Annotated in this window: 55 protein-coding genes and 2 pseudogenes (2 of these 57 only partly in view); 23 read left to right on the forward strand and 34 right to left on the reverse strand. The window is 61.6% G+C overall.

Annotation, left to right across the window (positions count from 1 at the left end):
- From AB3X95_RS11050 to AB3X95_RS11085, 8 genes are all read right to left on the reverse strand, one after another.
- Positions 1-88, reverse strand: partial view of an acyl-CoA dehydrogenase family protein gene (locus tag AB3X95_RS11050; RefSeq protein WP_176365487.1) — the 5' end (the start) only. It extends 1,112 nt beyond the left edge of the window; 88 of the gene's 1,200 nt are visible here — the first part of the coding sequence; its start codon is at positions 86-88; its stop codon lies beyond the left edge, outside the window.
- Between the two features lie 42 nt (positions 89-130).
- Positions 131-1,273: a CaiB/BaiF CoA transferase family protein gene (locus AB3X95_RS11055; protein ID WP_368621332.1), complete on the reverse strand. Its 1,143-nt coding sequence runs from the start codon at positions 1,271-1,273 to the stop codon at positions 131-133.
- Between the two features lie 3 nt (positions 1,274-1,276).
- Positions 1,277-2,131, reverse strand: a complete 855-nt coding sequence (locus AB3X95_RS11060) for an SDR family oxidoreductase (RefSeq protein WP_176111376.1) — start codon at positions 2,129-2,131, stop codon at positions 1,277-1,279.
- A gap of 44 nt (positions 2,132-2,175) precedes the next feature.
- Complete coding sequence (locus AB3X95_RS11065; protein WP_368621333.1) at positions 2,176-2,985, reverse strand: enoyl-CoA hydratase/isomerase family protein; 810 nt, start codon at positions 2,983-2,985, stop codon at positions 2,176-2,178.
- Between the two features lie 17 nt (positions 2,986-3,002).
- Positions 3,003-3,809 carry an enoyl-CoA hydratase/isomerase family protein gene (locus AB3X95_RS11070; RefSeq protein ID WP_176122719.1) on the reverse strand — a complete coding sequence of 269 codons (807 nt, stop codon included), beginning with the start codon at positions 3,807-3,809 and terminating at the stop codon, positions 3,003-3,005.
- An 11-nt stretch (positions 3,810-3,820) separates the two neighbouring features.
- Positions 3,821-4,621, reverse strand: a complete 801-nt coding sequence (locus AB3X95_RS11075; RefSeq protein ID WP_368621334.1) for an enoyl-CoA hydratase/isomerase family protein — start codon at positions 4,619-4,621, stop codon at positions 3,821-3,823.
- Positions 4,622-4,761: 140 nt separating this feature from the next.
- Positions 4,762-5,913, reverse strand: coding sequence for a thiolase (locus tag AB3X95_RS11080; protein WP_176122721.1), 1,152 nt, complete (start codon positions 5,911-5,913; stop codon positions 4,762-4,764).
- A gap of 57 nt (positions 5,914-5,970) precedes the next feature.
- Positions 5,971-6,336, reverse strand: coding sequence for a Zn-ribbon domain-containing OB-fold protein (locus tag AB3X95_RS11085; protein WP_008917696.1), 366 nt, complete (start codon positions 6,334-6,336; stop codon positions 5,971-5,973).
- 385 nt (positions 6,337-6,721) lie between these two features.
- Between AB3X95_RS11085 and AB3X95_RS11090 the strand changes: the two genes are divergently transcribed.
- From AB3X95_RS11090 to AB3X95_RS11115, 6 genes are all read left to right on the forward strand, one after another.
- Entirely contained in the window at positions 6,722-7,885 is a 1,164-nt protein-coding gene (locus tag AB3X95_RS11090) for an acyl-CoA dehydrogenase family protein (RefSeq protein ID WP_368621335.1), read from the forward strand.
- Between the two features lie 48 nt (positions 7,886-7,933).
- Positions 7,934-8,410 (forward strand): MaoC/PaaZ C-terminal domain-containing protein, encoded by a 477-nt coding sequence (locus tag AB3X95_RS11095; protein ID WP_176111382.1) that lies wholly within the window; start codon positions 7,934-7,936, stop codon positions 8,408-8,410.
- Between the two features lie 2 nt (positions 8,411-8,412).
- On the forward strand, positions 8,413-9,666 hold the full coding sequence (locus AB3X95_RS11100) for a CaiB/BaiF CoA transferase family protein (protein WP_368621336.1): 1,254 nt from the start codon (positions 8,413-8,415) through the stop codon (positions 9,664-9,666).
- Between the two features lie 38 nt (positions 9,667-9,704).
- The gene (locus AB3X95_RS11105; protein WP_184227934.1) at positions 9,705-10,469 is read left to right on the forward strand and encodes a glucose 1-dehydrogenase; all 765 of its coding nucleotides are present in this window, start codon (positions 9,705-9,707) and stop codon (positions 10,467-10,469) included.
- 43 nt (positions 10,470-10,512) lie between these two features.
- Positions 10,513-11,289, forward strand: coding sequence for an enoyl-CoA hydratase-related protein (locus AB3X95_RS11110; RefSeq protein WP_176122725.1), 777 nt, complete (start codon positions 10,513-10,515; stop codon positions 11,287-11,289).
- Between the two features lie 122 nt (positions 11,290-11,411).
- On the forward strand, positions 11,412-11,591 hold the full coding sequence (locus AB3X95_RS11115) for a hypothetical protein (protein WP_368621337.1): 180 nt from the start codon (positions 11,412-11,414) through the stop codon (positions 11,589-11,591).
- A 435-nt stretch (positions 11,592-12,026) separates the two neighbouring features.
- On the opposite strand, the gene AB3X95_RS11120 is transcribed toward AB3X95_RS11115, so the two are convergent.
- Both AB3X95_RS11120 and AB3X95_RS11125 read right to left on the reverse strand, forming a co-directional pair.
- Positions 12,027-12,365: a hypothetical protein gene (locus AB3X95_RS11120; protein ID WP_176122727.1), complete on the reverse strand. Its 339-nt coding sequence runs from the start codon at positions 12,363-12,365 to the stop codon at positions 12,027-12,029.
- A gap of 507 nt (positions 12,366-12,872) precedes the next feature.
- Entirely contained in the window at positions 12,873-13,490 is a 618-nt protein-coding gene (locus AB3X95_RS11125; RefSeq protein WP_176122728.1) for a hypothetical protein, read from the reverse strand.
- Between the two features lie 507 nt (positions 13,491-13,997).
- On the opposite strand from AB3X95_RS11125, the pseudogene AB3X95_RS11130 reads away from it, so the two are divergent.
- The 3 genes and pseudogenes from AB3X95_RS11130 to tatA all read left to right on the forward strand — a co-directional run.
- Positions 13,998-14,359: pseudogene (locus AB3X95_RS11130) on the forward strand (integrase core domain-containing protein); the annotation flags it as partial.
- Between the two features lie 658 nt (positions 14,360-15,017).
- Positions 15,018-17,303, forward strand: a complete 2,286-nt coding sequence (locus tag AB3X95_RS11135) for a hypothetical protein (protein WP_368621338.1) — start codon at positions 15,018-15,020, stop codon at positions 17,301-17,303.
- 374 nt (positions 17,304-17,677) lie between these two features.
- Positions 17,678-17,890 (forward strand): Sec-independent protein translocase subunit TatA, encoded by a 213-nt coding sequence (tatA, locus tag AB3X95_RS11140; protein WP_176122729.1) that lies wholly within the window; start codon positions 17,678-17,680, stop codon positions 17,888-17,890.
- Positions 17,891-18,530: 640 nt separating this feature from the next.
- Here tatA and AB3X95_RS11145 read toward each other — a convergent pair.
- The 9 genes from AB3X95_RS11145 to AB3X95_RS11185 all read right to left on the reverse strand — a co-directional run bounded on the left by AB3X95_RS11145 (position 18,531) and on the right by AB3X95_RS11185 (position 26,137).
- A complete protein-coding gene (locus tag AB3X95_RS11145; RefSeq protein ID WP_368621339.1) occupies positions 18,531-18,884 on the reverse strand; it encodes a DUF1428 domain-containing protein in 354 nt (117 codons plus the stop codon).
- A gap of 238 nt (positions 18,885-19,122) precedes the next feature.
- Positions 19,123-20,424, reverse strand: a complete 1,302-nt coding sequence (locus AB3X95_RS11150; RefSeq protein ID WP_368621340.1) for an MSMEG_0569 family flavin-dependent oxidoreductase — start codon at positions 20,422-20,424, stop codon at positions 19,123-19,125.
- Between the two features lie 70 nt (positions 20,425-20,494).
- Positions 20,495-20,779 carry an MSMEG_0570 family nitrogen starvation response protein gene (locus tag AB3X95_RS11155; protein WP_176365478.1) on the reverse strand — a complete coding sequence of 95 codons (285 nt, stop codon included), beginning with the start codon at positions 20,777-20,779 and terminating at the stop codon, positions 20,495-20,497.
- Between the two features lie 23 nt (positions 20,780-20,802).
- Positions 20,803-21,969, reverse strand: coding sequence for an MSMEG_0565 family glycosyltransferase (locus tag AB3X95_RS11160; protein ID WP_176365477.1), 1,167 nt, complete (start codon positions 21,967-21,969; stop codon positions 20,803-20,805).
- A complete protein-coding gene (locus AB3X95_RS11165) occupies positions 21,966-22,952 on the reverse strand; it encodes a sll0787 family AIR synthase-like protein (protein ID WP_176365476.1) in 987 nt (328 codons plus the stop codon). Before AB3X95_RS11165 ends, AB3X95_RS11160 begins: the two co-directional genes overlap by 4 nt.
- A complete protein-coding gene (locus tag AB3X95_RS11170) occupies positions 22,949-23,512 on the reverse strand; it encodes an MSMEG_0567/Sll0786 family nitrogen starvation N-acetyltransferase (protein WP_368621341.1) in 564 nt (187 codons plus the stop codon). Before AB3X95_RS11170 ends, AB3X95_RS11165 begins: the two co-directional genes overlap by 4 nt.
- Positions 23,513-23,514: 2 nt before the next feature.
- Complete coding sequence (locus AB3X95_RS11175; protein ID WP_368621342.1) at positions 23,515-24,645, reverse strand: MSMEG_0568 family radical SAM protein; 1,131 nt, start codon at positions 24,643-24,645, stop codon at positions 23,515-23,517.
- Positions 24,617-25,636, reverse strand: a complete 1,020-nt coding sequence (locus AB3X95_RS11180) for a Nit6803 family nitrilase (RefSeq protein WP_184227918.1) — start codon at positions 25,634-25,636, stop codon at positions 24,617-24,619. Before AB3X95_RS11180 ends, AB3X95_RS11175 begins: the two co-directional genes overlap by 29 nt.
- Before the next feature lie 18 nt (positions 25,637-25,654).
- Positions 25,655-26,137 carry an MSMEG_0572/Sll0783 family nitrogen starvation response protein gene (locus AB3X95_RS11185; protein ID WP_013093336.1) on the reverse strand — a complete coding sequence of 161 codons (483 nt, stop codon included), beginning with the start codon at positions 26,135-26,137 and terminating at the stop codon, positions 25,655-25,657.
- A gap of 395 nt (positions 26,138-26,532) precedes the next feature.
- On the opposite strand from AB3X95_RS11185, the gene AB3X95_RS11190 reads away from it, so the two are divergent.
- The gene (locus AB3X95_RS11190; RefSeq protein ID WP_368621343.1) at positions 26,533-27,924 is read left to right on the forward strand and encodes a PLP-dependent aminotransferase family protein; all 1,392 of its coding nucleotides are present in this window, start codon (positions 26,533-26,535) and stop codon (positions 27,922-27,924) included.
- A 24-nt stretch (positions 27,925-27,948) separates the two neighbouring features.
- Here the strand turns inward: AB3X95_RS11190 and AB3X95_RS11195 are convergent, their stop codons facing one another.
- Positions 27,949-28,140: a TOBE domain-containing protein gene (locus AB3X95_RS11195; protein ID WP_368621344.1), complete on the reverse strand. Its 192-nt coding sequence runs from the start codon at positions 28,138-28,140 to the stop codon at positions 27,949-27,951.
- Positions 28,141-28,256: 116 nt separating this feature from the next.
- Positions 28,257-29,240, reverse strand: coding sequence for a TauD/TfdA family dioxygenase (locus AB3X95_RS11200; RefSeq protein WP_184227912.1), 984 nt, complete (start codon positions 29,238-29,240; stop codon positions 28,257-28,259).
- A 489-nt stretch (positions 29,241-29,729) separates the two neighbouring features.
- Here AB3X95_RS11200 and AB3X95_RS11205 point away from each other — a divergent pair, with 489 nt between their 5' ends.
- Positions 29,730-31,247, forward strand: coding sequence for an MmgE/PrpD family protein (locus tag AB3X95_RS11205; RefSeq protein ID WP_368621345.1), 1,518 nt, complete (start codon positions 29,730-29,732; stop codon positions 31,245-31,247).
- Between the two features lie 131 nt (positions 31,248-31,378).
- Here AB3X95_RS11205 and AB3X95_RS11210 read toward each other — a convergent pair whose 3' ends face one another.
- From AB3X95_RS11210 to AB3X95_RS11230, 5 genes are all read right to left on the reverse strand, one after another.
- Positions 31,379-31,990, reverse strand: a complete 612-nt coding sequence (locus tag AB3X95_RS11210; protein WP_368621346.1) for a LysE family translocator — start codon at positions 31,988-31,990, stop codon at positions 31,379-31,381.
- A gap of 182 nt (positions 31,991-32,172) precedes the next feature.
- Positions 32,173-32,982 carry an AraC family transcriptional regulator gene (locus AB3X95_RS11215; protein WP_368621487.1) on the reverse strand — a complete coding sequence of 270 codons (810 nt, stop codon included), beginning with the start codon at positions 32,980-32,982 and terminating at the stop codon, positions 32,173-32,175.
- Positions 32,983-33,201: 219 nt separating this feature from the next.
- Entirely contained in the window at positions 33,202-33,798 is a 597-nt protein-coding gene (locus tag AB3X95_RS11220; protein ID WP_184227908.1) for an NADPH-dependent F420 reductase, read from the reverse strand.
- Between the two features lie 27 nt (positions 33,799-33,825).
- Positions 33,826-34,593, reverse strand: a complete 768-nt coding sequence (locus AB3X95_RS11225; protein ID WP_176122828.1) for an SDR family oxidoreductase — start codon at positions 34,591-34,593, stop codon at positions 33,826-33,828.
- Between the two features lie 13 nt (positions 34,594-34,606).
- Positions 34,607-35,341, reverse strand: coding sequence for an SDR family NAD(P)-dependent oxidoreductase (locus AB3X95_RS11230; RefSeq protein ID WP_368621347.1), 735 nt, complete (start codon positions 35,339-35,341; stop codon positions 34,607-34,609).
- 106 nt (positions 35,342-35,447) lie between these two features.
- Between AB3X95_RS11230 and AB3X95_RS11235 the strand changes: the two genes are divergently transcribed.
- Positions 35,448-36,374 carry a LysR family transcriptional regulator gene (locus tag AB3X95_RS11235; protein ID WP_368621348.1) on the forward strand — a complete coding sequence of 309 codons (927 nt, stop codon included), beginning with the start codon at positions 35,448-35,450 and terminating at the stop codon, positions 36,372-36,374.
- Positions 36,375-36,453: 79 nt separating this feature from the next.
- Positions 36,454-37,581 carry an aldo/keto reductase gene (locus AB3X95_RS11240; RefSeq protein WP_368621349.1) on the forward strand — a complete coding sequence of 376 codons (1,128 nt, stop codon included), beginning with the start codon at positions 36,454-36,456 and terminating at the stop codon, positions 37,579-37,581.
- A gap of 11 nt (positions 37,582-37,592) precedes the next feature.
- Here AB3X95_RS11240 and AB3X95_RS11245 read toward each other — a convergent pair whose 3' ends face one another.
- Together AB3X95_RS11245 and AB3X95_RS11250 are read right to left on the reverse strand one after the other, a co-directional pair.
- The gene (locus AB3X95_RS11245; protein WP_176122749.1) at positions 37,593-37,793 is read right to left on the reverse strand and encodes a DUF2905 domain-containing protein; all 201 of its coding nucleotides are present in this window, start codon (positions 37,791-37,793) and stop codon (positions 37,593-37,595) included.
- A gap of 43 nt (positions 37,794-37,836) precedes the next feature.
- Complete coding sequence (locus tag AB3X95_RS11250) at positions 37,837-38,829, reverse strand: LysR family transcriptional regulator (protein ID WP_368621350.1); 993 nt, start codon at positions 38,827-38,829, stop codon at positions 37,837-37,839.
- 95 nt (positions 38,830-38,924) lie between these two features.
- Here AB3X95_RS11250 and AB3X95_RS11255 point away from each other — a divergent pair, with 95 nt between their 5' ends.
- Positions 38,925-40,205 (forward strand): MFS transporter, encoded by a 1,281-nt coding sequence (locus AB3X95_RS11255; RefSeq protein ID WP_368621351.1) that lies wholly within the window; start codon positions 38,925-38,927, stop codon positions 40,203-40,205.
- A 795-nt stretch (positions 40,206-41,000) separates the two neighbouring features.
- On the opposite strand, the gene AB3X95_RS11260 is transcribed toward AB3X95_RS11255, so the two are convergent.
- The 3 genes from AB3X95_RS11260 to AB3X95_RS11270 all read right to left on the reverse strand — a co-directional run bounded on the left by AB3X95_RS11260 (position 41,001) and on the right by AB3X95_RS11270 (position 45,694).
- Positions 41,001-43,418 carry a filamentous hemagglutinin N-terminal domain-containing protein gene (locus AB3X95_RS11260; RefSeq protein ID WP_368621352.1) on the reverse strand — a complete coding sequence of 806 codons (2,418 nt, stop codon included), beginning with the start codon at positions 43,416-43,418 and terminating at the stop codon, positions 41,001-41,003.
- Between the two features lie 145 nt (positions 43,419-43,563).
- A complete protein-coding gene (locus AB3X95_RS11265) occupies positions 43,564-44,808 on the reverse strand; it encodes an NAD(P)/FAD-dependent oxidoreductase (protein ID WP_368621353.1) in 1,245 nt (414 codons plus the stop codon).
- A gap of 97 nt (positions 44,809-44,905) precedes the next feature.
- A complete protein-coding gene (locus tag AB3X95_RS11270; protein WP_176111711.1) occupies positions 44,906-45,694 on the reverse strand; it encodes an ABC transporter substrate-binding protein in 789 nt (262 codons plus the stop codon).
- 239 nt (positions 45,695-45,933) lie between these two features.
- Between AB3X95_RS11270 and AB3X95_RS11275 the strand changes: the two genes are divergently transcribed.
- Positions 45,934-46,905, forward strand: a complete 972-nt coding sequence (locus AB3X95_RS11275) for an ornithine cyclodeaminase family protein (RefSeq protein WP_368621354.1) — start codon at positions 45,934-45,936, stop codon at positions 46,903-46,905.
- 124 nt (positions 46,906-47,029) lie between these two features.
- Positions 47,030-47,749 (forward strand): transcriptional regulator, encoded by a 720-nt coding sequence (locus AB3X95_RS11280; RefSeq protein ID WP_368621488.1) that lies wholly within the window; start codon positions 47,030-47,032, stop codon positions 47,747-47,749.
- A 702-nt stretch (positions 47,750-48,451) separates the two neighbouring features.
- Here AB3X95_RS11280 and AB3X95_RS11285 read toward each other — a convergent pair.
- Positions 48,452-49,630, reverse strand: coding sequence for a TIGR03118 family protein (locus AB3X95_RS11285; RefSeq protein ID WP_368621355.1), 1,179 nt, complete (start codon positions 49,628-49,630; stop codon positions 48,452-48,454).
- 310 nt (positions 49,631-49,940) lie between these two features.
- On the opposite strand from AB3X95_RS11285, the gene AB3X95_RS11290 reads away from it, so the two are divergent.
- The 4 genes from AB3X95_RS11290 (at position 49,941) to AB3X95_RS11305 (ending at position 53,428) form a co-directional block, all read left to right on the forward strand.
- On the forward strand, positions 49,941-50,681 hold the full coding sequence (locus AB3X95_RS11290) for an ATP-binding cassette domain-containing protein (RefSeq protein WP_176122759.1): 741 nt from the start codon (positions 49,941-49,943) through the stop codon (positions 50,679-50,681).
- Positions 50,682-50,808: 127 nt separating this feature from the next.
- Positions 50,809-51,732: an ABC transporter permease gene (locus AB3X95_RS11295; RefSeq protein WP_309234956.1), complete on the forward strand. Its 924-nt coding sequence runs from the start codon at positions 50,809-50,811 to the stop codon at positions 51,730-51,732.
- Positions 51,733-51,848: 116 nt separating this feature from the next.
- Positions 51,849-52,841: a sugar-binding protein gene (locus AB3X95_RS11300; RefSeq protein WP_176122761.1), complete on the forward strand. Its 993-nt coding sequence runs from the start codon at positions 51,849-51,851 to the stop codon at positions 52,839-52,841.
- A gap of 47 nt (positions 52,842-52,888) precedes the next feature.
- The gene (locus AB3X95_RS11305; protein ID WP_368621489.1) at positions 52,889-53,428 is read left to right on the forward strand and encodes an SRPBCC family protein; all 540 of its coding nucleotides are present in this window, start codon (positions 52,889-52,891) and stop codon (positions 53,426-53,428) included.
- A 38-nt stretch (positions 53,429-53,466) separates the two neighbouring features.
- On the opposite strand, the gene AB3X95_RS11310 is transcribed toward AB3X95_RS11305, so the two are convergent.
- Together AB3X95_RS11310 and AB3X95_RS11315 are read right to left on the reverse strand one after the other, a co-directional pair.
- Complete coding sequence (locus tag AB3X95_RS11310; protein WP_368621356.1) at positions 53,467-54,114, reverse strand: hypothetical protein; 648 nt, start codon at positions 54,112-54,114, stop codon at positions 53,467-53,469.
- A gap of 179 nt (positions 54,115-54,293) precedes the next feature.
- The gene (locus AB3X95_RS11315; protein ID WP_176111699.1) at positions 54,294-54,926 is read right to left on the reverse strand and encodes a LysE family translocator; all 633 of its coding nucleotides are present in this window, start codon (positions 54,924-54,926) and stop codon (positions 54,294-54,296) included.
- Positions 54,927-55,160: 234 nt separating this feature from the next.
- Between AB3X95_RS11315 and AB3X95_RS11320 the strand changes: the two are divergent.
- The 3 genes and pseudogenes from AB3X95_RS11320 to AB3X95_RS11330 form a co-directional block, all read left to right on the forward strand.
- Positions 55,161-55,286, forward strand: a pseudogene (locus tag AB3X95_RS11320) (LysR family transcriptional regulator); the annotation flags it as partial.
- Between the two features lie 277 nt (positions 55,287-55,563).
- Entirely contained in the window at positions 55,564-55,971 is a 408-nt protein-coding gene (locus AB3X95_RS11325) for an OsmC family protein (protein WP_184228666.1), read from the forward strand.
- 362 nt (positions 55,972-56,333) lie between these two features.
- Positions 56,334-56,723, forward strand: the 5' portion of a protein-coding gene (locus tag AB3X95_RS11330; RefSeq protein ID WP_368621357.1) for a hypothetical protein. It continues 357 nt past the right edge of the window; the window shows 390 of its 747 coding nt (coding positions 1-390); the start codon lies at positions 56,334-56,336; its stop codon lies beyond the right edge, outside the window.

Below are 56,723 nucleotides of genomic sequence, written 5' to 3' on the forward strand. Positions count from 1 at the left end.
GTCGAATGTCGGCGGGCAGCGCTTCCTTGAAGAAGGCTCTCACCTCATTGCGGAACGCCAGCTCTTTGTCGGTATATCGCAGATCCATGAGTGTCTCGTTTCGTCTTGATGGGTCGCCTGACGGTGCGGATCAGGCCAGCGTTCCCGCTTCTTTCAGCTCGCCGATGCGGGCCGGATCGAGCCATGCGGCCAGCGCGGCCTCGACCGTGGACGCGTCGGGGGCCTCGGGCGGCGTCGGCTTCGCGGGCACGGTGGCGGAAAAGCGTGGCGCCGGCGCGGGCTGCACGATGCCGTCGACTTCGATGAACGTGCCGCGCGCCTTCAGATGCGCATGCTCGGGCGCCTCGGTCCACGAAAGCACGGGAGCAAAACAGGCGTCCGTATGCTCGAGGAGAGTCGACCACTGCTCGCGCGTGCGGCTCTTGAACTTGAGCGCGAACAGCGCGCGTGCCGCGGGCCAGTTGCTGGCGTCGAGCTGCGTTCCCAGCGTTTGCGGATCGATGTCGAGCAGGCGAAGCAGTTCGACATAGAACTTGTCCTCGATAGGGCCGACCGTGATCCACTTACCATCCGCGCATTCATACACGTCGTAGAAGTGCGATCCCGAGTCGGTGACATTCGTCCCGCGGCCGTCACGCCAGATGCCGGCGGCCTGCATGCCGAAGAACGTGGTGGCGAGGTTCGCCGTGCCATCGACGATTGCGGCATCCACGACCTGCCCGGCGCCGCCGTTGCGCGCATGCAGCATCGCCGAGAGCAGTCCCATTGCCAGGTACAGCGACCCGCCCGCATAGTCGCCGATCAGATTCAGCGGTATCGACGGTGGCTGGTCGCAGCGGCCAATTGCGTTGAGTACGCCGGTGATCGCGATGTAGTTCAGGTCGTGCCCGGCGTACCGCGCGAGCGGACCTTCCTGGCCCCACCCGGTGATGCGTCCGTAAGCGAGCTTCGGATTACGTTCGAGGCAGACCTGCGGGCCCAGCCCGAGTCGTTCGGTCACGCCCGGCCGGAAACCTTCTATCAGTGCGTCGGCACGCTCCACCAGACTGAGCACGAGTTCGACGGCCTCCGGGTCCTTCAGGTCGAGCGCAATCGTCTTTCGGTTACGCAGCAACAGGTTGTAGCGCAGCGGACGCTCGATACCGAGCTTGACCGGCTGGCGACGCTCGATGCGCAACACCGTGGCACCCAGATCGGCGAGCAGCATCGCCGCCATGGGCCCCGGCCCGATGCCCGCCAGCTCGACGATTCGAACTCCTGCAAGCGGCCCCATCGTTCACCCCTTGCGAGCGTGGGCGCGCATCGCGTCCCATTGCTCGTCGGTCCAGTCCTGCATGGCGCGGAAGGTCGGACCGCCCACGCCCTGCATCCAGCGGCCGCCGTCGATCACGATCATGTCGCCGGTGATGTAGCCGGAGCCATCCGACGCCAGATAAGCGTACAGATCGGCAAGTTCCGTGTGATCGCCGAAGCGCCGCAGTGGCACCGAGCGCTCCTGCGGCTCGACCTGCGAGCCCGGCGGGTACAACTGCTCCCACGCGCCCGGCGTCGGGAAGAGTCCGGGCGCCACCGCGTTCAGACGAATGCCCTTCGGGCCCCACTCGACCGCGAGGCTCCGGGTCATCGCCAGAACACCCGCCTTCGCCGCGGCGGACGGCACGGTAAAGGCCGAGCCCGTCATCGTGGGCGTCGATACCGTGCTGATCACGTTGCCCGGGTGACCCGCGTCGATCCAGCGCTTGCCCGCCGCGATCGTGCAATAGAAGCTGCCGTGCAGCACGATGTCGAGCACCGCATCCACTGCCCGCGCCGACAGGCTTTCGGTGCGCGCGATGAAGTTGGCCGCCGCGTTGTTCAGCAACACGTCGAGCGGACCGTCCCGCCAGATCGTGTCCATCATCGACTCGACGGACTCCGCGCTGCGCACGTCCGCCTGCACAGTCGTGACACGGGCGCCCGGCACCACGCCGCGAAACTCGTCGGCCGTCGCGTCCAGCACTTCCTTGCGGCGACCACAGATGACGAGTTCGGCGCCCAGTTCGAGGTAGCGTCGGCCGATACTCTTGCCAAGGCCAGTGCCGCCTCCGGTGATGAGAATTCGTTTGTTCTTCAGCAGGTCGGGCGTAAACATATGCGTTGAACTTCCAGTAGAGACAGCAACGGAGAATGGCAGCGTCAGGCGCCCGTGAAAACCGGCTTGCGTTTTTCCATGAAGGCCTTTACCGCCTCCGTGTGGTCGCTCGTTTGACGGGTCAGCGGATTGAGGTCGGTTTCGAGGCGGCATGCGTCTTCGATCGAATTGCCCGCGTTGACGAGGCTCGCCTTCAGGAGCGCGAGCGTCACTGGCGGATAGCTCACGAAGCGCGCCGCGGTCTCGATCGCCGCATCGAGCACGCCGCCGCTTGCGGCCACCTCGCTGACGAGGCCGAGGCGGCGCGCCTCGGCGGCGTCGATCACATTGCCCCTGAGCATCAGCTCACGCGCCTTGCCGCCGCCGATCTTTTGCGGCAGCGTCCACAGAATGCCGGTATCGGGCAACAGTCCAACCTTGCTAAAGGCACACGAATATTTCGCTGTATCGGCGCTTACCACGACATCGCATGCGGCAGCTAGCGACACCCCCGCCCCGTAGCACGCGCCCTCTACCGCCGCAACGACGGGTTTCGTGCCCGTATAGATCAGCTTGAAAAGACGCACGCCCACGGCGATGCGCTCACGAAGCGCCAGCAGCGGTGGCGTGGCCGCGTGCATTTCGGACAGGTCGCCGCCCGCGCAAAAATGTCCGCCCGCGCCCGTCAGCACGATCGCGCGGGTATCCGGGTCGTCGTGCATCAGCCGCTGGAACACCTCGGTCAGCGCGAGACGCATCTTCATGGAGAACGCGTTGCGGCGCTCGGGATAGTTCATCGTGACGATGGTCACGTCGCCTTCGCGGCGTAGCTGCACGATCTCGTCCGCAGCCTTTTCTTCCTGCTCGATACTCATCGCATTGCTCCCCGCGCTCACTCGCCCGTGAAGACCGGTGTGGTCTTTTCCATAAACGCCTTGCAAGCAGCCTGATGGTCTTTCGACTGCCGCAGGATGGGCTGAAAGTCGATCTCGGCTCTCAGCGCGCCTTCCATGGTCGTCGCGGCGTTGGTCAGCGCGTCCTTCAGCAGCGCCACGCCGAGCGGCGGCAGCTCGGCGAGGCCGCGCGCCACTTCGATTGCCTTCGCGCGCGCAGTACCCGGCTCGACGACTTCGTTCGCAAGGTGAATCTTTTTGGCCTTGTCTCCGTCGATCTCGGTGGCGAGCGAAAGCATCTCGCGCGCGCGAGCCATGCCAATGCGTTTCGGCAGCGTCCACAGAATGCCGGTATCGGGAATCAGACCTACACGCAGAAACGCCGCGCAAAACCGCGCGGTCGAAGCCGCGACGACGTAGTCGGTCGCCACCGCGAGCGACAGCCCGGCGCCGAACGCCACGCCTTCCACCGCCGCCACGACCGGCTTCGGTCCAGCCTGCATTTCCCGCACCACGACGCACGACTCCGCCAGAATCTCGCGGCTTTGCAGGATCGTGCGCTTCGTCATCTCGGAGATGTCCGCGCCCGCGCAAAAGTGCTCGCCCGCGCCCGTGAGGACGATTGCGCGCGAATCCGCATCGTCGACCATCAGCCGATGCATGGTGTCGCGCAGCAACTGGCGCATCTGGCGTCCCATCGCGTTGCGGCGCCTGGGATTGTTCAGCGTCACGACCGCGACGGGTCCCTCGCGGGTCACCTCGATCTGCGACGTCACTTCGTTTTCTGCCGTTTGTTTTTCGCTCATATCGCCTTCCCTCAGTCGGCCACGAATACCGGCTTGCGCTTTTCCATGAAGGCGCTTACCGCCTCCTGGTGTTCGCGGCTGCGGCGCAGGATGGGCTGCAGGTTGACTTCGGCTTCGATCGCATCGTCAAGCGTGCGGATGCCCGTCGCGAGCGCGGCCTTCAGGTGCGCGGTGGCCACCGACGGCAGTTCCGCGTACTGTTGCGCCACCTTCAATGCGGCGTTCAGCGCCTCGCCGGGCTCTACGACCTGATTCGCAAAACCGCTCTCGCCTGCTTCGACGCCATTGAACTCGCGCGCACTCAGCATCAGTTCGCGTGCAAGACCGCCGCCCACGCGCTGCGACAGCGACCAATAGAGCCCCGTATCGGGCAGCAGCCCCACCTTGACGAACGCGCTCGCATATCGCGCGGCCGACGACGTGACGACGTAGTCGCAAGCGGCGGCGAGCGAGAGGCCGGCGCCGAACGCAAACCCCTCGACGGCGGCGACAACCGCTTTCGGTCCTTCGACCATCAGCCTGAAAATATCGAGCGGCAGTTCATTGCGCTGGCGGTATTCGAGTACCTTGCGCACCTGCATCTCCGAGATGTCTCCGCCTGCGCAAAACGTATTGCCTGCGCCCGTCAATACGATCGCACGGCAGGTTTCCTCGTGATGCATCAGGCGATAAAGCTGTGCGTACAAGGTCTCACGCATCTTCAGCGAAAACGCGTTGCGCCGTTGCGGATAGTTCAATGTGACGATCGCGATCGCACCGTCTTGCCGGACCTGTACGATCTCGGCTGCATCGTTGCTGGTCTCTTCGCTCATCTGTCCGTCTCCTGTCGATCAGAGTCGGCGCTTTAGCTGTCGATCGGAGTTGGCGCCTTAGCGCCTACTCCGATCCCATGCAAGCACTTACTCTGATCCCATGCAAAGCTGTTGACAGCGCCCCTGGCGGGCGGCGTGTCTTACAGCGTTTCCTGTGTTCCGAGAATCACTGTGGCCTGGCTCGACAGCACGCCGCCGTTGCCGTGCGCGATCGCCAGCTTCGCGCCGGGGATCTGGCGCTCGCCGGCGCGGCCCGTCAATTGCCGCATCGATTCTTCCATCAGAAAGAGCCCATACATGCCGGGGTGAACGCAGGACAGACCGCCGCCGTTGGTGTTCACCGCGAGCCGGCCGCCCGGCGCGATGCCGCCGTCCGCGACGAAGTGGCCGCCTTCGCCTTTAGCGCAAAAGCCGAGGTCTTCGAGAAACAGAATGGTGTTGATCGTGAAAGCGTCGTAGAGCATCGCGACGTCGATATCGCCTGCTTTCACGCCCGCCATCTCATACGCACGCCGGCCTGATTCCGCTGCGGCGGTCACCGTGAGGTCCGGCATGTTCGCGATTTCGCGGTGCGAGGTGGCCGAAGCCGCGCCGAGCAGATACACCGGTTTGTCCGTCAGATCGCGCGCCCGATCGGCGCGCACCATGACGACCGCCGCCGCGCCATCGGTCACGAGGCAGCAATCACGCACGGAAAGCGGGTCGGACACGAGGCGTGCGCCCATCACATCTTCGATCGACAACGGCGTACGCATGTACGCTTCGGAATTGAGCTGCGCCCACTTGCGCGCGGCTACGGCCACTTCGGCGAGATGCTCGCGCTTCGTGCCGTACTGATGCATATGCCGTGCCGCCGCAAGCGCATACGACGAAACCGGATTCATCGGCTTGTACGGGCTCTCCCACGGCGAGGGGCGCGACGATTGCACCAGCTTGCCCGCCGCGCTGCGCTGATTGCTTCCATATGCGATCAACGCAACGTCAATCTGTCCCGTACACAACGCCATGGCCGCGGTGTGCGCGTATATTTCGAACGCCGAGCCGCCGCTTCGATTGTTGTCGGTGAACCTCGGGTTAATACCGAGGTATTCGGCAAACGTGAGGCCCGAGAGCATGTCGTCCGGCGTACACACGAAAAGCCCGTCGACATCTCCAGGCGTCAGCCCTACCTGAGCCAGCGCGTCAACGGAGGCGCGCGCAGCAAGATCCAGCGACGACAAGCCAGGTGCTTCCCCAATGCCATAGGTGGCGCCTGCCACCAGTGCGGTACGCCCGCGCAAGTTGAATTCCATCGATCTACCTTTCATCGGTGCGACCGGCTCTTGACGGCCGGTTGCGGTTAGCGGGCGTCAGGCTGGTTCGAACACAAGCAGTGCCGCATCTCCCCGGTACACGATCTTCGCCTGCACGGGCATACCAATGCGCACGGCCTCCGGCTCGATGCCCTCTACGCAACTGAGCATGCGCACACCTTCTTCCAGATCGATCACGGCGACGTTGTAGCTTGGCGTGGGCGATTTCTGGCGCACCACGGTGGTGGAATAAACCGTGCCCTTCCCGCAGGCTTCGACCCACTCGAGGTCGCGCATCCCGGTAACCGGCTCAGCTACGCGCGGGTAGAACACATAGCGACCGCTGCTGCGGCTACGCTGGATCATCAAGCGGCCCTCGGCCAGAAACTTCTGATAATCGACTTCAGGACAAAGAGAGTCCATTCCCCGCTCCTCCAAATCGTTTTGCCACGGGCTCGCGCCGAAACGAGCCACTCTGTCGGGTCAAAATGGAACACATAACCGAACACTGTTCCAAATCTTAAACGCATTGGAAGGATGCTGTCAACGCCGGGAAACCCCTGCCACGCCCCGTCGCGCAAGGCTGCCACTACATCCCGACCAAATTGCTGGCGCACCTCGGAGAAACCCGCGGCCACAGGTTTCAGCGCTTGACGACCTACAAGCGATTCGTTTAATTTATCGAACATTGTTCAATTACGTGAAGAGACCGGCGTGATTCGGAAGAGGTCGGCGGGGGCGACGTGTCCCCTCTCCGGTGACGAATCCGGGGGCCGCCCTAGAAAAACCGCTAGCAAGAGAGCTCGAAGTGACATACGAACTAACAGACGACCAGGTTCAGATCCGCGACCTCATCCGCCGCGTCGCAAGGGAGCGCGTGGCGACACGCGCCGACGAGATCGACCGTACGGCCGAGTATCCGCACGATATGTACGCTCTGCTCAAGGAACTGGGCCTCTTCACGCTGCCGTTTCCCGAAGCGTATGGCGGCGCTGGAAGCCTGATGTCGGCATGTATCGCCGTCGAGGAATTCGGGCGGGTTTGCTACAACACCGGTTATCTGCTGGTCGTGCAATGGACGCCGTTCGGAGCGATTCTCGAAGGCGGCACCGAAGAACAGAAGGCTCGCCTTCTGCCTGGACTCGCCTCCGGCGACTTGCGCGGTGCTCTGTCGATTACCGAAGCGCAAAGCGGCTCCGACGTCTCGGGCATTCGCACCACGGCACGCCGCAAGAACGGCGGATATGTGCTCAACGGCTCGAAGATCTGGTGCACGAATTCGCATATCGCCGACTTCATTCTGGTCGCCGCCAAGACGCTCGATGAAGAAGGACAGCCGCTCGGCATCAATCTATTCATCGTTGATCGCAACACGCCGGGTCTGACGATCGGCAACGAAGAAGACAAGATGGGCGCGCGCGGCGTCCCGTCGTGCCCTCTCTATTTCGACGACGCTTTCATCCGCACGGAAGATCGTCTCGGGCCCGAAGGCGGCCAGGGGTTCAAGGTGGCAATGGAGACGCTCAACACGAGCCGCCCCATCGTGGCCGCGCGCGCGGTTGGCATCGCGCAGGGCGCGATTGATCACACCATCAAATTCATTCAGGACCGGGTTGCATTCGGTCAGAGCATCAGCAACTTTCAGGGCGTGCGCTGGATGATCGCTGACATGGTCACCCAGACCGAGGCTGCGCGCCAGCTCGTCTATCGCACGGCGTCGCTCGTCGACGCGGGCGTCAGAGGCCGTGAACTCGCCCCAATGGCGGCGATGGCGAAGATGTTCGCATCGGATGTCGCGATGAAGGTCGCGACCGACGCCGTACAGCTTTTCGGCGCCGCGGGCATCTCCAACGAGTACCCGATCAATCGATATTTCCGCGACGCGAAGGTGGTGCAGATCATCGAGGGCACCAACCAGATTCAGCGCAACATCGTCGCGGACAACGTGCTCGGCCGCATCAAGAAGAACTGACGACGACAGCTGATCTAACAATCGAGCGACAACAACAGAGGACAGGCAATGGTAGAAATCGAAACGGTTGGTCTGGGGATTCACTGGGAGGATCTGCCCGTTGGACGCAAGTTCAAGACCGTAGGCCGGACGGTCACGGAAACGGATGTCGTGAATTTTGTCTCGGTGACCGGCATGCTGGAAGTCCTGTTCACCAACACCGAGTTCTTGCGCGAGCAATCCGCCATCAAGGGCCGTGTCGCGCCGGGAGCGCTGGTGTTTACGCTCATGGAAGGGCTACTCACGCAGGCCACCATGCAGGGCGTCGGCTTTGCGTTCCTGAACATGGAGCTCGACATCAAAGGCCCGACCTACGTGGGCGACACGATCCATGTCGAATGCGAAGTGATCGAATGCCGGCCTAGCAAAGGGCGTCCCGGCCTCGGGCTCGTGCGCACCCGCAACCGCGTGGTCAAGCAGGACGGCACGGAAGTGATGGTGTACACGCCGCTCAGGCTCGTTAAGGGCAAGGAGTACAAGGCCTGAGCATGGAAAATCCACAACAACCTCTCGAACAGGCGACCGGCCCGCTAGCCGGTGTCCGCGTGATCGATCTGACCATCAACGTGCTCGGTCCGGTCGCCACGCAGTTGCTCGGCGACATGGGCGCGGACGTGATCAAGATCGAACCGCCCGAAGGCGACCAGAACCGCAAGAACGGTCCCGGCCGCAATCCCGACATGGCCGTGTTCTATACGATCATGAACCGCAACAAGCGGAGTGTGATCCTGAATCTCAAGCTCGCCGAATGCCGCGAAGCGCTGCTCAAGCTCGTCGAGACCGCCGACGTGATCGTGCATAGCATGCGTCCGAGCGCGGCCGAGCGCCTCGGCATCGACTATGAGACGGTGCGGGCGCGCAATCCGCGCATCGTCTATGCGTCGGGTGCGGGCTATCGAATCGACGGTCCCTACAAGGACCGCCCCGCTTTCGATGACGTGATCCAGGGCGAGAGCGGCATCGCCGCGATGAACCGCGACACGGACGGCTCGCCGCGCTACTTCCCCACCGTGATCGTCGACAAGTTCTGCGGCTACGTGCTGGCGTCGTCGATCGGCATGGCGCTCTATCACCGCGAGCGGACCGGTGTCGGCCAACTCGTGCATGTGCCGATGTTCGAAACGATGCTGCAATTCAATCTGTTCGAGCATCTCTGGGAAGGTGCGCTGGGCTCCAATGACGGAACCGGTCTCGGCTATCCGCGCATGTTCTCGCCGCACCGCCGACCCTACGCGACAAAAGACGGGCATATCTGCCTGCTCGCCGTGAACAACGAGCAATGGCGCCGCGTGCTGTGCGCAATCGATGCCGCGCATCTGCTCGACGACCCGCGCTTCTGTCACATGACCGAGCGCATGCGCAACATCAACGAGCTGTACCGCATCGTCGGCGACGCGATCCGCAACAAGACGACCGCGGAATGGAACGCGATCTTCGCCTCCGCCGACGTGCCGCACGGCCCGGTACGTGACCTGAAAGACCTGATGCACGACGCGTACATCAAGGAGACCGGCTTCTTCCAGCGTTTCGAGCACCCAACCGAAGGCGACATGGTCATGACCTCGATACCGGTGCACTTCTCCGAGTCGCCCGGCAACGTTCGCTATCTGCCGCCGAATCTCGGCGAGCACAGCATCCAGGTTCTGATCGAAGCGGGTTACAGCGAAGACGAAGCCAGCGCGCTAGTCGCCCGGGCCACGGGAAAGGCCGATGAAGTTTCCGAAGCGCTGAGCAAGGATTAACTGGCGCGAAAGCGCCTCGCATATCACGGAGGGAATCAATGAAGGGGCTCAAGGAGAAGGTCGTCATCGTCACCGGCGCCGCAGGCGGGATCGGAACAGCCATCAGCAAGCGGTTCGGCGAGGAAGGCTCGACCGTCGCGCTGTTCGATCTGAACGAAGAAGGCGCGGCGCGTGTCGCGGCGCAAATCGAAGCAGCGGGCGGCAAGGCGCGCGCGTACCGCGTCGACATCACCGATCACGAAGGCGTGCATGCCGCGGTGGCGAGAGTCGAGGAAGAACTGGGACCGATCGAGGTTCTCGTGAACAACGCCGGCTGGGACATGGGCGCATTTTTCCTGCAAACCGAGAAGCCGTTCTGGGACAAGGTGGTTGCGATCAACCTGTACGGACCGCTGAACATGCACCATGCCGTGCTGCGACGGATGTCCGAGCGCGGCCGCGGCCGTGTCGTCAATATCTCGTCGGATGCGGGGCGCGTGGGCTCCTCGATGGAAGCGGTGTACTCGTTCTGCAAGGGCGGCCTGATCGCATTCACGAAGACGATGGCGCGCGAAATGGCTCGCCAGATGATTCCCGTCAACGTGGTTTGCCCGGGTCCCACCGCGACCCCTCTTCTCGACAACCTCGCGCAAGGCGAGAAAGGCGAGCGCATCAAGGCGGCCCTCGTGAAGGCCGTACCGTTCGGCCGTATGGGCGACCCGAGCGACATTCCGGGCGTGGTTGCCTTCCTTGCGAGTGACGACGCCGCCTTCATCAGCGGCCAGGTCATCAGCGTGTCTGGCGGTTTGACGATGGCCGGCTAAAAGGCACCGCTATCGCAATCAACCAACAACAGTGGAATACGACATGGAATTCAAGGACATCAGCTATCAGGAGGCGGATGGGATCGCGACGATCACCATCAATCGCCCGAAGGTCTACAACGCATTCAGCGCCAACACCGTCGAAGAGCTCATCAAGGCTTTCGGCCTCGCGGGATGGAACAAGGATATCGGCGTCGTCGTGCTCACGGGGGCCGGCGACAAGGCATTCTGCACAGGCGGCGACCAGTCCGGCGACGGCTACAACGGGCGCGGCACCGTCGGTCTGCCGATCGAGGAACTGCAAAGCATCATCCGAGATATTCCGAAGCCCGTGATTGCCCGGGTGAACGGCTACGCAATCGGCGGCGGCAACGTGCTCGTGACGATCTGCGATCTCGCCATCGCTTCCGAGACCGCGGTGTTCGGCCAGGTCGGACCGAAGGTCGGGTCGGTCGATCCCGGTTTCGGTACCGCCTACCTCGCGCGCATTGTCGGCGAGAAGCGCGCGCGGGAAATCTGGTATCTGTGCCGCAAATACAGCGCGAAACAGGCGCTCGACTGGGGTCTCATCAATGCCGTCGTGCCGCCCGAACAGCTCGACGCCGAAACGAAGAAGATGTGTGACGAGATTCTGCAGATGAGTCCCACCGCTATTGCGCTGGCGAAGCGTTCGTTCAATATCGACACCGAGAATATCCGCGGTATCGGCGCATTCGCAATGCAGGCGCTCGCGATGTACTACGACACGGACGAATCGAAGGAAGGCGGCAATGCGTTCCGCGAAAAGCGTAAGCCGGAGTTCCGCAAGTACGTGAAGTAAGTGAAGAAGAAGCGTGGGCGACGGGCGTGCGAACCGCCGCCCGCCCACCTCGCTTCAAAGTCCGCACGAATGACGCATCGACTCCGTTCACTGAGGCTACCCCGTGCTCGTTTGATCCCTACGTGTTGAACCCCGCGGGAACGAATTACAACGTGCCGAACTTCCACCGCATTATCGTTCACGGACAGACCACGCCGATGGAATGGACGAAGTTCACGTTTGATCCGACGAAGAACGCACCGAACGGGCTCGATGCCTATGGTCCGTTCTCGTGGTCGCGGCAGAAAGTTTCGCTGAACTAATTGCCAATATGATGCGCCGAGGGTTTGCCGATACAAACCCTATCGTCGTGATATTTGACGAGGGCGAATCGAGTTCGACCAGCTGCTGCGGAGCCCGTCGCTGTCGATCGGGGCCACTCCGCGGCGTCCGACAACAAGTGCAACGGCCGCGGATTCCGTGCAGACTCCAGCTCTCGAGAGAATGGAGCCGTGAACAGGAAGGTACCGAAGTTTTCCCTGGAAGTCCCGGAGCAAGACGTGCCCCGGGTGTGCGATCAGCGCAGCGAACATCCGTCAATGGGGCGGCGGTCGAACCGATTGCGCCGATGATCTGCTGCACGCCGCAGACACTGCACGAGTAGGTCAAGCACGGCCGGATCGACCGCGGTGAGCGCGATGGCGTCACAACGACGAGTGAGAACGTCTGAAGGCCTTGGAGCGCAAAGTTAGCGAAAATCATTTGTTGCGCTGTTTCTTCTTTCCCGCAGGCTTTTCATTCTCAGTGGAGCCGGATTCTGTTCTCAGTTCCGCGGCTGCCGCCACCAGTTCGCCAGCTTGAGTGGCGTTCACCGATTTCTTGAGGCGCTTAAGGCTTGTCCCGAGCGTTGCGTCTTCGAGGATATCGATGCCAGCGGCCTCCGCTTCTCTCGCAAGTTGTTTGAGAAGTTTCCGCGCAAAACGGGCATCGAGAGAATTGCTTTCGAGCAGTTCCGTAGTGTGTGCGGCAAGTTCGCTCAGCGCCTGCGCCGAGCTGTTTGATACATCGCCGGCTAGAGGCACGCGTTTGCTGTTCATCGCAGTTATGCTCCATTGGCCAGTTCGTCAGCGAAGGCTGAGTCTGACACGCCTCGCACGTTTTCGTTTGCCGGTGTCGCACCGGAAACGCCGGGGTTGATATCGGGTGGTGTCCCGAGGCCGGGTGACAGTTTTGGTTTTGAAGCCGGCTGCGGTTGTCCGGACGGATCCGCGGCGGGCGCTGTTCCTGAATCGTCTTTCATGATGACCTGTCAGACTCTTGATGTCAGTCGTCATCGCCCAGCACTTTTTGTTCCCATCCGGGCGGCCCATTCTGGCGGCGTTGCGGCATGTCCATATGTGGACTGCATAGAAACCGCTAGGTCCGAGACGACAGCAAGCACGGTCATTCCTGATCCGCCATCCCAATTTTGTGGCCACGCTTATTTCATCTATCGCGCGCAGCAACTCCTTTAACGCGAGTGGCTTCTTGAACGTAGATCGCCAAGCCCGCGCTCGACTTGGACGACCGGATGGCGTTGCGTGCGGCGCTATTTCAGGGTCGAGCTAAAAAGGCGGCAAGCTCATTCGTCCGGCTGGCGCCGAACCGACAACCACGTCCCCGCCGGACAACGGAGCCAATAGCCGCTCCACACGCGGCCGCGCCACCGCCAACGCCGTCCCGATCCCGCCCACCAGCCCCACCCCGTACAAGGCTAGAAAGGCCGTATAGGACATCGCCGGGGCGATAAGGCGCGCCACGCCTACAAAAGACGCATAGAGCCACGACACCGAACTGATGGCCCCCAACAAGACGCATATCGTCGCCGCCCGACGTGGGCGACGCTGCGGTGTGGTCAGCACCGGAAACGCGACTCGATGCAGCAGCAAGCCGTTCGCCGTCAGCAGGCATACCACTGTCAGCTTTGCAGCCAGCTTCGGCTTGGAGACCAGCACAGCCATATGTAAGCCGGTGCCAAGCAGGATCATAGCGACGCCCGTTATCCAGAGCAGGCCGAGCAACCCTGCAATGGTACGTCCGGTGGCTTCCAGTCTGACGGCATCAATGCGCCGAGCTGTGAGCAGCGCCACGTCTTCCCGCAACACGCGCGCGATGGCGAAGGCGAAGACGAGGGTGTGGCTATATAACAAGAGCTGGCGAGCGGTGATGGTAAGCATGTTCATGACGGGCCTCACTTCCTTATGAGGGTTTCGCGGACCGACTCCTGGCCGGCGGTCGGTGATCGTTTTTTGAGGCGCGTGGCCTTCCAATTTCCGACCAGAGCCCACTGTGCCGACGGTTGCATTTAACGGCTTGCCGAATCGACCGTTCTAATCGTCAGTCCGGCTGGTGAGCGTCGCGGCTACTGCTCGAGAAAGCTTCAGGAATCTGGCCAGCTACTCCCGTATGATCTTCCGGCAGTTCCGGGCGCTTCGTCGCGGACACAACGAACGTCAACAGATTTGCGAACTTGCTCACGGCAGGCTCTCTCATAGGGTTCTGTCATTTTTTGATAGTGCAAGGAAGATGATAGATGGCCCATATGTTTTTAGTACGCACGTTGGAAAAAAACCTGTTGTGTTGTTTGTGTTGTGTTGGAAAACGAACATAACGAGGACAAGTAAAAAGCGGTTCTAGAGCCACGCGAAGAGGTTGTCCTCGCAATCTTTTTATTCAACAACAGCATATCTGTACCGCTGCTGCGTGTGCTGACCGATCGCGGCACGGAATACTGCGGCAATCCCGAGCATCACGAATATGAGCTGTATCTGGCCGTGGAGGATATTGATCACATTCGTACCTAGGCCAAGTCGCCGCAGACCAACGGGATCGTCGAACGGCTGCACAAAACCATGCTCAACGAGTTCTATCGTGTGGCCTTCCGAAAGAAATCTACGACTCGATAGACGTGTTGCAGACTGATCTTGATGCGTGGCTCGACCAGTACAACAATGAACGTGAATATCAGGGACGATGGTGTTACGGCAAGGCCCCGATGCGCACCTTTCTCGATTCACTGCAACTCGCCAGGGAGAAACTCATTCCCCATTGATCGCGTCTTCTCTATCGGCCCAGACTACCTGTCAGATCGAGTTGCAGCTAACACACTTCAGCTATGGGATTCGTGAAACAGGGGCAAGATCACTTTCCGGCCCTGAACGCTCCCCCCAGATCATTGGAAAGATAAGGAATTGGAAGCGTCGCAGCCGCAGAGCAGGCAGGAGCGCCCTTGGAAAAGTGCTCATCGTCCACCACCCTCTGGACGTTCGTCGCTTCCGATTCGCAAACCGCGAAAAAAGTAACCTGCGGGCGCCTTTTTATCGCAAGAATAAGCCTATTTTCCGCCGTGCTCTAACCTCCGGCCCACTTCCTGCCGACATCCAGTAGTATCTCTTACCTGACGAGGCTCAAGAAGGTAATTATTACCGCATCACTATCGCTTATTCCCTTTTTGCGAATTCGCTCGCTGGCTGCGCAAAGGCAGGTCCAGTGACGATCGCTCCGGTAATCGAAATCCCTCCGACAAGCAGTTCGATAGAAAACGCGGCGCCTTGATGAACGCCTGGGAGCCGTCGTCCGATCGTATTGCAGCGGTTTGATAAGCATACCGAATTAAAAGGTGCAACCACTTTCTGGCGCACGTCAGACCCGTGTGACTCGAGTGCTTACCAACTGAATTTGGCCGGGTCTTCCGGCTGCGGATTATTTCTGTGATCAATCGACGACGATTTCTCGGCTGCCTGACGGCAGCTGCAAGCAGCTATGTACTGGTGGCGTGCGGTGGCGGGAGCAACAGCGACGCCACTGCGCCTGGCAGCAACAGCAGTGCGGCCAAGGCAAACGCCAGCGTATCCACCTCACCTAACGGCACGACAACCCCACCGGCAGCATCCATTGTCGACGCCTCCGGGATCGTGTGGACGACCTCCAACGGGTATATCTACAGGAACGGGACCAAAGACCCCTACTCGTACAACGTCACAATGCTACTGTGGTACAACGGCAGCGTCTTCCAGCAGAACACGAGCGGGGATTACTATGTGTGGCTTGGGACGGGGTGGACAAACTCTGTCGATCCGCGCCTGATTGCGGCCAACGGTACGACTTCTGCCAGCGGCACGACAACCCCGCCGGCGTCCGCCATTGTCGACGCGAGCGGCAGTGTTTGGATGACCGCCAACGGGTATATTTACAGGAACGGGACCAAAGACCCCTACTCGTACAATGTCGTGATGCTGCTGTGGTACAACGGCAGCGTCTACCAGCAGAACACGAGCGGAGATTTCTATCAGTGGATTGGGTCGGGATGGACACCGGCTTCCAATCCCTGCCTCGGGGGCACTTCGGCCAACGGCACGACAACCCCGCCTGCGGCGTCCATTGTCGACGCCAGCGGCATCGTGTGGATGACCTCCAACGGGTATATCTACAGGAACGGGATCAAAGACCCGTACTCGTACAACGTCGCGTTGCTGCTGTGGTACAACGGCAGCGTCTACCAGCAGAACACGGGCGGGGATTTCTACAAATGGCTTGGGACGGGCTGGACACCCTCTGTCGATCCGCGCGTCGGGGGTAATATTTCGGCCAACGGCACGACAACCCCGCCGGCGACGTCCATTATCGACGCCTCCGGCATCGTGTGGACGACCTCCAACGGGTATATCTACAGGAACGGGACCAAAGACCCCTACTCGTACAACGTCACAATGCTGCTGTGGTACAACGGCAGCGTGTACCAGGAAAACACGAGCGGCAATTTCTATCAGTGGCTTGGGTCGGGATGGACGTCGTGTATCGATCCGCGCCTTGGCGGCACTTCGGCAGACGGCACGACGATTCCGTCCGCCGCCTACATCATCGACAAGTCCAGCAACATCTGGACGCTTTCGAACGGCTATATCTACAAGAACAAGGTCAAGGATCCGTCCTCCTCCAACGTGAGCCTGCTGTTGTGGTATGGCGGCATGATCTACCAGTCGGGGACGGGCGGGCAGTTCTCTGTCCTGACATGGAACGGCAACTGGTTACCGTGTACGGACCCGCGTATCGCCGCGGCGGCGACGCCGGGCGCGTTCTACGGCATCAACGGGCACTACGATTATACGTTTACGCCCGCGCAGGTCGTCGGCGCGCTGCGTGCGCTAGGATGCACGACGTATCGCGTCGGCGTTTTCAACACGCCGACCCAGATAAACGCGTTGGTAGCCCTGGCAAGCGCTTTCAAGTCCGCCGGACTGACGCTTTTCCCGCTCGTCGAATACGGGCTCCGTGACACAAACAACAACCTGTACACGAGTGAATCGGCGGCCTATCAGGCTTCATTCTCAGGGGCTGCGGCGATTGCCACGGCGCTGGCGCCGTATGGCGTCACGATGTACGAATGTGGCAATGAACTGACCCGCGACGGGGCGATCATCCTGAATTCGGCAACGGCCGGAACAGGCAGAGGCGACTTCAACAACGCGAACTGGCCGATCATGCGCGGCGCGATGCGCGGCATGATCGATGGCATCAAATCCGTGCAGCCGAACGCCAAGTGCGGTATCAACTTCTGCGTGGCGGATATCGCCGCCTCCGACATGCTATGGGATGGCTTGCAGCCGAATGGAACGAGCGGTTACCCGAAGGTTCGCTGGGACATCACGACGTGGCACAACTACCAGCCTTATGGCGATATCTTCGACGTAGGCTCGGACGGTGCCGGTCCAGGCTTCAACCTGCCAATCTACTGCAAGGCGCGCTATGGAGTGCCGTTCATCATCTCCGAATGGAACGCCGCCCCCGAAGATACCGAAGCGTTCCGCGCGACCTACGTCAGTCAGCAACTCGGCGAATTCTATGCGGCGCGCAAGACGTCTGCGGTTCAGTCGGTGATGTACTACGACTTGACGAGTGGTGACCAGACGTTCGGCATCGTCTCGAACACTCTGGTACCGATCCAGCCGACTTACGGTGCGTTCCAGAGCTTCGTCGCAGCGAATCCTGACACCTGAGCCGATGCGGACGCCAGAGTCGGTATTCGCGATCGTCACAGCACTAGCATGTCTCGATATGCCGAATGTGGGTAAACGCTAGCGTTTTCACACCTGGCTTCTGCGTTTGAGAAGGTCCGCAATTGCGTCGGCAGCGAACGCTTCGAACGCTGCGAACGCAAATCACGGCTGGGACGACCGGAGCTTTCTTGAGTCTGCGGGTGACACGCATTGGTGGCGGCAATCACGGTTTCGATTGAGCAAATGGCTCAATGAGACGGGATCGCTTCGGAGTTTGACAATGGGGGCTACACCGGAACCCGCTACTAATTTCCGGGACGTGCGGAAAAGCTGCGCGTCATCGTTCAACGTTTTTCTAGTTCTAGAGGTTTGATATGGGAAGTCTCAGCATCGGTCATTGGCTAATCGTTCTGGCCATTATTGCGCTTGTTTTCGGCACCAAGAAATTACGTACCGCCGGTTCCGACCTGGGCGGGGCCTTCAAAGCATTCAAGGAAGGCATGGGTGGTGGGTCACCGTCGACCACTAATGCAGCCGCGGCCCAGCCGACGATTGATGTTCAGGCGAAGGATGTAATCGCGAAGTAACGGACCCGCCACATTAGCATCCGGAGCTACAGCCTCCGGTTTGCAGAAATTCGCTCGCTTCTGCGGTGTGCTCGGTACAAGCCCCGATCTCGCCGATATCCTGCCAGGCGGCCGCGCCGAGATCGTCCCACTCAATGTGAACAATAACAAGCCTGCGGTGCCGGCTCCAAAGGCAGTTGATGGTTGAGAGTGTTAGTTCGGCGATGCAGGCAGCAGGCGTCCGGCCGCTCGAGAGCTCCCCCGTCGGCAATCCGCCACATTGCTGACCTAAAATCCAGCCCGCTCCAATGTCGGCGCTGGCCGAATTGTGTGCTCACCCGAAACTGTCCTGATTGGCTACAAAGCAACTTGCCGCCAGCCTTACCTCGCACATTCAGCACACAGGCGACTTTGCCCTCGTCGATGTCCAGAGCATCCTGATAGCAAAACACTTCAAAAAAATAATTCCAAAAAGCTTACAGCGTGACCACCGGTCCACTCATTGAAGGTAGTCAAGCTCAGTGCCCCCGAAACGTTTTCAAGTTTCCAGACCGACAGCACAATTATCGGCAATAGGACACGCGTCGCTTTTTTCCGATTCTTTTGTTCACACACAGTCGGTTCGCGTCTCAACGCGAACCGACGCCATGTTCCTCTGCCATCACGCGTCGACAATCGTTTCGAAACCGCCATAAATTAGCCGCTGGCCGTCAAAAGGCATTGGATCTTTATCTGGTTGCACCCGCGGGTCGGCCATTACCGCTTTCATTCCTTTGTCTCGCGACTGGCGCGACGGCCAGACAACCCAGGAGAACACCACTGTCTCATCATCCTTGCGCTTGACCGCCATTGGAAACGACGTCACCTTGCCTTCCGGCACGTCATCTCCCCAGCATTCGACCACCTTCAACGCGCCGTGCTCCTTGAAGACGGCCGCCGCTCTTTCGGCGAACTGTCTGTAAACTTCGCGGTTGGCTGTAGGCACGGGGACAACAAATCCATCGACGTAAGTCATTCGTAACCTCCTTTTTCCCATACGGACTATAGGTGCGGTCGGCAGCGCATCGCAACACGACCGCCCATACGTACGACGAGCGGGGAGTCAAGAAATCGACAATAGTCGGTTCCCTTGCATCGATAGCCTGCTTCGACCCTAAGGGGCGCTTTCCGGGCATGGTCCCTTCTGTATAAGCGATCCCGTTTATCGTTTTGAGGCCGGGACGATCGTATTCTTCGAACGCGATGAATCAGCCTCATGCAGCGAGACTCGCCGATGCGGTATGCGATACACCGATTGCCGAGCGGATCGCATCGACGACATGCGCCGCATCGCGCGCAATGCCGGAGAAGCGGCCCGACCCCCAGGTATGCAGCCACGGCAAGCCGATGAAATACAGCCCGGCTTGCGGCGTCAAGCCGCGTACGTGGGCAGGATAGCCTCGTCCATTGAATACGGGGGCGTCGATCCAACTGAAGTCCGGCGTGAACCCGATGCACCAGATAATCGACCCGATGCCGCTCGCCGCCAGATCGAGCGACGTGCGTTCGCCTTCGGGCTTCCACACGGGTTCATACGGCACCCCCGGCGGCGCGTCGATGCCCTCTCTGTCGATGAAGGCATCGATGCTCGCATTGATGCGGTTGTACGTGTCGTCGGCGCTTTCCAGATTGCCGGTCAGGTTCGGCGAGAAATGAAGGTGGCCGTCGCGCACATCGTCGAGCCGGCCGTACAGTTCCATTCCTTCGAGCGCAAAGCGTCGCAAGTCGATATCGCGGCCGCCGTCGCGGCCCGTGACGTAGTGATTCGTGTTGTCCCGCACGCCTTCGCGCAACGGATGCTGATCGACGGGCATCTCGTAGTAGCCCATGTCGGCGAGCCAATCCACCACATCCCGGCCGCGATAGAAGCGCGCGCAACGCGGCGCCTCGCCGACCGCCAGATACACCTTGCGACCCGCGATCTGCAGGTCCTCCGCGATCTGCGCGCCGGATTGCCCCGATCCCACGACGAGCACCGCGCCTTCGGGCAAGGCCTGCGGACTGCGGTACTGCGACGACTGCAACTGCACGATGCCGTGCGGCAAGCGTTCCGCCATCCGCGGCACGATAGGCGTGTGATAGCCACCCGATGCGACGACCACATGATCGGCCGTGAATTCGCCATTCGACGTCGACACCACATAGCTGCCGTCATGCTGACACCTGACGCGCCTGACCTCCGTATGATCGACCACGGGCGCATCGACCATTTCGATGAATCCATCCAGATACGCGATGATCTCGTCCTTCTTCATGAAGCCGTGCGGATCGTCGCCGCGATACGGATAGCCGGGCAGCGCGCATTGCCAGTTCGGCGTGACGAGACAGAAAGCGTCCCAGCGCTGCGAGCGCCACGTGTGGGTGAGGGTGTGTTTCTCGATGACGAGATGATCGATGCCCGCTTCTTTCAGATAAAAACTGATCGATAGACCAGCCTGACCGCCGCCTACGACGATAACCGTATAGTGCGGAGCCTGGTTCGATCCGCTTTGCGTCATCGCATTCGAGTTCGACATGATTCGTTCCTGCTGTTCGTTGGATGGGCCGGCGCGCGGTCCTGCTCGTGACGCGCGCGGCACTCGGGTTTCACCAAAGTTCGACGATATGCACCTTGGCCTGCGCATCCGAGGCGAAGCGCTCCGCCTGCGCCTCGATCAGCGCAAGCTGGTCCATCGCAGCCGAGCACGCGAAGCCGTACTTCTCGCGTACGCGTTCCGAGCCGATATGAAGCGCTTCGCGCGCCCGTTCGACGAAGTCGTCGAGCGCATAGCGCTGCCCGGCAACGAAGTATTCGCCGACTACGGTCGAGGGCGAATAGCAGTTGGCCTCGGTGCCGTCCGGCCACTGGACCCTGAAATGCATGACAGGCATCGCGTTTCCTTTGAAAGAGAGATTCAGGCGGCGGGCAGTGCATAGCGCCGGTACAAACCGATATGGCAGCGGGCGCTCTCGCGCCAACTGAAGCGATTGAGCAGGTCGGGCACCGCGCACTCGAAGTCGATGCCCCCGCGCCGGTCGAGCGCGTGTTGCAGCGCTTGCGCGATGCTGCCCGCGTCGTCAGGTTGCGCCCAGCAGCAGACGCGATCATTCAGATGCTCCGTAAACGGCTCGATCCGCGAGACGACGACGGGCGTCCCCACGGCCAGCGCTTCCAGCACGACAAGCCCGAAACCCTCGCACAGCGACACCATCGATACGACATCGGCACGTCGCATCAATGCGGGAATCTCTTCGTCGTGCAGCGCGCCCGTGACGACGATTGCCTCGCCTCGTCCAATCGCGAGGTTCAATCGCGTGGCCCGCTCGGCGAATCGCCGTGTATAAGCGTCGTGATCGAGCAGGCTTGCGCCGCCTGCGATGACAAGTTGCCCATCGGGGTGCGTGCGTCGGAACAAAGCAAACGCGTCGAGAAGTTGCAGTGTGTTCTTGCGCGCTTCGATACCGCCCACCGCCAGTACGACCGGCGCACCACCGATTCCGAATTTCGCGAGCGCGGTCGTATCGTTCCCCGCGTCGGCGGGCCGGAAACGCTCGACATCGACGCCGTTGCTCACGGTCGATGCCGTGGTGCCGTAATCCTTCAGCATCCTGCGCGTCCATGCCTCGCTGACGCAGAAGACCGCGTCTGCATCCGCATACGCGCGCCGCTGCCATTCGATCAAACGAGGATCGCTGAACGCATCGAGATGATGGACGGTACGCACGAAGCCGCGTATCACCCCTTCCTGACGAAGCTCGGCGAGCGCATTGCCGCCGATCCCGTCTTGCGCGTGAAGGATGTCGAAGCCCGAAGGTCTGTCGGCGCGCAATGCGGCCTTGAGCGCGTCGATGCGCATCCGCACCATCGCTACCGTATCGTTGCCGTGCACATCGACCGGAGCCAGCACGATCCGGCACGGCGAAGCACGAAACATCCGCGCGCCATTGACCGAAGGCGCGAAGATCGTCACATCGTGCCCCGCGTCTTGCAGCGCGCGCCCGAGTTCGAGCGTGTGAACGACGCCGCCACGCGGATTCACCGAGTGCGTGAAGAGCGCAATGCGCAATGGCGTGGCGCTCATGCTGACACCGGCGCTGGCGCACCGATAAAAGGGCCATCGCCGAAACTCCATAGCAGCGCGCCATCCGTTTCTTGCATCACGACGACTTCGCGCGAGGCGTCCACGCGCCCTATCATTGCGCAAGCCAGATCGCGCTGCCGGAAGCGCGCAATGACTGCTTCGCAATGTTCTTCGCGCACCGACAGCAGGAAGCCGAAGCTCGGAAACGCGTTGAGCCAACGTTCGAAATCGACTTCCGCTGGCCGCGGAATCGCGTCGAGATCGATGCGCGCACCGACGCCCGAGCATTCGAGCAGCATCAACGACGTGCCGAGCACCCCCGCCATACTGATGTCTTTCGCCGCATCGCAAAGACCGCTTTCCGCGAGCAGCGGCAACAATTCGAGATCGCCGCGCAAGCGTTGCGCCGGTGCGCCGACCGATGCGTTCCAGAATGGATAGGGATCTTCGAAACGGCCCCGCAGATCGACGGCCATGATCAGACAATCGCCAGGCCGCGCGTTGAAACTCGACAGCAGCCTGTGCGCGCGGCCGACAATCGACACCGCCAGTTGCGGCTGAGCGCTGCGCGCATTGCTATGACCGCCGACGACGGGGACGCCATACGCGCGCGACGCCGCCGCCATACCCGCGAGAATCTCTTCGGCCGCGCCGAGCCCGTCGCTCCACAGCGCATCGACCACCGCAAGCGGCCGGCCGCCCATGGCGTAGACGTCGCTGATGTTGACCATCACGCTGCTATAGCCCGCGAACCAGGGCATCGACGCGACGAAATCGGACACCAGCCCTTCGATCGCAAAGAGCAGAAAACCGTCGCCATCGGCAATCGCCGCACAGTCGTCTCCCACTGCGACGGCCTGGGCGAGATCGCGCGCACCATGGGGCAAATGCGCCGCCAGCGATGCAACCACGCCCGCTATGTCGGTCTTGTGGCGAAAGCCGCGGCTTTCACGCATGCGTTCGACCAGATCGCGCAGGCTCATGATCGCCCCCGCGACGACGTGACGAAACCGCTCTCCGGCGTATGGCACGGCGGGTAGTGAGCGAGATCCGCCTCCATCAGATGATGCGGCCGGCCGAACAGCGTTTCTTCCGCGACCGTCTGCCAGTTCAGCCGCCGGAACAACGGTACGTTCTGGCTCTGCACATGCGCGAGAAAGGTCTCGCATCCAAGCGCATGCGCGCTGCAGACAGCCAGCCTGATCAGCGTCGAGCCGAGCTTGCCGTGCGAACGGAACGCGGCGTGCACCGCGAGGCGCGAGCCGAGCCACGTGCGCGGCTGCGTTGCGTGAATCCGCACCGTCCCCACCACCTGTTCGGGCACGCCGGCAATGCAACTGAGCGCGACGAGCAGCTTCGCATGACGGTCGATGTCGTCGCGGTCGTCGCCGACGAAGATGCCCTGTTCGACGCAGAACACCGCGCGCCGCAGTGCATACGCTTCGTTGCTTTCCCACGGCAGCGTGGCCCATTTCACGCGGTATTCGGCCGGCGTGAACGCAAGTGGCAACGCGTCGGATTCGTCGAAGGTTTCGCAGTACATGGTTAGGCCTCGTACGATGCCAGCGACGAGCACGCGCCGCATTTTCCGCAACCGGCCTTGATGTCGGCGGAGCGCATCTTCGCATCGCGCAGCATCGCGCCGAGCGGTGCGAGTATCGACTTCATGAAATCGGGCGTGGGCGCGGGGTGATCTTCGAGCGGCGTGCCGCTGATCGGCACGAACGGCACGACGAACGGATACACGCCGATATCGATCAACTCGCGCGAGATCGACAGGATCGCCTCGGCCGTATCGCCGAGACCCGCGAGTATGTACGTGCTGACCTGCCCCCTGCCGAACACCGCGACAGCCGCCCTGAACGCTTCCATGTAACGCGAAATGGGCACGCTCGCCTTGCCCGGCATCACGCGGGCGCGCACTTCGGGGCTCACCACCTCGAGATGCATACCCAGCGTATCGATGCCGCTCGCCTTCATTCGCTCGAACCAGAGGTCGTCGTCGGGCGGCTCGCATTGCGCCTGGATGGGCAGATCGACGGCCGCCCTGATCGCGAACGCGCTCTCGCATAGAATCCGCGCGCCGCGATCGGGCGTGGGTGGCGTGCCCGTCGTGAGCACCATGTGCCTGACGCCATCGAGCAGGACTGCGGCGCGCGCGACCTCGGCCAGCTGCTCCGGGGTCTTGCGCGCGATCGTGCGACCCGCCGCGAGCGACTGGCCGATCGCGCAAAACCTGCATGTCTTCTTGCGGCTTTCGTAGCGGATGCAGGTTTGCAGCACCGTCGTAGCGAGCACATCCGTTCCGTGCAGCGTCGCGATGTGCGAATAGGGCACGCCGTCGAGCGTTTGCAGCCGCGTGAAGCGTGGCGCTTTCGGGAAAGTGATGTTCGCAATCGGAATCGTGCCGCGCATCAGCGCGCTTTCGCCCGCTTCGTCGGGCACGCCCGCGACGAACGGCGAATTCCACGCCGAGCTCGTGTGCACCGGCACCATGATCGTCACGCCATCGACCGTCACGGCCTTGTGGTCGGAAGGTCCCGCGCCACCACGCCGGCTGGCGGCGCCCGCGCTCGGATCGACGAGACGCAGGCCCGCCGACTGCAACTCCGTACGCAATTCCATCATCTCGCGCGCACTTGCGCCCTCAGACGACAGATTCATGCTGGCATTCATCCTGACCTCCACTCGTGGTTTCGGACCCAAGGTCCGCGCTCGCGGTCGCAAACGCCGCAGACATTGGCGCGACGGGCGTCGCCGGGCGATCGTTGATGGCAAGACTGAGCAATTCAGGGCGCGCATAGTGGCCGACCGAATCCATCATGCGTTTGCGCTTGGTGATCAGCGCCATGTCGAGATCGGCGACGACCATCCCTTCGCCTTCGCGCAGCGGCTCGGCAAGGTGCTGCCCTTCGGGCGAAACGATGGCCGTCATGCAACCGCCGCGCAGCGCCTGTTGCAGCTTAGGGTCGGTCGTCACCGACTCGATTTGCGCTTCGCTGAGCCAGCCCGTCGAATTGACGACGAAGCAGCCCGATTCGAGCGCGTGATGACGGATCGTGACCTCGATCTGCTCGGCGAAAATCGGACCAACGAGCGAGCCGGGAAACTGGCTGCAATGGATCTCTTCGTGCTGCGTCATCAGCGCATAGCGCGCGAGCGGGTTGTAATGCTCCCAGCACGCGAGCGCGCCGACCCGTGCGATGCCCGTGTGCGCAACCTTGAGGCCCGCGGCGTCGCCTTGTCCCCAGATCATCCGTTCATGAAACGTCGGCGTGATCTTGCGGCGCTTGAGCACGAGGCGACCGTCGACGTCGAACACGAGTTGCGTGTTGTACAGGCTGCCGTGATCGCGCTCGTTGACGCCGAGCACGACGACCATCGCATGACGCCGCGCACGCTCCGACACAGCCTGAGTGACTGGCCCCGGCACGACGACGGCCTGCTCATACAGACGCATGTGATCGGCGCCCGACGCCACCGGCGGACGCACGAAAGAGAAATACGGGTAGTACGGCACGAATGTCTCGGGAAAGACGATCAGCCGTACGCCCTGTTGCGCGGCTTCGTCGATGGCGGCGCACACCTTCTCGAGCGTGCCGCCGGGACGCTCGAACTCCGGCGCAATCTGCACCGCCGCCGCACGGATGATTCGTTGCTCGGACATGATCGGCACCCGGCGCGCTCAAACGGTCCACGTGTGGATGATCAGCGCGTCTTCCTTGCGATGAAGCAACTGGAGATCGAGCACATCGAGCGGGTTGATCGGCCGGATGCCTTCGATCAGCGACGCCTCGCCGTGACCGTACAGTGCCTGCAATGCAAAGCGGCACGCATAGACCTTGCCGCCCTCCGCCATGAACTTGACCAGTTGGTTATTGAAATTCAGATGACCGGGAAACGCTTCGTCGCCGAGTGTCGGGAAGCCGCGTTGCAGGCCCAGCGTCACGCCCGGTCCATAGAGCAGCACCGACGTATCGAAGCCCTTGCGCTGCAGGCGCGTGGCCTGCAGAAGATTGACGAAGCCGATCGATCCTTCGAATGCGACCGTATGAAACGTCACCAGTGCTTTTTCACCGGGCTCGGCCTTGACGTCGGGAAAGACCTTCTCTTCGTAGTCGACCAGGTAGTCGCCTTTCTGATGCAGAGGTTGATTGACGGCGGGCATTTCGCTCTCCAACAAGTCGTGTCATTGATCGGATTGCTCAACCGGAAAGAACCGGATGGCGAATCGTTTATTGCAACGCGTGTGCCAATTTCCGGCCCGGTTCATGCAATCAACTTCCAATCAATCAGAACAGGATGGTTCGAGCGAACCGAAAAATTTCTTTAGGAGCCTTGTTCGACGGGCTTTTCAGACTATTTGCGAATTTGGTCGCGCACCGTCTTTGGGCAGCGAAAACGCATCGATCGCGTCTGCTTGGTGCGCACTACCCCGTAAGCGGGCACGGTCCGATCAATGCGATCAAGTCTTGAATTGAACCAATACCGATTATTTTTCGGGAGAACGCTGTGCCACTTTTGAATAAAGCCAATCAGGAATTCGCATTGGGAATTACTGGCATGGACAGTCTCACGCATCACTGGCTCAAACGGCTGACCGAAAGCCGCAAGCCGGCGTATCTCGTGATACCGGATCTGATCGAAGAGGATCTGGCGAGCGGACGTCTGCGTCCGCGCGACCGGTTGCCCGGATTGCGCGATCTTGCGGGTGCCTTGCATCTGAACTACACGACCATCGCGCGCGCCTATGCGGAGGCGCGCAAGCGCGGCCTGCTCGATGCTCGCGCGGGCAGCGGCACCTTCGTGCGTGGACGTACGCAGACCTTGCCGCTTGCCGGCGGAAGCAGTGTCGAGATGTCGATGAACATGCCGCCCGAGCCCCCCGAGCTTGCGGCCCGGTTGCGGGAATCGGCGGCGAGCCTGCTCGCGCATACCGATCCCTATCGCCTGCTGCGTTACCAGGACTTCGGCGGAACGCCCGACGATCGCGCGGCCGGCCGAGCGTGGCTCAAGCAACGCTTGCCGGATTGCGAAGAAGGTACGGTACTGGTGTGTCCCGGCATTCACAGTGCCCTCGTCGCGCTCGTATCGCAGCTTGCGCGACCGGGCGACACGATCTGCCTCGATACGCTCGCCTATCCGGGCATCAAGGCGATCGCCTCGCAAATGAGTGTGCGCCTGCAGCCACTGCCGCGCGACGACGAAGGTCCGCTGCCGCATGCATTCGAAGCGCTCTGCAGGAGCGAAAAACCGGGCGCGTTCTACTGCAACCCTACGCTGCAGAATCCGAGCACGCTCACGCTGTCGTTACAGCGGCGCGAGGCGCTCGCGGATGTCGCGCTGCGCTACAGCGTCCCCATCATCGAAGACGATGCCTACGGATGGCTGCCATCGAACAAGCCTGTGGCACTTGCCACGCTCGCCCCCGAACTGACGTGGTACGTCACCGGCTTTTCTAAAACGCTGGGTGCGGGCTTGCGTGTCGCCTATCTGCGCGCGCCCACTGTGCGGCAGACACAACGTGTGGCGGGCGCGTTGCGCGCCACGACTGTGATGCCGAGTCCTTTCACCGTGATGCTGGCAACGCAATGGGTCAATGACGGGACCGCACACGAAATGCTCGACGCGATCCGCAAAGAAGCCAATGCGCGCCAGGCGATCGCGGCACAGGAACTAGACGACTGGCACTACGACGCGCACGACGATGGCTTCCATTTATGGTTGCGGATTCCTCCGCATTGCGACTGGAACGCGCCGGAGCTCGCGCTGCAATTGCGCAACCAGGGCGTTGGCGCGGTGGGGGGCCCCGCTTTCTCCACGGACGGAAATCCGCCGAATGCAATCAGGCTCTGTCTCGGGGGCCCGCAAGACAGAGACGATTGTCGGTACGCGCTGCAGTGCGTGGCGCAGACATTGAACGATCCGCATCATCTGCACATTCCGATGATGTAAGCCTGCTTCATGCAGGCAGGGCCCTTAATTCAACCGGGCTCCGCTGTGCGCATCGAACAGATGTGTCCGCTCCGTACGCGGGAGCAGATGGATTCGGTCCCCTGGCCGGGCGTCGATACGCCCACGATACGCGACGATGAGATCCTGCCCGGCAAAACGCGCCGCTATCTGCGTCTCCGACCCGGTCGGTTCCACTACCACCACTTCAGCCGGCAAGCCGGCGAACCAGGCCCGGCAGCATCACTGTTGCGCCCAATACGGCGGCGGCCTGAAGCAGGCGTCGTCGTTGTGTCATATCCGGAGAGCCTCGCAATGGTTGTCGTCGATCTCGCTCAGGCGGCGGAAGCGGCCGGCTCGCGCGTGGCCTGCGGCGAGTCCACTTGCGTTTTTCGTTCCGGCCGCCGCAGAGTGCGGCTACGACGCCCGTCGACGGAAACCGCACGCTCACCCGCCACCGTCACGCGACGCACAAGGCGCTCCTGGGTGCCGTAATCGTTCACCGCGTAGTGTTGCGTTGCGCGGTTGTCCCAGATCGCCACATCGTTCTCACGCCACTGCCAGCGCACGGTGTTTTCGAGGCGGATCACGCGGTTTTGCAGGATCTCGAAGATTCGCGCGGACTCCGAACTCGACAGCCCCACGATGCGTTTGATGAAGTGGCCCAACAGCAAGGCTCTTTCGCCCGACACTGGATGCACGTGCACGATCGGATGTTCGGCTTCGTACACGGTCGACACGAACACGTTCTGGTGATGCGCGAGACGCGCCGCGGCGGACTGCGTGTCGGTTCCTGCGATACGCTCTGCACCGTAGTCGTAATCGTTGGTATGCACGGCCCACAGGGAGTCGGCGAGCCGTTTCAGATCGTCGGGCAAACGTTCGTAGGCGACGGCCGTGTTGGCCCACACCGTATCGCCGCCGTAAGCCGGAATCTTGACGCCACGGAGAATGGAAATCTTCGGGAACGCATCGACGAAGGTGACGTCCGTGTGCCAGGAATCTGCGCGGCCGCCACCTTTGGACGCATCCAGCTCGAACAGCGCCGTGCCTTCCGGCGACGGCACGGTCGGATGCGCGACCGTTTCGCCGAATCGTGCGCCGAACGCCTGGTGCGACACGTCGTCCAGATGTCCCTGATCGCGAAAGAACAGCACCTTGTACTTCACCAGCGCGCGATGGAGCGTGTCGATCACGGACTCGTCGAGCGCTGGAGAGAGCTTGAAATCCTGAACCTCTCCGCCAATCAATCCCGCCACACGCCGGATGCGCAGATTTTCAAATGAGGTGTCCAGATTCGATTGGGCAGAGGAACTCACGGATGGCACTCCTGTATGGACAGGCAGCAAGTGTAAAAACCGGCACGCCACGCACAAACCAATAAATAGGAATATTCATTCCGTACGTGGATTAATAAGCATTCGGCGGAACGATTGCCGAGGGGGCTCGCCATACATCCAGTGAGACATCCAGGCACGCATCGCCGAAGCGCCGGTCCGCAATTGCGCCCGGGTCTCGGCCAACCGCCCGCTTCCGTGAGCTGACACGCTCGCGATTCTTGCCCAAGGTCGGGGATTTACCTATTTCCGTCATTGGCCCGCAGGTGCAACATCGCATTACATTGCATAACATCCATGTATACGAAAGAGCCGTCTAAATGCACATACTAAAATGAAGACGTGACGCTGCTGGTCGCACCCGCGCCGCTACTATGTTGGGCCTGAATACACGGTAGTGGATTTGCGTTTATCGTCCGTAATGATCGAGAGGCGGATGCACTGTTCACCGGCCCCGTTTCAGAAAACAAAATGACCAAACTAAATCGCAGATCATTTATCCATACCTCAATTGCATCGGTCGGCGGATTGATGCTGACTCCCGCGTCCGCCTATGCGGATGCGACGGTGGCACAGAAGCCTCCAGCGCAGAGCCCCGCTGGCCCGGATGACATCGTTGCCCTTGCAGACTATTGTTTGCAGACCACCTATGACAACCTGCCGAGCGCGGTGATTGCCATAACCAAGAATCAGATTCTGGACACAGTGGGCGCGGCGCTAGGGGGCACCAATGAGCCAGGAGCCAAAGAGATACGCGAGTTCACCATCGATATGGCCGGCAAACGCGAAGCCGCAATCTGGGGTACCAGCATTCAGGTTCCCGCCCAGGATGCTGCTCGCGTCAATGCAATCATGGCTGACGCTCTCGACTATGACGATACCTATGAGCGGTCTTTCATGCACCCCTCGGTCATCACGATTCCGGCCGCCTTAGCCGTAACCGATATGCTCGGCAATGTCAGCGGCAGGGATCTAATTACGGCTACGGCTTTAGGCGTGGACCTTGCCTGTCGATTGGCCAATTCGGCACAGCCTGGCGTCGATGCGTTCATTGTGGGCTGGCACAACACTAGCCTTTATGGATATTTCGCTTCAACTTTTGTCGCAGGTAAGCTGATGGGGTTGACGCGCGATCAGTTGGTATCCGCGCTGGGTATTGCATTTCATCAAGCTTCGGGTAATTCGCAAGCACATCTGGACGGTGCGTTGACGAAGCGTATGGGCGCGGGCTTCGCTTCCTATGCCGGCGTAATGGCTGCGCGTCTATCTCAGCGGGGCGTCCAAGGAGCCAAAAATATTCTGGAAGGTAGCCGTGGCTTTTATTATCAGTTTCACGGTAACAAGTATTCGCGCGATTTCCTCTTTGAGGGATTAGGAAGTACTTTTGCCGCGACCGAGGTCTCGTTCAAACCATGGCCGTCGTGCCGTGGTAGTCATACGGCGGTGGATGCAGCGCTGACTATGTTTGCAGAGAACAAAATTGAAGCTCCCGATGTGGAAAGCATCACCATCTACAATGGCCCGGGCGAATATCTGCTTCTCGATTTTCCGCTTGGCAAAAAGCAGAACCTAACATCTGTCGTGGACGCGCAATTCAGCAATCCTTGGGTTGTGGCGTGCGCGTTGGTGGACCATAAGGTCGGATTCGAACATTTCACTGCGGCAGCGATCCGGCGCCCTGATCTGCTGGCAATGGTCAAACGCATCAACACGATGGAAGACAAAAGCCTGGCACGTCCGGGCGGCGGACCCGGTGCTACACGCCTTGACGTTTCTCTGAAAGATGGCCGGACGTTTACCAAAACGGTGGCATTTGCCAAAGGCGAACCCAAGAATCCAATGTCGCCCATCGAGTTCCGTCAAAAATTTCTCGATTGCACGAAAAAGGCGGGAATGAGTAGTGCGCAAGCCCAAGCGTTGATGGCCGACATTCAACAACTGGAGACCCTGCCAAAGGCCAACACCTTGACCACAGCAATGGCCTTGTAGCCGCGATCCTGCAGGGATTATATGGGCGGATTTACTAATCCTCCCCAAGGAATCGCGTCTTCCTCATCGTCGAACGGAATACATGCCAATACCGGGCATCCGAACGTCCACGCCGTGCCGGGATAGGAGGCCTACCGCTGCACCAAGGCTAGCTTGACCCCGACTCCGACGAACGCGGCTGCAAAGCTCCGGCGCATCCACTTGAGAACATCGGGGCGCGCAAGAATGCGGTCACGGACCCTCGCCGCGAAGACGCCGTATGCGATGAACACAACGAACGTCATCGCCATGAAGACGAGCGATAGTTCCAGCATGCGAAGCGCAGGCTGGTTTTCGCCGCGATCGATGAATTGCGGCAGGAACGCGAAGAAGAAGATCGAGAGTTTAGGGTTGAGAATATTCACGAGGATCGCGTGCAAGACCACATCCCGGTCGGTGCGGGCGGGGCTGTCGAACGTGATCTTCAACGGTCCTTTTTCCTCGAGTGTTTTCCATGCAATGAAAAGCAGGTAGGCGACGCCCGCATATTTGATCGCTGAGAACGCGACAGCGCTCGCATGCAGGAGCGCTGCCAGACCAGTGATCGCCGCCACCATGTGCGGCAGGATGCCGAACGTACAGCCCAATGCTGCGACGATTGCTGCACGCGCTCCACGAGACAAACCAGCGCCCGCTGTGACGAGTGCGCCGGTTCCGGGTGAAGCTACGACGATCAGCGACGTGACCAGAAATTCGATGCTCATGGCCTCTCCGTCGTGGATGCGCAAAACCAGAGCACACATGCGACGCGCGTTGGAATGTCGCGGCGAAAACAGGGGAAAAGGAAAAATAGCAAGATCGTGCCTCACGCCGGGGAAAGAGATTGAGCCTCGATTCTCGGCGTCGGCGGTCCGACGGTCTTGAACAAAATTGCAGGCGTAGGCGGTCAGCCGGCTCCGGTGGCGTACGCCCCCGGTGTCATGCCAAAACTACGGACGAACAGCCGCGTCATATGGCTCTGATCGGAGAAACCGCTCTGCGCGGCAGCTTCGGCGAGCCGCGCGCCATGACGGATCAACTGACGTGCGTGATGAATGCGGCGCTGCAGGATGTAGGCGTGGGGCGTGAGGCCGGTCGCTTTCGCGAAAGCGCGCAGGAACTGATAGCGGCTCAGCCCGGCTTCGTCTGCGAGTGCCGTGAGCGTCACCATCCCTGGGGGATCGTCATCGATCAGGGCGCGGGCCGAAGCGATTCCGGCTGGAATGCACCGGTGTGTGGCGGATGCGGGCTGGAGCAAGCTAGCTAGCACAAGCAGCAATGTCTCGTCTGCCCTGAGTCCGTGCGGGTCTGCAATCTTGCCAGTCATTGCGCGAAATAGCTGGCCGAATTGCGCTGCGAGTCGTCGGTCACTGACTTTTGGTTGGCTGAACTCGCAAGTCGCTCCTTTGCGGCCTTCCGTAATGTCCGTGGCCAGCTCGGCAACGATCGCGGGGTCGAGATACAGCATTCGCCATAAGCGCCCGCCGTCGCCGATCGGTGCCCCGTCATGCACTTCACCAGGGTTGACAGTGATTACGTCACCCGCACTGGCTTCGACGAGACCACGGCCGCTCGTCGATTTCTGTGCGCCGCGCTCGATCAGACCCACTCCAAACTGCTCATGGGTGTGGCGGCCAAAGACGAGCGTGGTGTCCGCTTCCACAGCTTCGATACCGCTTCTTTGGCAGATCAACAGCCTAAATTTGGTGCGTTTCATTTCGCTCATGACCTCCGGGTCTCGTCGCACCCACCCACGTTGCCAGTGCGAGTCATGTCATATCATGTATCCAACTGCCTGGACAGGGACCATGTCAATGTTTCGATTTTGGGGATTGTCGGTGATCCGGGCGCTGTTTTTGTGAATGAGTACACTCGGCCATCATGGCTCCGGCAATCGGCCACTCGATTCAGCGAAATATCCGGAAACCGTTCGTCATCAGTCGAACGTGATCAAGTCCTTGAAGATCAGTCGTCCCCAGTTATTTCCGCGCGCGTGCACAAGCAGTCCACCCTCCGAAAGCCCGCCAAGTTGGATTGGCGCGAAACCGAGTTTTTCCGCAAGCGCACCAATTTCCGCTGCGGCGCCGTCATCATCGCTCGCGAGGAACACGACTCTCCTGCCACCCTGCACGGCCGGGTCCTGGCCGAGGACGGCCGCAGCCAGATGATTGAAGCCTTTCACCAGCCTGGCTCCGGTGAACGCGTTCGCGACGAAAGCTGACGACGGGAGACCGTCGAGTTCCTCGGGCGGGGAGAACGTGTTCATCACGTCGACGATGATCTTTCCCTTCCAGTTGGGCAGCGCCTTCGCGACCTCCGCGTATGACTCGAAACGAACAGCCAAAAAGATGATGTCCGCCTTGACGGCTTCCGCCAGGGTTTTGGGAATGATCGTAGGTCCGATCGCTGCTGCATCGGAAGCAAAGCTTGCCGGGTCGCGCGTGGTTGCAACGGATACTTCGATGCCGTTGCCGGCGAACGCCCTGGCAAGTGCGTGGCCGATCTTGCCGAAGCCAATGATTGCGTAACTCATATGTTTCTCCATCGTTTCCCGGCGGGCTCAGAGCTTGTAGCCGCCGCTCGCTTCAATCGTTTGGCCGGTCACCCAATGACCTTCATCGGAGGCGAGGAACGCCACGACGGCCGCGATTTCTGAAGGCTCGCCAAAGCGGCCCAGCGCGATTTGGGCCTCGACCGCCTTGACGAGTTCGGGATTCGCCCGAAAATCGGCGTTCGCATCCGTTCGCGTGAAGCCCGGCGCTACGGCGTTCGCTGTGATCCCACGCGGCCCGAGCTCGATTGCGAGCGTATGGGTCAGGGTGTTGATCGCCGCTTTCGCCATCGAGTACACGGGCGCAGCCGTCACGGGCTTCGTGGCGGCTGCGGAAGAAATGTTGATGATGCGTCCACCATCGGCGAGTCGATCGAGAGCGGCCTGAATGATGAAGAACGGCGCGCGGGCGTAGACCGCCATCAGGGTGTCCCAACTCTCCGGCGTCGCGTCCTTGAAGCCAACCCAGCCGGAATTGCCAGCGTTGTTGACCAGAATGTCGAGGGCCTCGCTTCCGTTGCGCTTGATGAACTCGTCGTCGAGTCTCTCGAACAAGGCCGGCACGCTCGCCGGATCAACGAGATCCGCATGGATCGCGAACGCGCTGCCTTGCGCTTTCTCGATGGCCGCGATCGCCTCGTCCGCGCTGGATTTGCTGGCGTTGTAGGTTAGCGCGACTGTCGCACCATCCTTTGCAAGACGTTCGGCGATGGCGCGGCCAATGCCTCGTGATGCCCCGGTAACGAGAGCTGTTTTGCCCTTTAGAGGTTGTGTCATCTGATTTTTCTCCTCAGAGTTGTGCCAAGCCGCCGTCAACGGCGACCTCGCTGGCGGTCATGAAGCTGCTGTCCGACGACGCAAGAAAGGCGGCGACCGCCCCGATCTCCACCGGATCGGCCATACGCTGGAGCGGCGTCATCGCTCCGTAGGCCCTCTGGCCCTCTTCGCCTAGCGCCTCCTTCGCTAGTTCGGTCGCCGTCGCCCCGGGCGACAGCACGTTTATCCGGATGCCAGTGCCCTTCAGGTCTTCCGCCCAAGTCCGGGCAAGGTTGCGCACCGCTGCCTTGCTCGCGCTGTAGGCCGTGAACCCCGGGGCTCCTGTGGTGCCAGCGCTCGATCCGGTCAGGATGATCGAGCCGCCTGAGCCCATCAGCGGCAGCGCCTTCTGGACCGTGAAGATCGTCCCCTTCACATTGGTGTCGAAGGTGTCGTCAATGTGCTGGCCGGTGATCTGTCCGAGCGGAAGCGGGCTTCCCGTCCCCGCATTGGCGAAGACGATGTCCAGGGTTCCGCGCTCGGCCTTCACCGCCGCGTAGAGCCGGTCGAGGTCGGCCAGATCGGTGACCGAGCCCTTCACCGCGCGTGCATTGGGCCCGAGGGCGGCCACAGCGGCGTCGAGCGCTTCCTGCCGGCGGCCGAAGACGAAGACGAACGCGCCCTCCTCGATGAAGCGCTGAGCCGCAGCGCGGCCGATACCGGTAGCGCCGCCGGTGATCACGGCGGTCTTTCCATTCAGTCTGTTCATGTCATGCATCCTTCGAAACGAAAGCGACAAACAGGATTCTGCGGCTCTTGATTCATGAAGCCAATTGACTAAATATGGATGTCTCTCATCTATTGTTTAGATACATATGCTAGACAACGTCACGATCAATCAACTTCGGGCCTTCGTCGCCGTGTGTGATCACGGAAGCTTTTCCGGGGCTGCACGGGAGCTGAGGCGTGCACAGTCGGCGATCAGTCACGCGATCAGCGCTCTCGAAAGCGCCTTCGATGTGGTGCTGTTCGAGCGCAACACTCGCAAAGCGACGCTGACGGCTGCCGGCCGCAGCCTCCTGCCTGATGCTCGCGGTGTGATCTCGCGCACCGAGGAAATGAAGATGCGTGCGGTTGCCATTGCTGAAGCTGGGGTCCCACAGGTCTCGGTTGCCGTGGATAGCTACTTTCCACGTGCGCACCTGATCGAATGCCTGCGCACGTTGCAGGCGGACTTTCCAACGGTTGCAATCAATCTGCGCATGACGACCATGCAGGACGGCGAGCGTTTGGTTCGCGAAGGCATGTGCGCGTTGGCGGTGACGATCACGGACGTGCCGGAGCTGAGCCCCGGCACCATAGAAAGGCAGCATCTATGTGACGCGCAAATGGTGACCGTCTGTGGGCCATCTCATCCGCTGGCCTCAATCGCGGGGCCAATCCCGCGGGAGGAATTTGGCCGGCACATCCAGCTCGTCGTAACCGACAATCAGCCCGATGCGGAAAAGACCCAGCAGGGGGTCGCCAGTGAACGCCAGTGGCGGGTGAATGACCTCGGCGCGAAGCACGATCTGCTCAGAGGAAGCTTGTGCTGGGGGCACATGCCGCGCCATCTGGTCGAGGAAGACCTCTTGAAGGGGACACTTGTCGAACTCCAACGGCGCGCATGGCACATGCGCCCCCTCACGTTCATGATCTCGCAGCGGCGCGGCTACTTGTTTTCCGAATGCGAGGCACGGCTGGTCGAACTTCTCGGCAATCGTGATCCTTCGCAAACGGTGGGAAGACCGAGGCCAGCGTAACGCGCGGCCGCTGTCGACAGCGACACAAGAAACGCGCGCACAATAATGCGTCGCTTACCTCGCCCCGGAGGAAACAATCATGTCGCTCGATCGCTATACCCTGCTCGGTCGTTCCGGCCTGCGCGTGAGCCCGATGTCGCTCGGCACGATGACGTTCGGCACCGAATGGGGCTGGGGCGCCGACGAAGCAACGGCGCAGCGGCTCTTCGATCTATACGTCGACGCAGGCGGCAACTTCATTGATACGGCTGACCTTTACACGGAAGGCACGAGCGAGCAATGGGTCGGCCGCTTCACAGCGGCGCGCGCGATGCGCGAGCGGCTCGTGATCGCGACGAAGTACTCGTACAACGCGCAGCCCGGCAACCCGAACGCAGGCGGCAACCACCGGAAGAACCTGCTTCGGGCGCTCGAAGGCTCGCTCAGGCGGCTCGGCACAGACTACATCGATCTCTATTACCTGCACACGTGGGACCGCATGACGCCCGCCGACGAAGTGATGCGTGCGATGGACGACGCCGTCAGCGCTGGCAAGATCCGTTACGTCGGCCTCTCTGACGTGCCAGCGTGGTATGCGGGTCGGGCGCAGACGCTCGCGGACTGGCGCGGTTTCGAACCGGTCGCTGCAATGCAGTTGGAATACTCGATGATAGAACGCAACGCGGAACACGAGTTCGCGGACCTTGCTACACACCTCGGCATGGGGCTCGTGGCGTGGAGCCCGCTTGGCATGGGCGTGCTGTCGGGCAAATACCGTCCGTCGCAAGACGCCCAAAACCAGGCCGCTGTAACGGGCAGTGGTCGCCTGCAGACGCTAGGTGCCGCGCCGCCGCCCGGATTCGACAAGCTATCTGCGCGCAACTTTTCGATCGTCGCCGAGCTGGAGGCAGTCGCGCACGCTGCGAATCGGCCGATGGCCCAGGTCGCCCTGAACTGGCTGTATCAGAAACGGGGGGTTGCGAGCATCGTCGTCGGCGCGACGAAGGCCGCGCAGCTCGAACAATCGCTCGGTGCACTCGACTTCGTGCTGGCGCCCGAGTTGATTGCCAGGCTCGACGTGGCTTCGGAGCCGCCCCACCCGTTCCCGTACTACATGTTCGCGGATGGTCATCAGGCACGCATTCATGGACAGGTCGATGTGGCCGCACAACCGCCGAATCATGCCGACTTTCAGCGAGTACCCGCGCCGCAGCCCACCGGGAAGTGAGCAGCACACACTTACCGTCGCAACAACCACAAGAGCACTGACACCACGACCGAAATCACGATGCACGTGACGATCGGGAAATGGAAATTGATACCGCCGCGAACGATATGGATGTCGCCAGGCAGCCGCCCGAACGGGATACGCACGAACCAGCGCCATCCGAGGCCGGCAAGCAGGCACAGCACGCCCAAAAGAATGAGGAAGCGGTTCATGGTGCCCGGTCACTCACGAAAAAACCAATCGTGTCGAGGTCCCCTATCGAGAATGGCCCCAGCTACCGCGTCCATTCTTCCCGGGTTGCCTGCTGATAGCCGCGCCATCGACGCGCTCGAAGGAATCCGCCGCAGCCATCCCGTGGGCATGCAGCACCTCGGCCAGCGAATCGCGCAAGAGTGCGATCGGCCGCACGAGCCGTCCCGGTAGCGGGTGGTGAACGAGCCAGACCTCGACGCCTGATTCGAAATCCGTGACATCAATCACCTGCAACACGTCGCGAAACGGGCTGCGCGCAAGCACTTCCGGCGAGACGATCCCGATTCCGAGTTGGCGCGCGACAAGCGATAGCTGTAAGTCGGAGCCGAACGCCTCGACGGCGATGTTGAACGGCAACCCCGCCCGCGCGAGCGCGCGCGACAGCGCCGAGCGCATGCCGCAGCCGTCCTGGTTGAGCACCCACGGATGCTGCGCGAGGTATTCCAGCGTGACGGGCGTTTTCGGCAGCCCAAGCGAACGCGCCGCGACGACGGCAGTCGGCATGAAAGCGAGCCGCGTACTGACCAACGCCTCGGGCAGCGCGATATCACCGGGCATCAACACGACAGCGGCGTCTACCTGCGCCAGTTCGACCGATTGCAGCAGACGCGGTGACCAGCCCGCCGTAACACGCAGCGTCAGCTTGGCGTAGGTGCCGCGCAAGCGGTCGAGCGGCTGTTCGAGCGCGAGGTCGGAGAGGAACGGCGGCACGCCGATGCGCAGTTCGCCTTCCGGCTCGCTGTCTGGGGACGCGACGGCCAGCAGTTCGTCGACGGCGCCGAGCACGTTACGCGCCAGCAGGTAGACCTCCCGCCCGGCGGCGGTCGGCTTGAGCGGCTTCTCCTGACGGTCGAGCAACGCGAGAGCCAGTGTGCTTTCGAGGCTCTGGATGCGGCGCGTCAGGCCGGGCTGGGTTAGATGGAGCCGTTCGGCGGCAGCGACGACTGAGCCACACTCGACGACGGCCACGAACGCCTGTAGATCACGCGTGTTCAAAACAATCTCGCATAATCATTATCAATACATTTCAATTGTCGCATAACGATGCGACTTCTAGCATAGACCATAAGTCCTTCAACCGGAGCGTCGTCATGGACCGCCCCGCAGATCTTTCATCCTGTACCGTCGGCCAGCCGCACGCCGAACGCGCCGACGAGCGCCAGACCGGCCAGCTCACCACGCCGATGACGGTTTTTTTCGCCACCGCAATCGGTCTCATCATCATCAACCTGTTCGCCGCGCAGCCGCTCACCGGCCCGATTGCCACCGCGCTGAATCTGCCCCATGCGCTCGGCGGCCTCGTCTCGATGCTGCCGCAGTTCGGCTACGCCACTGGGCTCGTGCTGCTCGTTCCGTTGGTCGATCTGATCGAGAACCGCCGCCTGATCGTACGGACGCTGTTCTGCTGCGCATTGCTCCTCGCTGTGCCGATGTTCGCGCGTTCGGCGTGGGTGTGCCTTGCCGCGCTATTCCTCGCGGGCGCGACATCGACCGTGATCCAGATGCTCGTGCCGATGGCCGCGTCGATGGCGCCCGAGGCCCAGCGCGGCCGCGCCGTGGGCAACGTGATGAGCGGCTTGATGATCGGTATCCTGCTGTCGCGGCCGCTCGCCAGTGTCATCACGGCTTGGGCCGGTTGGCGCGCGTTCTACGGCACGACCGCGCTGATCAATGCGTTGCTCGCGGGTGTGCTCATGCGGCACCTGCCCTACCGCGCGCCACCGGTAATCACACGCTACGCTGCCTTGCTGCGATCGCTCTGGACGCTTCTCGCGCGTGAACGCATCCTGCAGCGGCGCGCAGTCTCCGCCGCTTTGGCGATGGGGGCATTTAGCGCGTTCTGGGCGTCGGTCGGACTACGGCTCGCGCAGGCACCGTTCGGATTCAGCATGCACGGGATCGCGCTTTTCGCGCTCGCGGGTGCGAGCGGCGCGGTCGTCACGCCGCTCGCCGGCCAAGCGGGCGACCGCGGGCACGGTCGCAGCGCGCTTCTGTTCGCGCACCTGTTGATCATCGCGGCCCTTGTGCTGATCGCCGTGGCGGGATCGGGCGGACTGGGGTTCGCCCCGCAGGCCCACCCCCGGCTCGCGATCGCGGCGCTAGTCATCGGCGGTGCGGCGATCGACACAGGCGTCGTCATCGATCAGACGCTTGGCCGCCGCGCCGTCAATCTCATGAATCCCGCCGCGCGCGGGCGGCTGAACGGGCTGTTCGTCGGTGCGTTCATGGTCGGCGGCGCGCTGGGAGCGGCGCTCTCGGGAGCCGGATGGGCTGTCGCGGGGTGGCGCGGTGTCTGTGGCGTGGGCGTTGCATTCGCGGGTGCAGCCTTTGCCTATGGTGTCGCGGGCCGCTCCAACCGGGTGGGAACCTGAGGCCTGCAACGCGGTTGAGCGCGCGTGGCCCGGCGCGCACAATGCGTTCAAGGCACCGCGAAATCGCGCGCCCCCGCAGGTTTGACAGCCAGCACGCAAAAGGCCTTATCTGTTTCGACAAGCCTCGCTTCGATGAAGCCAGCAGTTGTTAGTCGTTCGATCAACCCGCTCGGCTGCTGACCCGAATAGGTGGTGAACCCGAGTGCGACCTTGCTCCCGATTTCATGACACGCCGAATCTCAGCCAGGCCAGTTTCCGAGTCCGGCCAAAGTTGCATGGAGGCCGGCTGTTGATTTCAATATGCGCAAGACGACCCTGCGCTCAATATCGAACAATTCCAGAGTCGGGCAATTATCGACTGACTGCCCATCCGCGAACAAATCGCACGTGGAGCAAAGTATCCAGATGCGGTCAAGGAACAGCAGCTTTTCGCCGAATTGATTAAATTCAACCGTCAAGTTGCAGCACATCGACGGAAGTCGGTCATCAGTTTCCGCGACATCGATGTCGATGCGGAACGGACTGCGAAGCGCAATTCGACAGGGCCCAGCACACGGGGCTATGGTGATGAAGGAGGGCTCGCCAACCAGGCAATGCTCGCGGGACCAATCGGTTGAGCGAAAAAGGCATTGGAGACAAGCTGCTGATCACCGGCTCAGTTGGCCATCTTCGGACGTTCGCAGACATGCTCAGGCAGGCAGTCGGAGGCCGGCTTCCCCCCAATCTGTCGTTGCAATGCCACCAGCCGACGCGGCTGAGCCAGTTCTGCGTGCGCGCCCCAGTTCGCTGCAGCGCCTAGGGCGCTAGTTGCCAGCGCAGGATCGGGTGGGTCGCGCCCGCCGGTATGACCCACGTCCCGGTCTCACTGAAATCCCACGAGACGTCAAAGCTGGCCGGATTGCTCATCTGTGCGGTCGTGAGCCCGTTGGACGCGGGTAGCTGCGCGCCGTACCCGCTGCTCTTCGTTCGCGTTGTCGTCTCCTTGTCCCAGTAGACGTTGGACGCCAGCGGCACTCCAGCCGGTAAGCCCTGGTAGGCGACGATGCCGCCATAAGTGCCATAATCCGGGCCCTGCAAAATTGGTCCTAAGACTTCGCCCGACGCAAACGACTGCTCGATGAGGCCGGTATTCGATTGAGCCAGTCCGCCGGCGCTGAATGGGCCGCTCACTTGCCCCGTTGCATACGACTGCGAAATCGTTCCGCCGTTAGCGCCGACCAGACCGCCACCGGAGCCATGATAGCCGCCGCTCACCGTCCCTGTCGCATAAGATTGCACGATGGTACCGCCGTTGCCACCGACGAGGCCGCCGAGCAGGCCGGCAGAACCGACGAACGCGCTGCTCCACGAGCGCTCGATCAGGCCGTCGTTGTATCCAACGAGGCCGCCGAGGACCGCGCCTTCGAACGCGCCGGAACCGCGGCCGCCGGTAGTGTAGGCGTAGGTAATCAAGCCATGATTCTCGCCGGCCAGAATGCCCAGCGGGAGCCCGCTCGGGAAATAGAAATTGGTCACGACCCGGGCGTTGGTCATCCCGACATTGCGCACGACGCCGGTCGGCCCGATCGCGCCGAACAGTCCCATCGCCGGCTGCTCGGTCGAGCTCTGATCAAACTGGGTGAACCTGTCGATCACATGCCTCATGCCGTCGAACTGGCCGGAAAATGGCGTGGTCGCATTGCCGAGCGAAGAGAAAGCGAAAGACGTATCGGTCGCACTGGCGTCGAGGTCTTTGCCGAGCGCATATGCGCCGCCGAGATCGAGCGCGATGTTCTGTAAATCGCCAACCGAATTGACCAGCTTGTAGCCGGTCACCTGGGCGATGAGACCGCTATACGGAGCTGCTGTCCATGCGCTGTTCGCGACGATCGTGCCGGGATTGTAGCTGCCGTTCATGTCGTAGAGGGCGCTGACAATGCCGGTACTTTTCGACCAGTCGATGGTCCCATCGCTGGTCACGCTGCCGCCGTTGTCGATGCCTGACGCGTCGGCGCGTAAGGTCAGGTTGCCCGTGCCGTCGTTCGCGATGGTCGTGCCCGACGTCACCGAGACGTGGCGGTACGCCGCGAGCGTGAGCGAAGCCGGACCTGACCAGCGCAGGCTCGACGTGACACCCAGGTCGCCCGTTGCGCCGTTCGCGCCCGTCGTGGTGACGTTGACCGAGGTGCCGTCGTTCAGGCTGCGGTGCAACGCATGCGCGGCGGCATCATCGATCGTGAAAGCGGGTGTCAGGAGATTCCATTGCCTTGCATCGACCACTGTGTGCCTGCCGAACGTCAGTTGTGCCGCCTGGGTATCGACCGTTCCGCCGCTGCCGTCCGCGTTGCCTGCGGCGATCCCGCCGAGTTGGTCCACACGGCCGCTGTCGGCCACCAGCCACACATGGCCGTCGCGGCTTGCCGTGCCCGTCGCGCGGATGCGCGTGCCGCTACCGGCGAGCGCATAGACGTTGCCATCGGCGGCCTGCAGGTTGACCTGCGCGGCGTTGATGAGCCCCTTGTTGACCACGGTGCCCTGACTGCCCGTCTGCACGAACACCTGCCGGTTGCCCGCTGAGTCCTGCAACAGCACCTGGCCCCCTGCAGCCAGTTCCGCCGTGCCGTTGGGCGCTGCCACGGTGCCGGCGTTGATGACTGCGTGTCGCGCAATCAGCAACACATCGCCGCCACTCGAACTGATGCTGCCCAGGTTGACCACGCTTGCATCGGAGCCGCCCGAGAGCGTAAGCGCGCTGCTGCCGCTCATGAATGCACTGTTGCAGACATCGAGGGTGGACGCGACGAAGCGGCCACCGGTGCTGACCACACCCGACGGACCCACGACGATGCCCTGCGGATTGATCACATAGAGGCTTCCCGTTGCGCTGAGCCTGCCAAAAATGGCCGAGGGCGGGCCACCCGTTACCCGGTTCAGGGTCGCGCCCGTGCCGTTGTCGAACGTCACGCTGTTGTGCCTGCCGATCGAGAAACTGCTCCAGTCGATCACGCCGCGCGTCGAACCCGGTTGCGTGATCAAAAGAGCGTTGCCCTGGTTAACTATCGTGCCAGTACCGGCAGTATATGTGCCGCCTTGCGGAAGGCGGCCCGCCGCGAACGCAACGGGTGTCAGGGACAGTCCAGTCAGCGAAATGCCGACGGCAAGCCAGATGCGGCCGCGCCAGTGCTGTCGACGCAGTGCGCGTCGCGAGGGCCAGGGTAGTTTCGAATGCGACATACAGCCCCCTTTCCGCTGCGTGCGGAATGGCTGCCGACGACCCGCAGAGTCGACCGGAAATGCATGAGTCGCTGTGTCTGAAGAATAGCAGTCGGCGTCGCGGATGCATGCCGATATCTCAACGTTTTGCGCCGTCCTGTGCGGACTAACTACGAAACCGTTCAGCGCGAAACGGACGTGCATCCGCACAGGTCGGTGTCCCGGTCATCATCTCCGCCAACAGTCGACCGGTCACGGGACCTAGGGTCAAGCCATGGTGGTTGTGACCGAATGCAAACCACAACCCGCGATGACGCGGCGCGCGCCCAATGACGGGGCGCATGTCGGGTGTGCAAGGACGCAGGCCGAGCCACGGACTCGTGTCGAGCCGCTCACCCAGACCGAAGCTCGGCCTGGCGATTCGCTCCGCGCGTTCGAGCTGGATGCCTGTCGGCCTGGCGTCACGCCGCGCGATCTCGACCCCGGTGGTGAGCCGCAAGCGCCCTTCCATCGGCGCCACCACATAACCCTGCTCCGCGTCGACGAACGGCATCGACAGCATCTGGCGGGTAGGACGGTAGTGCATGTGATAACCGCGCTTCGCGCGCAAAGGAATGCGGTAACCAAGCGGCGCGAAAACGCGGTCAGACCATGAACCGAGCGCTACCACGACTTCTTTTGCACTAATCCGGCCCGACGATGTCTGAACGCTCCACGCGCCCGCTTGCGCCGTTAGCGTGGCGGCGTCGCCGGTGAGCACCGTTCCGCCGCCTGCTTCGAAAAGACTCGCATAACCTTTGGTCAGTGCCCCCGGATTGACGATGCTCTTCGGGTCCTGCCAATGCAACGCGCCACAAAAGCCGTCCGCGAGGCCTGGCTCGCGCGCGGCCAGCGCCGCCGAATCCAGCACCGCGACCCGCAAGCCATAGGTCCTTGCAGTCATTGCGGCGGCCGCCGCCTGCCGCGAAAATTCCGCCGGGGTGCGATAGGCGTCGATCCAGCCGCTGTCGCGAATGAGATGGCCGAGTTGCGCGCGCTCGATGAGCCGATCATGTTCCGCAACGCTTTGCTGGATCAACGGCAACATGTCGCGCGCGGCCGCCATCAATCGCTCGGGCGACGATTCCCACCAGAAGCGCGCCAGCCAGCTCGCAAAGTGCGGCAACGCCCGATAGTCCCAGTACAGGTCGGTCGAACGATTCTTCGCATAGCGCAGCAACGTGCCGAAATCGCGCGGAAAGCCGTACGGAACGACCGACGAGCTTTCAATCAGACCCGCGTTGCCGAAGCTGGTCTCTTCGCCCGGAGCGCGCCGGTCCACCAGTGCCACCCGGCGGCCGCGATCCTGCAACTGCAGTGCGGACGATACGCCGACAATCCCGGCGCCCAGCACTATCACATCGAAATCCATAAACTCGCTTCGCTTTTTCTGTCAGGACTGGACGCCGGGCTGCCGCATTTTGCGCAGCAAGCCGGCGCGAAACCTCTGGCGCCGGCTCGTGGACCCGTTACTTCGCGATGATGTCGTTGTTGAAATACTTCTGCGAAAGACTGCTCAACGTGCCGTCTTTCTTCAGCGCGTCGAGTGCGGCATTGACTTTCGCGACCAGCGCCTTGTCGGCCTTGCGCAAGCCCCAGCCGGTGCCCTCGCCGAGCGTTGCCGGATCGCTGAGCGGCTTGCCGACGATCGCATACTCGTGGCCCGCGGGCTTACCGAGGAAACCGTCCTGCGCAGTTTGCGCTTCCTGAACGGCAGCGTCGAGGCGCCCGCCGAGCAGGTCGGCGTAGACCTGATCCTGGTCCTGGTACGAGACCACCGTTACGCCGGCATTCGCCCAGTGAGCTTTGAGGAAATCCTCCTGCGAGGACCCCTGCAACACGCCCACCCGTTTGCCCTGCAGACTTTTCACGTCGGGCAACAGGCCGGAGCCTCGTCGGGCCACCATCACGATCGGCACGATATAGATCGGCTTCGTGAATTCAATCGATTGCTTGCGCTTGTCCGTGATGTTCATCGCGGAATTGATTACGTCGAATTTGCGGGCTTCCAACGCGGGAATCAGTCCATCGAACGCGTTCTCGACCCACACGCACTTCACGCCCAGCTTCGTGCAGACCGCATTGCCGACGTCGACGTCGAAGCCCTGCAATTGCCCGCTCGGCGACTTGCTTTCGAACGGCGGGTAGGCTGCCTCGATGCCGAAGCGCAAGGTGTCCTGAGCCTGCACGCCGACGGTCCCAAGCGAGCCCACCAACGCAGCGGCGACGATAAGTGAAAGTTGAAGCTTCCGAAACATAAGAGGTCCCCTGGTGTTTGGGCGACGACGATTGAGGGCATGCGCGACGGTTGACCGACCCGCTCCGAGACATCGCATGAGGCATGCTGACGCGCCGGCCTCACACCTGCTCTGGATTGACAGTCTATTCTGGACAGATATAAAAGCCAGCAATTTCAAAAATAAATGTCCAGACTGGACTGTTTGACTTAGAATCGCCTCACCGCCGGAGCACCGGCATCGTTGTGGAGCGCAGTTCAATGGCCCAGTCAGAAAACGCATTGCCCCTGATCGTCGACCAGCAAACCGTCCGCGAGGCGCTACCCCACCTCGACGTGCGCAGCGTGCTGGCGCAGATGTTTCGCGCGCTGGGAAGCCACATGGCAGTGCAACCTCCGCAGACGCTGACTCTTTTCCCGCAGAACGCTGGCGACTTCATCACCTATCTTGGCGTGATGGCGGATGCGAAGGTGTTCGGCGCGAAGCTGTCGCCGTACATCGTCACGCAGGCGAAGCCGATCATTACCGCGTGGACGGCATTGATGTCGATGGAAACGGGGCAACCGCTGATGTGGTGCGATTCAGGCTTGCTGACGATCGAGCGCACCGCCGGAGCGACCGCACTCGCGGTACAGCAACTCGCCGCCGATCATGCGCGCCAGCTCGCGATTGTCGGCGCAGGGGCGGTCGGACGGGCTCATGTGCGGCATCTGGCGTCGACACGGCCATGGCAATCGATCCGGGTGTTTTCTCCCGGGCTTGCGAACGACACCGAAAAACGTGCGCAGCTCGCGGCGCTCGATGAAAGAGCCTCCATCTGTACAAGGATCGAAGACTGTGTCGCCGACGCCGACGTCGTTGCGCTGTGTACCTCGTCCGGCACCCCGGTGCTGCACGAAAACATGCTAGGCAAGCCAGCGCTCATCACGTCTATCAGCACCAACGTGGCGAACGCTCATGAGATTCCGCCCGCATGGCTTGCCGACATGGACGTCTATTGCGACTACCGCCGCACCACCCCAGCCAGCGCGGGCGAGATGAAGCTGGCTTCGCAACATCATGGCTGGCGTCCCGAAGCCGTGCTGGGCGATCTCGCCGAACTCATGTGCGGGGAAGCGACCAAACCGTCCTATCGAAAGCATGCGTTTTTCCGCTCGATCGGGCTGGGTCTTGAAGACGTCGCGATTGCCTATGAACTGTTCAAATATCTGACTGCTCGAGCCGGCATGTAAGTAATCGCCACGATCTTGCCGACGCGCCAGATCGCGCCATGCCGCCGGAGCAATGGCAAAGGCCGTTCGCCGACATGCTGGTCGTCGTACCATCGAGCAGAAGTACCGCATCGCTCGTGGCAAAATGCCGAACATTTCGGACCTTCCATACCGTCGCCCACCCAAGTGGACTTTCAGAAAGCTGCAAGCATCTATCCCTATGCGAAAGCCCAAGACAACGGCCGCACGTCGGCTACTTCTGGATCGCTACAGCCGTGTCGCCGATGGCATTGCGCTGTTGTTTTTCCCGTACGTCGAAATCGTCATTCATGACCTGCAAAGTCAAACGATCGCCTACATCGCCAATAACCTGTCGAAACGCGAACTCGGCGACGACTCCGCGTTGGAAGAGATCGACCATTCCGCGGAGTCCGGTACGGTCGGGCCGTATGAAAAAATCAATTGGGATGGGAGGCGGATGCGGTGCGTCAGCACGGTGTTGTTCGACGATGCCGGTAGCGCTGTCGGCGTGATGTGCGTGAACTACAACATCGCCGTCTTCGAAGACATCAAACATGTGATCGATCGTGTGATCTCCGGCGCCGGCGTCGTGAAGCAGCCCGAAGAGCTGTTCAAGGACGACTGGCAGGAACGCATCAACACGTTCCTTCACACATGGCTCCAGGAACGTCAGTTGGCGCTGAATTCGCTGACTCGCGACCATCGTCGCGAGATCGTCGAAGCGCTGTGGGCCGAAGGGGCGTTCAAGGGGAAGAGCGCTGCCAACTACGTCGCGAATGTGTTGGGGATGGGACGTGCCACCGTCTATCAGCACATTAGAGATTTGCGAGGCACGGCGACCTGATACGGGACAAACAACACCGACATGCACACGATGGCAAGGGCTATGCCCGGTTGCGACAGCGCGTGCCGCACTCTGCTCGTCTGAATTTTCGTCGATAGACTCCTGTGCCGGTGCCTAGTTGCGTGCGCCGTGACCGCCGCTGTGGCCCCCGCCCTGCTCGAACTGGGTACTGCGACCGTGGAACCCATGGTGAAAGCCGTCGCCATGGTCAACGTCGTGGAAGCGGCGGAAATCGCCGCCAAGGAATACACATGGCTGGCCGCGAGACGGGCACCCGGCATAGAACTCACACGGATAAGCCGGATACGCCGCGCACGTGTTGTAATAACCTGGCTCCGCTGCGCAATCTATCGCGCCAAGCAGCAGCACGGCAAACAGAACCTTCCCCTTCATGATGCAAACCTGCCATACCCCGTTCTTTCAGTGCTCAACGCTGCTATTCACAGCCGTCGGCATGATGGCGCCGTCTCCCGATGGCATGTTTTGCGTAACAGGTGGCGCGTTTTGCGTGTCGGGTGCCCCTGTCATGGTCTTTGATCGCCTATCCGCTGCGGCTGCATCGACGCAATGACTGAAGTTTAGACCATTCGATCCAGTGGATAACCAGACCTGTAAGTAAAGCTCAGTCCGGAGGCAGCCGGTCACGTCTGGCGAGTTCCGCGACCGGCTGAGGCGAGGTCCTTCGTCCGAACTTTAATATCGTCAATGGTCGGCGACTCGCTCCCTGGAGCCGCTTGCTGGAGCGATGATCCCGAAAAGTCCATTTGTCTCCTTGTTAGGACCGGCCGAGAAGTACAGCGTGTCCGGGCTCGAATTGCGGCCGCCACCGAGTGTCAGAGTCCACAGCCCGTCGATTGCCAGTGGATTGCCGAACTCATTCTCCAACTGATCGACGAACCCGCCGTCATTGTCGAAGACATTGATTCGACCATCGCCGAAGTTGCCAATGAGAATCTTGCCGCTGAAGCGGCCGAACGCAAACGATGCGCGCGTGATACCCCACGGCGAGTCGAGCGTCCCTCGGCTTGCAAAGCGACGCAGCAGGTGGCCGTCGGTATCGAATACATCGACGAATCCACGACCGCGTCCTGCATCGTCGTCGTGCTTCTCTTTGTTCTGCTTTGCGTAGGTGACGAAAAGATCCCCATCGATGTTCGCGATGCCAAACGGCGCATAGCCGGCTGGGATGTTCGGGTCAACGAAGCCGCCGTCGGTCGTCGCAGGCGTGAACAGGCCGTCTGAACCATTCGGCCCAAAGACATCGATCCGACCCGAACGGAAGTTCGTCGCAAACAGGAATCCGCCTTGCGCATTCACTCCGAAGACGAGCGCCTTGTAGACAGCCCCGTTGGCGGCGGAGGGATTGGACGAGTTATCGACCGCGATCACGGCGTTGTTCGCCGGATTCAATCCACCGGCCCAAGCGGAAATCGTGCCATCTTCAGTTGCGAAGATGAATATGGCCGGGATCTTGGTACCTGGCACGAGAAACGCAGACGAAGGATTCCATACAATCCCGGTTGGCGCCGCGGGCGTGGGATTCGGTGGAGACTTCGGAAGGACGGGATGACAGGCGCCGGCCGGCATCACGTTGCCTGGCAGCGGAATGGCGACCTGCAACGTCGTCACCTTTGTCCCCTCGCCGTCATACAGCGTGGAGCAGCCGGTGGCATTGTCGTTGATCCAGAATGGACTTCCTGCCGGACTAAAGGCAATACCCCAGGCGTTCTGCAAAACACCGTCGACCTTCGGGGCAGCACCTGCCACGTTGGACACGAGCGGTTTAACGACATAGGCATCATCAGCAGCGGCATGCCCGATTGTGAAACCGGCGGCGAGCATAATCACAGCCGCCTTGAGACCACGCGAGATCAGAGACATAGCTACCCTCCTCGGCACTGGCGAGACATCGCCGCAAGCTAAACGACCGCAGGACTTCGAATATTCCCGCTCTACACGAAGAATTCCGAAGCCACGACTTGCCACGACCGGTTGCTTCAGAGTCGACGACGTCGATCTATCTGCATAGTGATGAAGTGAAGCGGGCACGGCAGATGAGCGAGTTCGGCAGGTGGCTAAAGTGCCTTGCTAAAAGCCGCATCGTGCACTAAAAAACATCTACCTACCTCGTACGTCTACTGGCTGCCCAGCCAATGCGGTGGGCGCCTCCACCCAGCGAACGCGACAGTCTATGAGTCTTCTCGAGCTCAGAGGCGTTTCCAGACATTTCGGCGCCATTCAGGCCCTGATCGACGTGACGCTCAGCCTGGAGCCAGGCGAGGTGGTCGGGCTCATGGGCGATAACGGGGCCGGGAAATCGACATTGGTGAAGGTGGTCGCCGGCAACTTTCCGCCTTCGCACGGTGACATTCTCATCGATGGAAATCCCGTGCATTTCAACAAGCCGATCGACGCCCGCACTCGCGGCATCGAGGTCGTCTATCAGGACCTCGCGCTTTGCGACAATCTGACGGCAGCCGCCAACGTCTTCCTTGGCCGCGAACTGCGGATCGGGTTCGGACCTATCCGCGTGCTCGATCACGCGACCATGTATCGGCGTGCGGGTGATCTGTTCAAGCAACTGAAGTCCGAGACGCGCCCGCGCGACCTCGTCAGGCAAATGTCGGGAGGGCAGCGGCAAGCGGTGGCCATCGCCCGCACACGCCTCTCTGAAGCGAGGCTCGTCCTCATGGACGAGCCGACCGCCGCAATCAGCGTCCGCCAGGTCGCCGAGGTGCTTGATCTCATCAAACGCCTGTCCGAACACGGTATCGCCGTCATCCTCATCAGCCACCGCATGCCTGACGTATTCGCCGTCGCCCACCGGGTGGTTGTGATGCGGCGCGGGCGCAAGGTCGCGGACAAGAAGACCGAAGCGTCCTCCCCGGAAGAGGTGACTGGTCTCATCACCGGCGCCATCGCCGCTGCCTGAAACTGCCTTGCCTCGGAGCCCCACATTGAACGACGCGTCGCGAAGGCCCCCCACAATGCCGCCATTGCTCGATGATCCACAGTCCGCGAGGACGCATACTCGCTGGTCGGGACTACTCGCAAGCCAGGTGTTCTGGGTCGTTCTGGCAACGATCGTTGCCTGTATCGCCCTATCGATTGCGACCTCGACCTTCGCGACCTCCGAGAATCTTTTCAACGTTACGCGAAACTTCGCCTTCGTCGCCATCGTGGCGCTGGGAATGATGGCGGTGATCGTCACGGGCGGCATCGACATTTCGGTTGGCTCGACCATCGGCATCAGCGGGATCGTGCTCTCGGTCGTCATGAACGCGGGCTACCCGATCTGGGCCGGCATCGGCATGGGACTACTGACCGCCGGGCTGGTCGGCCTCGTCAACGGCTTGCTGATCGCGTATCTCGGCATGCAGCCTTTCGTCGTGACGCTCGCCATGCTGAGCGTCGGCCGCAGCCTCGCACTCGTGATTTCCCGCAGCCGGACCATTTTCGATTTCGGCCCCGACGGCAGCAAACTCCTCGCGCTCGGCGGCGGCGCGACGCTCGGCGTCGCCAATCCGGTGTGGTTCCTGATCCTGCTTGGGCTGTTGTTCTGGTTCGCGTTCGGTTGGACGCGCTGGGGCCGCTACGTGTTCGCGATCGGCGGCAACCGTCATGCGGCGACTCTCACCGGCGTACCGGTACGCCGCATCGTTTGCAGCGTCTACGTGCTCTGCGGCCTGATGGCGGGCGTCGCGGCGATTCTCGAAGTCGGCTGGCTGGGCGCAGTCACGACAGGCCTCGGCACGGGCGACGAGCTGCGCGTGATCGCGGCCACCGTGGTCGGTGGGACCAATCTGATCGGCGGGGTTGGCAGCGCCTTCGGCACGGTCGTCGGCGCGGCGCTCATCGAAGTCATCCGCAACAGTCTGATCCTGCTCGGCGTCGACGCGTTCTGGCAGGGCACGGTCGTCGGCAGCTTCATTGTCGTCGCGGTGCTCTTCAACCGGCTCGGTGGCGAGCGGCAAGGGGATTGAAGTGTCTCTGGACGCACCGGCCGCTTTCGAGCCGGTGCGCAGGACGCGGGACGCGTTACGAAGACTGTGTAAGCCGACATGGGCACCGTAGACCCGGCGCCCAACAGGAGGAAGCTATGAAAAAACTGTTGATGTGTCTTGCTGCGGCTGGAGGACTCGCGATGCTGGCGTCCCCGGGCTTTGCGGCCGATAAGACCCTTGCGCTGGTCGTCAAGGGTCTCGACAACCCGTACTTCGACCTTATGCATCAGGGATGCGAACGGGCGAACAAGGAACTCAACAAGCAAGGCTACAACTGTTATTACACCGGTCCCGCGACCGCGGCCGACGAGAGCGCGCAAGTGCAGATCATCGACGACCTGCTGACCAAGGGCGTCGCGAGCATGGCGATCTCGCCCGCGAACGCGCCGGCTGTGGCGGAGGTGCTGCGCCGCCGCGGCGGATCGGTCCCGGTCATCACTGCGGATGCCGATCTGCTGCCGAAGGATGCGTCGCTGCGCAAGAGCTATGTCGGCACCGACAACTACGAACTGGGCGCCAAGCTTGGCGAACAGTTGAAGATGCTGATGCCGAAAGGCGGCAACGTCTGCCTCGTGATGGGCAATCCGGCAGCGGAGAACATCAATCAGCGGGCCCAGGGTGCACGCGACGTGCTATCCGGCAAGAAAGGCGTCACCAAGCTCGCTGGCGAGAACGGCTGGCATGAGATCAGTGGCTGTCCGCTCTACGTGAACGACGACGCCGCGAAGGCGAACCAGATGATGCAGGACACGCTGACCGCCAACCCCACGGGTCTCGACGCCTTTCTGCTGGCGGGCGGCTGGCCGCTCTTCGCTCCGCAGGCCTTTTCGCAGGTCGTCGCCCCGATCATGGACAAGATCAAAAACGGCAAATTCGTGATCGTCTCGGCTGACACGCTCGGGCCCGAACTGCAGGCGCTCAAGGACCGCAAGGTGAATGTGCTCGTCGGCCAGCGGCCCGAGGAAATGGGCTACCGCGCCGCGATGGTCATGCGTGACCTCGCGGAAGGGAAGTCCGTGCCTCCGGTCATTCACACGGGACTCGACGTGTGCACGTGGAAGAACGCCGACACTTGCCTGAAGCATTGAAAGCCGGTGACCACGGCGACGACGAAGCCGTACTTCGCGAGTCCCGGATGAAATGGCCATCGAAATGGATGAGCGCGGTCCTGGCAGTCGTCGCGGTCGCTGCACTGCTTGCCGTCCCGTTGCCTCGGCCGGTCAATCTTACGACGAGGATTGCCACCGTGATCTCGATCGAGCGACCCGATACGGTGGTTTTCGACTATGTAACGACACCCGCTCACTGGCCCCGCTGGCACCCATCTTCGCTATCGGTAAGAGGGGCGATCGACCACTCGTTAAACGTTGGTGAACAGGTTGCGGAAGAATTTCGCGTGGCGGGTCGCCGGGGAAGCGTCCTGTGGACCGTCGCCGTACGGGACCGTCCGCGCAAATGGGCGATTGTCGGCACGATAGACGGGAAGCCAGCAGGCACAGTGAGCTACGCTCTGACGCCCGTAGCGTCCGGGACACGATTCGAGCGCGACTTCGTGTACCGCGCACCGACACTGTGGTTTGCGGTGTTAAATGTCTTGTTCGTTCGAACGAGAATCCAGCAAGAATCCGACGAGGCAGTCGCGCGACTGAAGAAAGCATTGGAAACAATGCCGTAGCCCGGATTTTTCCGAATCTTTTGTTCACACACATTGCACTACAGAACCTGGAAGGCGGCGAATGCGCCGCCCGCGAACACTTGCTGCGAGACGATCTGCCAGATGCCGCCCACTCGCACGCCATCATGCACATGTATTGGAGTAGATTCGCGCCAGCGCCCGGCACTGGGTAGCCATTTGGAAAGCCGGGGATGCTCCTCGATCAGGCGCGGTGCGCTTGGCCAGCCCGGTTTGCGCAGATCGTTGATCGAGCGCGCCTTGTACCAGACATTCCATTCATCGAACGACAGCATGATGCGTTTGCTCGAATGCTTGCGCGCCGCCACGCTGTCCGCAACGGCGACGCTCTCCTTGATGAACACATCCATCACGTCGATGTTGCCGAAGAATTCCGCGGTCGAGTCATGACGGTTCTCGAAGTACTTGTGCAAGGAGATGAAGTCGACCTGATCGAAGCAGTGTTCGAGCACGCGATCTTCCCGCGCTCCATAGGTCGGCATGTCATGGGTCGACGAGCCGCACGCCGCGAGTTGAATGGTGGGATCGACCGCGCGCATCAGTTTGGCCGTTTCGAGCGCGACGCGGCTGTACTCGTCGGCGGTCTTGGGCCGCGGCAGCCGAATAGCCGAACAACCATTGGCGGAAGCCGGATTCGTAGATGAACTGGACGAGCGGTCGGGATGCATTGTTCGGTCCGCCGCCGGTCAGCAATTGCGCCTGACCGAACAGCTGGAACTGGAACACCGCTTCGATCACCGCAACCAGCGCGACGGTGCGCCGGATCGACGGCAGCGTGATCGCTCAGGGAAGGTCGAGCGGCGCTGCTCTCCACCTTCCCCCATTCGTGGGCGCGGAACAGGAAAGGTTACCGGCGGGCTTCCGTTGCCATACGGACTGCAAGGCCCGCTAGCACTGTGCCCATCAACCAGCGTTGAAGCGTAATCCACGTCGGGCGGCTCGCGAGAAATCCGGCAATCGAGCCAGCCATCGTCGCAATGGCTGCATTTACGCAGACGCTGATCACGATCTGCGTTGCACCCAGCGCAAGCGATTGATGAAATATGCTGCCGTGCGACGGATCAATGAACTGAGGCAATAGCGACAGGTAAAGCACGGCGATTTTGGGGTTCAGCAGATTGGTGGTGAACCCCATCAGGAACAGTTTGCGACGGCTGTCCACGGGAAGATCGCGGACCTGAAATGGTGAGCGTCCGCCGGGCTTGACTGCTTGCCACGCAAGATAGAGCAGATACATCGCGCCGCCAAAGCGGAGCGCATCGTAGGCGTAGGGTATAGCGAGAACCAGAGCGGTGATGCCGAATGCGGCACACAGCATGTAGAAGACGAAACCAAGGGCGACGCCAGCCAAGGAGATAAGTCCAGCTTGACGACCTTGGCAGATGGAGCGTGAAATCAGATAAACCATATTCGGTCCGGGTGTAAGCACCATGCCGAATGCAACGAGACCGAATGAAAGAAAATGGCTTAGATTGGGCATCGAAAACTCCAAAGTTACGCGTATCGAAGGCGGCGAATTTTCATCCGTGATTTTCCATTAGCTTTGCGGGTTGCCGCCAGCAGATGTTTTGCGAGACTCAAGCGAACGGATGCAGCGCCAGTTCGAGAACCCAGGACGCACGATCGAGCCCAACCACATTCCAGCGAGAGCGGGCACGACAGGCAGCAGCGACAAGCCGATCTGGTCAGTCCTGAACGCGCCACGGGCGAGCATATGAGATTCGATCTCGGGGATCTGCGTCTGTTCGTTTGCGTGGTCGATGCTGGCAGCATTGCAGCCGGGGCCCGACAGGCAAATCTCGCATTGGCGTCGGCAAGCGAGCGGATCAGTAACTTCGAGTCGGATGCCGGTGTCGTTCTGCGTGAAAGAAGCCGCCGTGGGGTAGTGACCACCGAGGCAAGAGAGGCGCTCGCGCACCATGCGCGTCTGATTCTCCAACAACACAGTCTGTTGCAGGGGGAACTACGCGACTTCGGTGCCGGTGAACGTGGTACGTTGCTGCTGTACGCAAATACGGCAGCGCTTACTGGCTTCTTGCCGCACGCAGCCGGCGATATTGAACGCGTCCCCCGCAATCGACCACCGCTGCGGTGGCGCCCAGTTTCGAGGAGTTACCATGCCGCTCGCCACCGCCTCCGCACGGCTCGCCGCCGATGCCCCCAACTATCTCGTGGCCCTCGAAGCCGGCCGCCATGCGCTCGCTGGCGACGAAGGCCCGCACGAAGGCGGTCAGGATCGCGGGCCTGCCCCTTTCGAATTCGTGCTTGCGGGTCTCGCCGCGTGCACGTCCGCGACGCTGCGCATGTACATGCAGCGCAAGGGCTGGCCCGACGGCGCCATCGATGTGACCACGACGCTGCACGCGGACCAGGAGCGCAACCCGTACATTCGTCGCACCGTCAACGTGGATGCGCCGCTCGACGCCACGCAACGGGCTCGACTCGCGGAGATCTGCGAAAAGACGCCCGTCACGCTCTTCATCAAGCGCGGCACGCGCATTGACACCACGATGATGGAGCGGTGAAGAGCGGACGAACGCGTACTGCAGGCTAGTTCCCGTCATTGCTCTCATATGGTCGATGCGCTTCGGCAACTGACGTTTGCCTCTCAGTGTTGCCAGAACAGGGCGGCCGGCTGCATACAGCCATCGGAGGGACATACGCAAGGGATTGATTTAACCCTTCAAGTTCCATCCAATCGTGCCGCGCATGGAACAAGAGCCGCATCGGCGACAATCAAAAAAAAGCGCGTCAATCAATAAGCGCTTGCCTGCGTCAATCAACATCGGCTCATCAACTTCGCCGCGACATTCTCACCTTGCGTGGGGCGCATTTCTCCTTCAGATTGTCGCGCCACACGATCGGGATTACCCGTCGGATAGCCGCTATGACCTTCGTCTCGTGCACGATAGCGCGGCCGAAAACGAGGCGGCGGATTACCTTGACCCGCCCGAGCCCGAACCGCCTCCGCCGTAACCGCCTCCGCCCGAACCGCCTGAGCCGTGACCGCCTCCACCCGGACCGCCTGAGCCGTGACCACCCGCGCCCGAACCGCCTGCACCCGAACTGCCTGCACCGTGACCGCCCGCGCCCGAACTGCCTGCACCCGAGCCGCCTGCGCCCGAACTGCCTGCCCCCGAACTGCCTGCACCGTGACCCCCTGCGCCCGAACCGCCTGCGCCCGAACTGCCTGAACCCGAACTGCCTGAACCCGAACTGCCTGAACCCGAACTGCCCGAACCCGAACTGCCTGAACCCGAACTGCCGGCACCCGAAC

This window comes from Paraburkholderia sp. BR13444 (assembly GCF_040948755.1).
Taxonomy (GTDB): Bacteria; Pseudomonadota; Gammaproteobacteria; order Burkholderiales; family Burkholderiaceae; genus Paraburkholderia; species Paraburkholderia youngii.

Coding starts and splice junctions, on each gene's coding strand:
- AB3X95_RS11055 (WP_368621332.1), bottom strand. CDS start 1,273: ATGGGGCCGCTTGCAGGAGTTCGAATCGTCGAGCTGGCGGGCATCGGG.
- AB3X95_RS11060 (WP_176111376.1), bottom strand. CDS start 2,131: ATGTTTACGCCCGACCTGCTGAAGAACAAACGAATTCTCATCACCGGA.
- AB3X95_RS11065 (WP_368621333.1), bottom strand. CDS start 2,985: ATGAGTATCGAGCAGGAAGAAAAGGCTGCGGACGAGATCGTGCAGCTA.
- AB3X95_RS11070 (WP_176122719.1), bottom strand. CDS start 3,809: ATGAGCGAAAAACAAACGGCAGAAAACGAAGTGACGTCGCAGATCGAG.
- AB3X95_RS11075 (WP_368621334.1), bottom strand. CDS start 4,621: ATGAGCGAAGAGACCAGCAACGATGCAGCCGAGATCGTACAGGTCCGG.
- AB3X95_RS11080 (WP_176122721.1), bottom strand. CDS start 5,913: ATGGAATTCAACTTGCGCGGGCGTACCGCACTGGTGGCAGGCGCCACC.
- AB3X95_RS11085 (WP_008917696.1), bottom strand. CDS start 6,336: ATGGACTCTCTTTGTCCTGAAGTCGATTATCAGAAGTTTCTGGCCGAG.
- AB3X95_RS11095 (WP_176111382.1), top strand. CDS start 7,934: ATGGTAGAAATCGAAACGGTTGGTCTGGGGATTCACTGGGAGGATCTG.
- AB3X95_RS11100 (WP_368621336.1), top strand. CDS start 8,413: ATGGAAAATCCACAACAACCTCTCGAACAGGCGACCGGCCCGCTAGCC.
- AB3X95_RS11105 (WP_184227934.1), top strand. CDS start 9,705: ATGAAGGGGCTCAAGGAGAAGGTCGTCATCGTCACCGGCGCCGCAGGC.
- AB3X95_RS11110 (WP_176122725.1), top strand. CDS start 10,513: ATGGAATTCAAGGACATCAGCTATCAGGAGGCGGATGGGATCGCGACG.
- AB3X95_RS11120 (WP_176122727.1), bottom strand. CDS start 12,365: ATGAACAGCAAACGCGTGCCTCTAGCCGGCGATGTATCAAACAGCTCG.
- AB3X95_RS11125 (WP_176122728.1), bottom strand. CDS start 13,490: ATGAACATGCTTACCATCACCGCTCGCCAGCTCTTGTTATATAGCCAC.
- tatA (WP_176122729.1), top strand. CDS start 17,678: ATGGGAAGTCTCAGCATCGGTCATTGGCTAATCGTTCTGGCCATTATT.
- AB3X95_RS11145 (WP_368621339.1), bottom strand. CDS start 18,884: ATGACTTACGTCGATGGATTTGTTGTCCCCGTGCCTACAGCCAACCGC.
- AB3X95_RS11150 (WP_368621340.1), bottom strand. CDS start 20,424: ATGTCGAACTCGAATGCGATGACGCAAAGCGGATCGAACCAGGCTCCG.
- AB3X95_RS11155 (WP_176365478.1), bottom strand. CDS start 20,779: ATGCCTGTCATGCATTTCAGGGTCCAGTGGCCGGACGGCACCGAGGCC.
- AB3X95_RS11160 (WP_176365477.1), bottom strand. CDS start 21,969: ATGAGCGCCACGCCATTGCGCATTGCGCTCTTCACGCACTCGGTGAAT.
- AB3X95_RS11165 (WP_176365476.1), bottom strand. CDS start 22,952: ATGAGCCTGCGCGATCTGGTCGAACGCATGCGTGAAAGCCGCGGCTTT.
- AB3X95_RS11170 (WP_368621341.1), bottom strand. CDS start 23,512: ATGTACTGCGAAACCTTCGACGAATCCGACGCGTTGCCACTTGCGTTC.
- AB3X95_RS11175 (WP_368621342.1), bottom strand. CDS start 24,645: ATGAATGCCAGCATGAATCTGTCGTCTGAGGGCGCAAGTGCGCGCGAG.
- AB3X95_RS11180 (WP_184227918.1), bottom strand. CDS start 25,636: ATGTCCGAGCAACGAATCATCCGTGCGGCGGCGGTGCAGATTGCGCCG.
- AB3X95_RS11185 (WP_013093336.1), bottom strand. CDS start 26,137: ATGCCCGCCGTCAATCAACCTCTGCATCAGAAAGGCGACTACCTGGTC.
- AB3X95_RS11190 (WP_368621343.1), top strand. CDS start 26,533: ATGGACAGTCTCACGCATCACTGGCTCAAACGGCTGACCGAAAGCCGC.
- AB3X95_RS11205 (WP_368621345.1), top strand. CDS start 29,730: ATGACCAAACTAAATCGCAGATCATTTATCCATACCTCAATTGCATCG.
- AB3X95_RS11210 (WP_368621346.1), bottom strand. CDS start 31,990: ATGAGCATCGAATTTCTGGTCACGTCGCTGATCGTCGTAGCTTCACCC.
- AB3X95_RS11215 (WP_368621487.1), bottom strand. CDS start 32,982: ATGAAACGCACCAAATTTAGGCTGTTGATCTGCCAAAGAAGCGGTATC.
- AB3X95_RS11220 (WP_184227908.1), bottom strand. CDS start 33,798: ATGAGTTACGCAATCATTGGCTTCGGCAAGATCGGCCACGCACTTGCC.
- AB3X95_RS11225 (WP_176122828.1), bottom strand. CDS start 34,593: ATGACACAACCTCTAAAGGGCAAAACAGCTCTCGTTACCGGGGCATCA.
- AB3X95_RS11230 (WP_368621347.1), bottom strand. CDS start 35,341: ATGAACAGACTGAATGGAAAGACCGCCGTGATCACCGGCGGCGCTACC.
- AB3X95_RS11235 (WP_368621348.1), top strand. CDS start 35,448: ATGCTAGACAACGTCACGATCAATCAACTTCGGGCCTTCGTCGCCGTG.
- AB3X95_RS11240 (WP_368621349.1), top strand. CDS start 36,454: ATGTCGCTCGATCGCTATACCCTGCTCGGTCGTTCCGGCCTGCGCGTG.
- AB3X95_RS11245 (WP_176122749.1), bottom strand. CDS start 37,793: ATGAACCGCTTCCTCATTCTTTTGGGCGTGCTGTGCCTGCTTGCCGGC.
- AB3X95_RS11255 (WP_368621351.1), top strand. CDS start 38,925: ATGGACCGCCCCGCAGATCTTTCATCCTGTACCGTCGGCCAGCCGCAC.
- AB3X95_RS11260 (WP_368621352.1), bottom strand. CDS start 43,418: ATGTCGCATTCGAAACTACCCTGGCCCTCGCGACGCGCACTGCGTCGA.
- AB3X95_RS11265 (WP_368621353.1), bottom strand. CDS start 44,808: ATGGATTTCGATGTGATAGTGCTGGGCGCCGGGATTGTCGGCGTATCG.
- AB3X95_RS11270 (WP_176111711.1), bottom strand. CDS start 45,694: ATGTTTCGGAAGCTTCAACTTTCACTTATCGTCGCCGCTGCGTTGGTG.
- AB3X95_RS11275 (WP_368621354.1), top strand. CDS start 45,934: ATGGCCCAGTCAGAAAACGCATTGCCCCTGATCGTCGACCAGCAAACC.
- AB3X95_RS11280 (WP_368621488.1), top strand. CDS start 47,030: ATGCCGAACATTTCGGACCTTCCATACCGTCGCCCACCCAAGTGGACT.
- AB3X95_RS11285 (WP_368621355.1), bottom strand. CDS start 49,630: ATGTCTCTGATCTCGCGTGGTCTCAAGGCGGCTGTGATTATGCTCGCC.
- AB3X95_RS11290 (WP_176122759.1), top strand. CDS start 49,941: ATGAGTCTTCTCGAGCTCAGAGGCGTTTCCAGACATTTCGGCGCCATT.
- AB3X95_RS11300 (WP_176122761.1), top strand. CDS start 51,849: ATGAAAAAACTGTTGATGTGTCTTGCTGCGGCTGGAGGACTCGCGATG.
- AB3X95_RS11305 (WP_368621489.1), top strand. CDS start 52,889: ATGAAATGGCCATCGAAATGGATGAGCGCGGTCCTGGCAGTCGTCGCG.
- AB3X95_RS11310 (WP_368621356.1), bottom strand. CDS start 54,114: ATGCATCCCGACCGCTCGTCCAGTTCATCTACGAATCCGGCTTCCGCC.
- AB3X95_RS11315 (WP_176111699.1), bottom strand. CDS start 54,926: ATGCCCAATCTAAGCCATTTTCTTTCATTCGGTCTCGTTGCATTCGGC.
- AB3X95_RS11325 (WP_184228666.1), top strand. CDS start 55,564: ATGCCGCTCGCCACCGCCTCCGCACGGCTCGCCGCCGATGCCCCCAAC.